This is a genomic window from Delftia sp. GW456-R20, assembly GCF_001622915.1.
Lineage (GTDB): Bacteria > Pseudomonadota > Gammaproteobacteria > Burkholderiales > Burkholderiaceae_C > Comamonas > Comamonas acidovorans.
This window is the reverse complement of sequence record NZ_LWCN01000004.1, coordinates 1,853,953-1,907,934: the sequence shown is the minus strand read 5'-3', so window position 1 is coordinate 1,907,934 and position 53,982 is coordinate 1,853,953. Positions and strand designations below refer to the sequence as shown.

Here is a 53,982-nt window from a genome sequence, read left to right as displayed (position 1 = left end):
TCCCAATCTCTTTCGGCGGCTGTTCGCCGAGGGGGCCTTCAGCCAGGCCTTCGTGCCGGTGCTGGCCGCCAGCAAGGCCAAGGAGGGGGACGAGGCCACGCGCACGCTGATCTCGCACGTGGCCACGCTGCTGTTCTGGGTGCTGCTGGTGACCTGCGTGCTGGGCGTGGTCGGCGCGCCGCTGCTGGTCTGGCTGCTGGCCAGCGGCCTGCGCCAGTCGCCCGAGGGCTATGACGCCGCCGTGCTGATGACACGCTGGATGTTCCCCTACATCGGCTTCATGTCGCTGGTGGCGCTGTCTGCCGGCGTGCTCAATACCTGGCGGCGCTTTGCCGTCTCGGCCGCCACGCCGGTGCTGCTGAACCTGGCCATGATCGCCGCCGCCTTCTGGGGCGCGCCCTGGCTGCAGGCGCGCGGCATCGAGCCCATCTATGCCATGGCCGGTGGCGTGATGCTGGGCGGCGTGCTGCAGCTGGCGGTGCAACTGCCTGCGCTGGCGCGCCTGGGCCTGCTGCCGCGCATCGGCTTTTCGCCAGCTGCGCTGCGCCAAGCCTGGGCCGAGGCCGGCGTGCGCCGCATCCTCAAGCTGATGGCGCCGGCCCTGCTGGGCGTGGGCGTGGCCCAGGTCTCGCTGATGATCAACACCCAGATCGCCTCCTATCTGCAACCGGGCAGCGTGACGTGGCTGTTCTATGCCGACCGGCTCATGGAGTTTCCGACGGCGCTGCTGGGCGTGGCGCTGGGCGTGGTGCTCACTCCCCAGCTGGCCGCTGCCAAGGCGGCCGACGACTCGGAGCGCTACTCGGCCATGCTGGACTGGGGGCTGCGCCTGGTGGTGCTGCTGTCCGTGCCGTGCGCCGTGGGCCTGCTCACTTTTGCCGAGCCGCTGGTGGCCACGCTGTTCCACCGCGGTGCGCTGCAGGACAGCGACGTGGGCCAGATCGCCTTGGCGCTGGTCGGCTACGGCGCAGGCCTGGTGGGCCTGGTGGCCATCAAGGTGCTGGCGCCAGGCTACTACGCCAGCCAGGACATCCGCACGCCCGTCAAGATCGCCATCGTGGTGCTGGTCATCACCCAACTGCTCAACCTGGTCCTGGTGCCCTTCATGGCGCATACCGGCCTGGCGCTGTCCATCGGCCTGGCAGCCCTGGTCAATGCGGGCTGGCTGCTCTGGGGTCTGCTGCGCCGGGGCGTCTACCGTCCCAAGCCGGGCTGGGGCCGGCTGGGCTTGCAGGTGGTCGCGGCCAGCAGCCTGCTGGCCGTGCTGCTGACCTGGGGCAGCCAGCATTTCGACTGGATCGCGCTGCGTGCCAACGGCTGGCAGCGTGTGGGCCTGCTCGCCGCGCTGATGGCCGCCTCGGTGCTGCTGTACTTCGGTGCGCTGTGGGCGGCGGGGCTCAAGCTGCGCGCACTGCTGCGGCGCTGAGAGGCATCGCCCAAACCCGCATAATTGCAGGCTTGGGCGCTGCAATATACAAAGCATCATGAGCTGGAGTTACGAAGACACGCCAACGGCCCTGCAATACTTTGCAGCGCTGGTGCAAAGCGATGACCACCTGCCGTTGATGGAGGCGGCAATCAGCATCGCCCAGGATGCCGTGCCCGATCTCGACCTGCAGGCAGCCAGCGCCGAGCTGGACCGGCTGCAGGTGCGCCTGCTCCAGCGCCTGGCCGGCGAAACCGATTCGCTGCAGCGCCTGCGCGTGCTCAACCAGTTCTTCTATGGCGAGCTGGGCTTTGGCGGCAATCTCAACGATTACTACGACCCGGCCAACAGCTACATCCACCATGTGCTGCAGACGCGGCGCGGCATTCCCATCAGTGTGGCGCTGATCTGGCTGGAGCTGGCTGCGGCCATCGATCTGCCGGCACAGGGCGTGAGCTTTCCCGGGCATTTCCTGGTCAAGCTGCGCCTGCCCCAGGGGCAGGTGGTGATGGACCCGCTGAGCGGTGAATCCTTCTCGGCCAACAGCCTGGCCGAGCGGCTGGAGCCCTTCTGGCAGAACGCCGGCCTGTCCGCCGAGGAGGCGGCTCCGCTGGGCATGTACCTGCAGGGCGCATCGCCGCGCGACATTCTGGAGCGCATGCTGCGCAATCTGCAGGAGATCCACCATGCGCGGCGCGACTGGCCGCTGCTGGTGGCCGTGCTCAACCGGCTGGCCGTGCTGCGGCCCGACATGCCGGAGATCTTCCGGGACCGGGGGCTGGCCTATGCGCAGTGGGGAGTGACCGAGCGTGCGCTCGAAGACCTGGAGCGCTTCCTGCATTCCCAGCAGGGCGCGCAGGCCGTGGCCGTGCGCGAGGTGATCCGGCGGCTCAGGGGCCTGTAGCGGCAGCAACCCCCAGGGTCGGAGCGCTGCTCAGACCAGCCGGACGGCTTCCAGCTCTTTCTTGAGATAGGCGTAGAACAGCGGCGCCGCCACCAGGCCTGCGGGGCCGAACACCGACTCGGCCACGAACATCACGGCCAGCAGCTCCCACACGCCCATGTGCGTGCGCTGGCCCACCACCTTGGCGTTGATCACGTACTCGGCCTTGTGGATCAGGATCAGAAAGCCCAGGCAGGCCGCGGCGGCCACCGGGGAGACCGACAGCCCCACGATGGTGATCACCGCATTGCACAGCAGGTTGCCCACGATGGGCACCAGGCCCGCGATGAAGGTCAGCGTGATCAGGGCTGGCGTGTAGGGCAGGGTCAGGTTCCAGTGCGGCAGCACGCCCAGCAGGAAGATGGCCGTCAGGAAGGTGTTGAAGGCCGCAATCCAGAACTGCGCCGCCACGATCTGGCGGAAGGCCAGCCCCATGAGCCGGATGCGTTCGCGCAGCGCAGCCACCAGGGGCGGGCGGCGCGTGGTGATGGGGCGCACGGCGGCCAGCGCGCCGATGATCAGGCCCACATAGGCGTACAGCAGGCCGGTAAGCCAGGCGCGGCCCGCATGGGCCAGGGCGCCGGCCTTGGCCGCCAGGTAGCTGGCCAGCAGGTGCTGGATTTCCTGCGCGCCGTCCGGCAACTGGTCGGCCATGTCGGCGGGCAGCTTGTCACGCAGCTCCAGCACCGTGTGGGCCAGATAGTCGAGCAGCTCGCGGTACTGCTGCGGCGCGTCGGTGATGTAGGTGCGTGTATGCGAGAGCGCGCCGCTCAGCAGGGCCAGCGGCGCAAGAATGACGATGGTGGCTGCCACCAATTGGGTCCAGCGCGGCAGCGAGCCGCGCCGGGCCTTGGGCTGGGCCCGTGCCAGCAGCCCTGCAAGGGCGCGCGTGACCAGAAAGCCCACGCAGACGCACAGCATGCCCGGCAAAAGGCCCTGCCACATGATCAGCAGCAGGGCGCCTGCCATCAGCACATAGCTGGAAAGCGTCACGCCGCGCGTGGGCGCGGGCTGCGGGGAGATGATGGGCGAGGGCAGGTGCTGGGTCATGCGCTGCGGGCCCGTGGTCAGCGGACCTCGACAGGCTCGCCCTCGCCGCGTGCGGCGATGCGTCCGATGGTGTAGACCGTCTCGCCCAGCTGCTTGAGCGTGGCGGCCGTGGCTTGGGCAGCTTCGGCGGGCACGACAACGACCATGCCGATGCCGTTGTTGAAGGTGCGGTTCATTTCCACGGCGTCGATGCCGGCCGTCTTCTGCAGCCAGGCGAACAGCTCGGTCTGGGGCCAGCTGCCGGCATCCAGGTGGGCTGCCAGGCCCTCGGGCAGCACGCGGGGGATGTTCTCCAGCAGGCCGCCGCCGGTGATGTGGGCCAGCGCCTTGATGGGGTGCTGCTCCAGTGCGGCCAGCACGTTCTTCACGTACAGGCGCGTGGGTTCCATGATGGCCTGCTTGAACGGCTTGCCGTCCAGCGATTCGGGCAGGCTGCCCTGGGCTTCGGCGCGCTCGATGCACTTGCGCACCAGGGAAAAGCCATTGGAGTGCACGCCGGCCGAGGCCAGGCCCAGCACCACGTCGCCTGCGGCGACGCTCTGGCCCGTGAGGATCTTGGATTTTTCGACTGCGCCCACGGCAAAGCCCGCCAGGTCGTATTCGCCGGACGGGTACATGCCGGGCATTTCGGCGGTTTCGCCGCCGATCAGTGCGCAGCCCGACAGCTCGCAGCCGCGTGCAATGCCGCCGACCACGGCAGCGGCCGTGTCCACGTCCAGCTTGCCGCAGGCGAAATAGTCGAGGAAGAACAGGGGCTCGGCGCCCTGGACCAGCACGTCATTGACGCTCATGGCCACCAGGTCGATGCCCACGGTGTCGTGCATGTTCCACTCGAAGGCCAGCTTGAGCTTGGTGCCCACGCCATCGGTGCCCGAGACCAGCACGGGTTCCTTGTAGCGCTTGGGCACCTCGAACAGCGCGCCGAAGCCTCCGATGCCGGCCATCACGCCTTCGCGCATGGTCTTCTTGGCCAGCGGCTTGATGCGCTCGACCAGCGCATCGCCAGCGACGATGTCGACGCCGGCGTCTTTGTAGGAAATCGGGGTAGAGGAGGGGGCAGAAGAGCTCATGGATGGGTACGGTGCGGTAGGCCCGATGCCGGGCTGGAACCCCGGGATTCTACGGCGCCGGCCGCCGGCAGGCGCGCGCGCCAGTGGGCTTCGAGGGGGCTTTCGTTGCACATGCGGGCCGGCTGCCGCCGTGCCGGGCGCCGCGCAGACTAAAATCCCTCGTCCGCCCGGGAGCTCCCGGGCGTTGTCCGCCTTGCCGCAGCGCTGCGCCGAGGCGGGCCTGTCTTTGCTCTCAACCCAATGCCGTTGCCGATTCCTCTGCCTGCTTTTGCCGCATGGACCCGCCTGGACACAGGAAAGGGGGCGCTGCGCGTATGTCGCAGATGAAGCAGCTGGCTCTGGATATCAGCATGGCGTCGAGTCCGACGCTGTCGCGCTTTTTCGTCGGTCCCAATGCCGCAGTGATCGATCATCTGCGCCACTGGGTGGGCGACGGCCGCATGCAGACTGCCCGCACGCCGGTGCCCACCTATCTTTGGGGCGAGTCGGGCTCGGGCAAGACCCACCTGCTCAAGGCCGTGCGCGAGGCGCTGCGCGAGCAGGGCGCCATGGTGGGCTGGATGGATGCATCCACCCTGTTCCCGCCGCCGTTCGACGAGCGCTGGGCGGCGGTGCTGATGGACGACGTGGACATCTACACTCCGCTGCAGCAGGCGCGGGCCTTCAACTGGTTCGTGAATGCGACGAGCCCGGCCACGGGCTCGCCGCGCTGGGTGCTGGGAGCCGGCCCCCTGCCGCCGGCCGACCTCAAGCTGCGCGAGGATCTGCGCACGCGGCTGGGCTGGGGCCATGTGTTCCAGCTGCAACTGCTCGATGAAACCGCGCGCCGCGCGGTGCTGCGCCAGGAGGCCGATGCCCGTGGCGTTTTTCTGGGCGACGATGTGATGGACTACATGCTCAAGCGCTTCTCACGCGACCTGGGCAGCCTGATGCAGCTGCTCGACATGCTCGACGGCTTTGCGCTTCGCAACAAGCGCGCCATCACCATTCCGTTGCTCAAGACGATGCTGGAAACCGAATGAGCCCACATTCTCGTGTGGGCAGGGACTGCGGGAGCCGGCGGAGCCTGCGTTGCAAGTGCAGCGCGGGACCCATTTTTTTAGGATATGCATGACCTCTGATCAGAAGCAACTCCGGCCCCGGCTGGCGTTGTTCGACCTGGACCATACGCTGCTGCCGCTCGATTCGGACTACGAGTGGGGCGAGTTCACGACGCGCATCGGCTGGACCGATCCGGCCGAGTTCGGCCGCCGCAACGCCGAGTTCTTCGCGCACTACCAGGCCGGCACGCTCGACGTGCACGACTATGTGCGCTTTGCCACCGAGGCCTTCTGCGGCCGTGGCGCGCAACAGGCCGGCGAGGCGCATGAGCGCTTCATGCGCGAGGTGATCACTCCCGCGATCCGTCCCCAGGCACTGGAGCTGCTGCGCACGCACCAGCAGGCGGGCGACCAGATCATCATCGTCACGGCCACCAACGAGTTCGTGACGCGCCCCATTGCCGCCGCACTGGGCGTGCAGGAGCTGATTGCCGTGGAACTGGAGCGCGACGCCCAGGGCTGGTTCACGGGCGAGATCCGTGGAACGCCCAGCATGCGCGACGGCAAGGTCCAGCGCATGCAGCAGTGGCTGGATGCGCGTGGCCTGGACTGGGGCGGCGTGGAGAGCTTCTTCTACAGCGACTCCTGGAACGACGTGCCCCTGCTCGAACGCGTGGACCACCCCGTGGCCACCAACCCCGACGCACGGCTGCGCGCCCTGGCCCAGGAACGTGGCTGGCGCATTCTGGACCTGTTTGGCGAAGCACCATGATCAAGAACATCATCGACAAGCTGCTGGGCAAGACCTCGGCTGCCCCCCGCGCCCGCAAGTCCCCCTTCGGCAAGCGCCAGGAAGTGCCCGTGCAGGTGCACGGCATCGACCCCAACCTGGTGGACCGGCGTGCCATCGACGTGGTCGAGACGCTGCAGGACGCGGGCTACGAGGCCTACATCGTCGGCGGCGCCGTGCGCGACCTGCTGCTGGGCCTGCGCCCCAAGGACTTCGACGTGGCCACCAATGCCACGCCCGAGCAGGTCAAGGGCCTGTTCCGCCGCGCCTTCATCATCGGCAAGCGCTTTCGCATCGTGCACGTGGTCTATGGCCGCGGGCGCGAGAACGAGGTCATCGAAGTCTCCACCTTCCGCGCCTTCCTGGACAACAGCGCGGCCGAGGCCGTGAGCGGCAACGAGCGCACCAGCAAGGCCCAGCTCGCCGGCATGCACCATGCGGTGGACGCCAGCGGCCGCGTGCTGCGCGACAACGTCTGGGGCCCGCAGGACCAGGACGCCACGCGCCGCGACTTCACCATCAACGCCATGTACTACGACCCGCGCACGCAGATCGTGGTGGACTATCACAAGGGCATCGACGACGCCAAGAAGCGCATGCTGCGCATGATCGGCGACCCGGCCACGCGCTATCGCGAAGACCCGGTGCGCATCATCCGCGCCGTGCGCTTCGCTGCCAAGCTGGCGGGCAAGGGCTTCAAGATCGAGCCCAAGACCGCCAAGCCCCTGGTGGAATGCGAGCCCTTGCTGGCCGATGTGCCGCAAAGCCGCCTGTTCGATGAAATGCTCAAGCTGCTGCAGACCGGCCACGCGCTGGCCTCGGTGGAGCAGTTGCGCGGCCTGGGCCTGGCGCGCGGCATCTACTCGCTGCTGGATGTGGTGGTCGAGCGCGCGGAGCAGCCCTTTGTGCGCGCCGCGCTGACCGACACCGACCGCCGTGTCGAGGAAGGCAAGCCCGTGGCGCCCAGCTTCCTGCTGGCCTGCGTGCTGTGGCATGACGTCAAGACCGGCTGGGAGCGCCGCCTGAACCAGCGCCAGCACCCCTTCCCCGCGCTGCAGGAATCCATCGACGAAGTGTTCGACCAGCGCATCGGCGATGTCTCGGGCCGCGGCAAGCTGGCCGCCGACATGCGCGAGATCTGGGTCATGCAGCCGCGCTTTGACAAGCGCACGGGCGCCACGCCGTTCAGCCTGGTGGCCCAGCCGCGCTTTCGCGCGGGCTTCGACTTCATGCGCCTGCGCGCCGACATCGGCGAGGTCGATGAAAGCCTGGCCAGCTGGTGGCAGGAATTCCAGAACGCCGACGACGCGCGCCGCGACGACCTGATCGCCCAGGCCCGCGACGAGCAGCGCGCCCGCCAGCGCAGCGCCGAGCCCAAGGTGCACCGCGTGGCCAAGGCCCGCCCTGCGCGCGAGGAGGCCGGCGCTGGCGAAGCGCAGCAGGCCGACGCACCTGCAGCCGCCTTGCCCCAGGTGGAAGGTGAGGAAGGGGCAGCGCCCAAGAAGCGCCGCCGCCGTCGCCGCAAGCCACAGGGCGGTGGTGATGGCGCCGTGGGTGGGGATGACTGAGCCGGGGCACTGGGTCGCCATTGGCCTGGGCGCCAATCTGGGCGACCGGGGCCAGGCGCTGGCCCAGGCGCTGCAGGCCATTGGCGGCCTGCCGGGCACGCGCCTTGTGGCCGTGTCCTCCCTCTACAGCACGGCACCCGTCGATTCCAGCGGCCCGGACTACCTGAACGCCGTGGCCGCCGTGCACACCACGCTGCAGCCGCTGGTGCTGCTCGATGCGCTGCAGGCCATCGAACTGGCGGCCGGCCGTGAGCGTCCCTACCGCAACGCGCCGCGCACGCTGGACCTGGACATCGAACTGTGGGACGACGAGCGCATCGCGCTGCCGCGCCTGAGCGTTCCGCACCCGCGCATGCACGAGCGCGCCTTCGTGCTGGTGCCGCTGGCCGAGATCGCGCCGCAGCGCATCACGCCCGCGCAGCTGCAGGCCGTGGCGGGGCAGGGCATCGTGCGCAGCGCCGGGCCCGGCTGGCACCTTCCGGATGGCGGGGCCTTGGCGAACGGCTCCCGTTAAGGCGGATTTAAGAGCCGGCCACGACATTGTGCGCGGGCCCGCAGTCGGCGGGCCGGGAGCACGATATGCATCATGGATTCGGAAGGCTGGCGCGCCAGCGTGTGTATGAGGCCGCAAGGGCTGGGGCCGGGAGCGGGCTGTGGCAATGAGGTTCTTCTCACCAGCCGGCATGGCCGAGGCGCTGCCCGTGCCGGATCTGTCGCACCGGACCAGGGATGCCAGCGGGCTGGCCGGCGACCTCGCCTGCATGGCCCTGCTGGTGCTGGCATGGCTGGCCGCCACGGCATGGGCGCGTCCGCTGATGCTGCCCGATGAGGGGCGCTATGTGGCAGCCGCCTGGGAAATGCTCCATTCGGGACAGTGGCTCACGCCCACGCTGGACGGCCTGCCCTTTTTCCACAAGCCACCGCTTTTCTACTGGATCACGGCCGCCTCGCTGAAGCTGTTCGGCATGGGTGAACTGGCCGCGCGTGCGGCGCCCATCCTGGGTGCGACGCTGGGCGCGCTGGCCCTGTATGCGTTCACGCAGCGTTGGCTGGGCCGGGCATTGGCGCGCCGGGTGCTGCTGGTGCTGGCGGTGCAGCCCCTGTTTTTCGTCGGCGGCCAGTTCGCCAATCTCGACATGCTGGTGGCCGGGATCATCGTCGCGACGGTCCTGGCCCTGGCCCATGTGGCGCTGTGTCTGGAGCGTGGCCTGCCTGCCCGGCATGTGCTGGTCCTGGCGTATGCACTGGCGGCCCTGGGCGTGCTGGCCAAGGGCCTCATAGGCTTTGTGCTGCCCGCGCTGGTCATCGGCAGCTGGATGCTGATGCGCGGGCGGTGGCGGCTGCTGCCTTCGCTGCTGTCGCTGCCGGGTTTTGCGTTGTTCGCTGCCATTGCCGTGCCCTGGTTTCTTGCCATGCAGCAGCGCTTTGATGGCTTTTTCCACTATTTCTTCGTGGTGCAGCATCTGCAGCGCTTTGCATCCTCTGGCTTCAACAACGTGCAGCCCTGGTGGTTCTACGTTGCCGTGCTGGTGGTGATGGGCCTGCCCGGCCTGCTGTGGTCGCGCACCCTGCTGCAGCGGGACTACTGGCGCGCCGGTGGCGACGGGCTCCTCGCATCGGTGCGCCTGCTGATGGCCGTGGCAGCCGGCTGCGTGCTGGTGTTCTTCTCGCTGCCTCAGTCCAAGCTCATTGGCTACATCCTGCCGGCCGTGCCGCCGCTGGCATGGCTGATGGCGGATGCCAGCCTGGCGGCTACAGGCTCCTTCGGCCCGGCGGGGCGCCGGCGTGCCTGGCTGGGCTGCATTGCCCTGAGCGCGGCCCTGGGGCTGGCGGCCGTGGCGGGCCTGGCCGTCAGCCATGTGCATTCATCGCGCGAGCTGGGCCTTGCCCTGAAGTCCCAGCGCCATATGGGCGAGCCTGTCTACATGCTGGACGGCTACTGGTATGACGTGCCGTTCTATGCGCGGCTGCGCGAGCCCGTCCCCGTGGTGGGGCGCTGGGATGAGGCGGCCATCGACCTGCATGACAACTGGCGCAAGGAGATGAAGGATGCCGCTGGCTTTGCGCCGCAACTGGGGCGCTGGCTGCTGCCGCAGCCTGAGCAGTTGCCGGCCCGGCTGTGCGCGGCCGGGGTCAGCTGGGTCGTGGGAGACCAGAACGCGCGCCGCAACTATCCGTTTCTGGTGCAGCAGCCTCTGGCGAGGGACCAGGCTGCAGCGTTGTGGCGCGTGGACAGCCGGGAGCCCGGCATGGCCGCAGCGCTGGGCTGCGGCACCAGCCCCTGAGGCCGGGCGTCAGTCCACCTTGGCGCCGGAGGCCTTGACGATGGGCTGGTACTTGGCGCGCTCGGCGGCCATGAACCTGTCGAATTCGGCGGGTGTGGAGGACACGGGTTCGGCCATCAGGGTCTCGAAGCGGGTCTTGGTCTCGGGCGCGGCCAGTGCATCGCCAAAGGCCTTACTCAGCTTGTCCAGCACGGGCTTGGGCGTGCCGGCCGGGGCCACCAGGCCCCACCAGGTGTCGATGGAAAAGCCGGGGAAGGTCTTGGACAGTGCGGGCACGCCGGGCAGCAGCGTGGTGGGGTTCAGCGTGGTCACGGCCAGCGCCTTGAGCTTGCCGGAGCGGATGTTGGGTGCAGCGGCGGCCAGGTTGTCGATGTTGAAGTCCACCTCGCCCGACAGCAGGGCCAGCTGGGCGGGGTTGGCGCCGCGATAGGGCACGTGAAGGGCGAAGATACCGGCCTTTTGCTTGAGCATTTCGCCGGCCAGGTGGCCCGCGCTGCCGTTGCCGCCGCTGCCGTAGTTGAGCTTGCCGGGGTTGGCCTTGGCGTAGGCGATCAGGTCGGCCACGCTGTGGATCTTGAGCTGCTCGGCACGGGCCGCGTTCATCACCAGCACATTGGGCACGCGCACCATCTGGGTGATGCCGGCGAAGTCCTTGCCCGCGTCATAGGGCATCTTGGCGTACAGCCAGGGATTGACGGCATGGGTGGCCGTGGCGGCCAGGCCGATGGTCATGCCGTCCGGCGTGGCGCGGGCAATGGCGTCGGCGCCGATGTTGCCGCCGGCGCCGGCCTTGTTGTCGATGATCACCACTCCCAGGGAGTCACGCACCCGCTCGGCCAGCGCGCGCGAGGTGATGTCCAGCGGACCGCCGGGCGCATAGGGCACGATCAGGCGGATGGGCTCTTGCGCCAGGGCAAGCGGGGAGGCCAGGGCAGCAGCGGCCGCCATGACCGAGAGAAGGCTGTTTCTACGGTTCATAGGGGCGCTATTGTGCAAAAAAATTGCGACACCTGGCTGCGCGCAGGTATGCAGAGCAGTTTTTCTGCGTATTGATTGATCTGTCCTGGCTTCAGGCTGCCTTGTCGGCTTCCGTGGTGAATGCGTCGGCGTAGAACTCTTCGTCGGGCAGTCCACGCTGGTGCACATAGGCCTGGTGCGCGGAATCGACCACGATGGGCGCGCCGCAGGCATAGACCTGGTGGCCCGAGAGGTCGGCAAAATCGTCCAGCACGGCCTGGTGCACGAAGCCCGTGCGGCCAGTCCAGGCGTCTTCGGGCAGGGCATCCGAGACCACGGGCACGTAGCACAGCTGCGGCATGGCTTCGGCCTGTTCGCGCACCCAGGCATCCATGTAGAGGTCTTCGGGGCGGCGGCCGCCCCAATACAGGGTGACGGAGCGGTGGATGTCCTTGTGGCGGATGTGCTCCAGCAGCGCCTTGATGGGCGCGAAGCCCGTGCCCGAGGCCAGCAGGATGACGGGCTTGTCGCTGTCCTCGCGGAGGAAGAAGCTGCCGAACGGTCCTTCCACGCGCAGGATTTCCTTTTCCTTCATGGCGCCGAACACATGGTCGGTGAACTTGCCGCCCGGCATGTGGCGGATGTGCAGCTCCAGCCCCGGCGCCGTGTCCTGCACGTGGGGGGCCGTGGCCATGGAGTAGGCGCGGCGGGCGCCGTCGCGCAGGATGAACTCCACGTACTGGCCTGCGTGGTAGCGGAACTTGTCTGCGGCGGGCAGTTGCAGGCGCACCTGCATCACGTCGTGCGACTTCTTCTCCAGCGTGGCCACGCGCACGGGCATTTTCTTGATGGGGAAGGCGCTGGCATCGGTGACCTGGCGCGACTCCAGCACCACCGAGGTGGCTGGCCGGGCGCAGCAGGTGAGCACATAGCCGTCGGCCTCTTCCTGGGCGGTCAGCGCCTTGTCGGCATGCGGGCCATGGGTGACATCGCCACTGAGCTTCTTGCACTTGCAGGAACCGCAGGCACCGTCCTTGCAGCCATAGGGCAGGCCCACGCCGGAGCGGATGGCGGCGGCCAGGATGGTCTCGCTGCCCTGCGTGGCGAAGGCGCGGCCGCTGGGCTGTACGGTGATTTCGTGGGAAGCGTTGGCTATCTCGGTCATGTTCTCGGTATCCTCGGGGGCGCCGGTGGGCGCGTGGAGCGCGCCGGCGATCTTCTTTCCCGGACGGACATGCCGCTGCCGCGACCGGCGGCGCGCGGGTGGCCGCCCTCGCAACAGGCCAGGATTTTGCCCTCAAACCAAAACCCATTGGGCGCGCTGCCGGCGCGCTTTCGACGCGAACGCGTGCTCATCGTCGGCTGCGGCGACGTGGGGCTGCGCGTGGCTGGTGCATTGGCGGGCGCGCCCGGCGCGCGCTCCGGTGCCGCACGACGGGGCCCGCGCGTGCTGGCCCTGACGCGTGGCGCCGAGCGCCTGCAGGATCTGCGCGGGCGCGGCATCACGCCGCTGCTGGGCGATCTGGACGCGCCTGCCACGCTGCGCCGTCTGGCCGGCCTGGCCACGCGCGTCGTCCACCTGGCGCCGCCACCCAATCCGCCTGCCGGCGAAGAGGGCTGGTGGCTGGACCCGCGCACCACGGCCCTGCTGCGCGTGCTGCGCCGTCGCGGCCGGCCGGCGAGCCTGGTCTATGGCTCGACCTCCGGCGTCTATGGCAACTGCGAGGGCGCCTGGATCGACGAAAGCCGCCCGCCCGCACCGGCCACGGCGCGTGCCCAGCGCCGCGTGAACGCCGAGCGTGCCGTGCGCTTTGCCGGGCGCGGCGGGCTGCGCGCCAGCATTTTGCGCATCCCGGGCATCTATGCGCCGGACCGGGAAAACGGTACGCCGCGCGGGCGCCTGCTGCGCGGCACGCCCCTGCTGTGCGCCGCAGAGGATGTCTACACCAACCACATCCATGCCGACGACCTGGCCCGCGCCTGCGTGCGGGCGCTGTGGCGCGGCCGGCCGCAGCGCATCTACCACGCCAGCGACGATACGCAGCTGCGCATGGGGGACTATTTCGACTTTGCGGCCGATCTCTACGGCCTGCCGCGCCCCGCGCGCATCACGCGCGAGCAGGCACAGCGCGAGCTGCCGGCCAGCCTGCTGAGCTTCATGGGGGAGTCACGCCGCCTGCGCAACCAGCGCCTGAAGGCCGAGCTGGGCCTGCGCCTGCGCTACCCCACCGTGGAGCAGGGCCTGCGCGCGTGAATCAGCGCGGATGGATGCCGCCGTTGGTGTCGTAGCAGCGAAATACGTTGCAGTGCGAGATGGGCGCCGAAGGCGGCAGCGGCTGCGGCGGCACGGGGCGCCCGACGATCCACGGCCGGTTGATGGCATTGGGCTGCAATGCGCGCGATTGCTGCAGCTGCTCATAGGCCTTGGGGCCCAGGCAGGCCATTTCCATTTGCTGCTGGGCGGCCTGGCTGCGCGGGCCCCAGGTGGCCGGATCGGGATTGGACTCGGCCAGGATGGTGTCCAGACGGCGGCGCGCCTGCTGGCAGGCAGGTGAGTCGCCGCTGTCGCGCTGGGCCGAGTTCTCGCGCTCGCGCCGGCTGCGTGCCTCGCGCTCCTGCTGCTGGGCGCGCGTGCGGCGCTCGGCCTCTTCGCGGGCCAGTTGCTGGTTCTTGCGCTCTATGGCGGCGGCGGACTGCGCGCGCTCGCGTTCCAGTTCTTCGGGGCTGGGGGCTTCCTGCACCTGCACGCGGTTTTCGCCGTCCTTGCAACTGCTGTTGGTGTAGGTGACTCGGCCGGTCTTGGCATCCGTGCAGCGGATGACCTGGGCCGAGGCCGGGCCTGCGATGAGCGCCGCCACCAGCGTTACAAGCATCGGCACAAGCGCAGGGCGCTGGCAAAGGTCTTGGGTACGGCGCATGGCGGTTTCCTTTCCCATCACAAGCGGCACAGGGATGTGGTGCATTGCCGATTATGGTGCGGCGCCCGGGGGCCGGACATGCCGCCGGTCAGCCGTTCAACGCCAGTGGCGCGGATCCTGCGTGGGGTAGGGGTTGCCCCCGCCCTGGCTTTCGCGCTGCATGCGCTCGATGGCGCGTTGCTGCTGCTCGCGGTCACGCTGCTGCTGCTCCCGGTCGCGTTGCTGGCGTTCACGATCGCGTTGTTGCTGGCCCTGGTCGCGCTCGCGGTCCCGCTGCTGGCGCTCGGCTTCGCGGCGCTGCTGCTCCTGCATGCGTTCGCGCAACTGGCGGTCGCGGTCCTGTGCCTGGCGGTCACGGTCCCGGTCGCGCTCGCGCATTTCACGCTCGCGCTCCTGGCGGTCGCGCCAGGCGTCGCGGTTGCGCTCCTGCTGAATGCGCTCGCGCTCGTACTGCAGGCGATCGCGCTCACGCTGCAGGCGCTGTCGCTCGTACCAGCCGTTGTCGGGATAGGCGGGCTGCGTGGGATAGGAGGGGTAGATGACGCCGCCGCCAGAGGGGTAGCTGGGGTAGGTCGGATAGCTTGGGTAGCTGGGATAGCTGGGGTAGCCGGAGCCCATGTCCGAGTAGCCATCGGGCGGCACGGCGCAGGCGGTGACCAGGGCGGCGAGGCCAAGGCCGGCCAGCAGGCGCAGCATGCGCAGGGGGCGCAGGTCACGCTGCTGGTGTGGCTGCGCGGTGGGGGCATTGGAACGGGGCATGGTATGGGGTCCGGGCAAAGGCGTGTTTCCTGTCTGGATCTCTTCCTATGACGTTTGACAGGCCGTATTGGTTGACCTGGGTCGTCCTTGCAAGGCAACAAGGGTGACAGCGAAACTTCTATTTTGATAGCAATTCGCCCATATTCTGTAGGTGTCGCAAGATGAATCGCGCAGGCGTGGTGCGCAAGGGCGCCTGGCGCCCCGGTCCCGGCAATGGCTTGCGGGCGCGGCTAGAATGGCCTCTGTCTTTGGCGGTGCGCAGTCCGTGCGCCGCAAAGCAGCGTTCTCAGGGCGGGGCGAAATTCCCCACCGGCGGTATCTGGATCTGCCTTTCGGCATGTGTCCAGCAGCCCGCGAGCGCCCGGCAAGCCGCAAGGCCGGCCGGGGTCAGCAGATCTGGTGAGATGCCAGAGCCGACGGTCACAGTCCGGATGAAAGAGATCGCGCAGCACCTGCATGGCAGGCGCCATGCCCATGGTTGTCCCATGGGCTGCGCCGCGCCATGCGGAGCCATGGCGCGCGCCCTGATTCATTTGTCTCATCTTGAAAGAGCACCATGAATCAGACTCCTGTCTCCTTGAATTTCTCCGCACACGGCACGGCCTCGGGCACGCCGTGGAGGGCCGTCGCGGGCCGCAGCCGCGTGGCCGTCATCTGCGCGAGCTGGCATACCGATGTCGTGCACCAGGCGCGCGACTCCATGGCGGCCGAGCTGCAGGCCCAGGGCGTGGCCGCGCAGAACATCAGCCACTTCAATGTGCCCGGCGCCTTCGAGATCCCGCTGCTGGCCAAGAAGCTGGCCGACACTGGCCGCTTCGACGCCATCGTCGCCTGCGCTCTGGTGGTCAATGGCGGCATCTACCGCCATGAGTTCGTGTCCTCGGCCGTGATCGACGGGCTGATGCGCGTGCAGCTCGACACCGAGGTGCCCGTGTTCTCCGCCGTGCTCACGCCGCGCGACTTCCACGAGCACGGCGACCATGTGGAGTTCTTCCGCGCCCACTTCGTGAAGAAGGGCGTGGAGGTGGCCCATGCCTGCCTGGCGGCCCTGGACCAGCTGGCCCAGGTGCAGGCGCTGGGCCAGGCCCGCGCGGCCTGAGTTGCAAGCGCCGCCTGCGTCGCCGGTTGCGGCGCGCCACCCAGCACAGCTTTGGGTGGGGACGGATGCTCGTAAACACTGAGTTGGTGCGGAGTGTCGCGGCCCCGTCACGCGGCATTGCCAAGCCGCGATGACGGGAATAACGTGACGGCCTGTTTCAACTGAGGAGTGCGCGATGAAGATGTCCCGGAAGTTGTGTATTGCGGCCGTCGTGGCCGGCATGGGTGGCGTGGCCATGGCCCAGGAGCAGGTGATCCGCATCGGCCACATCGGCCCGGTGTCCGGTCCCCAGGCCAATTTCGGCAAGGACAACGAAAACGGCGTGCGCATGGCCATCGACGAGCTCAATGCCAAGGGCATGGAGATCGCCGGCAAGAAGGTCAAGTTCCAGCTGGTGGCCGAAGACGATGTGGCCGATCCCAAGCAGGGCACGGCCGCTTCGCAGAAGCTGTGCGACGACAAGGTCGCCGGCGCCGTGGCCTTCCTCAACTCGGGCGTGGCCATTCCCTCGTCCAAGGTCTTCCAGGACTGCGGCATTCCCATGATCACGGGCGCGGCCACCAACCCCGACCTGACCAAGCCCGGCTGGAACACCACCTACCGCGTGATCGCCAATGACAACGCGCTGGGCGCGGCACTGGCCAAGTACGCGGCGCAGACGCTCAAGCTCAAGACCGTGGCCATCATCGATGACCGCACGGCCTACGGCCAGGGCCTGGCCAATGTGTTCAAGAAGGATGCGGAAAAGCTGGGCGTGAAGGTCGTGGCCTCGGAGTTCACGAACGACAAGGCCACGGACTTCATGGCCATCCTGACCTCGATCAAGGCCAAGAAGCCCGACGGCATCTTCTACGGCGGCATGTACGGCCAGGCCGGCCCCATGCTGCGCCAGATGGCCCAGCTGGGCCTGAACGATGCCAAGTACTTCGGCGGCGACGGCCTGTGCGTGCCCGAGCTGGCCAAGGTGGCGGCCGGTGCCAAGCCGCTGGACAACGTGATCTGCGCCGATGGCGGCGCCTCGCTGGCCAAGATGCCCGGCGGCACGGAATGGAAAAAGCGCTACGACGCCAAGTACCCCGGCCAGTTCCAGGTCTACAGCCCGTACTTCTACGACGCCACCATGATGCTGGCCGACGCCATGAAGCGCGCCAACTCCTGGGACCCCAAGGTCTACATCCCCTTCCTGCAAAAGGCCGACTACTCGGGCGTGACCTCGAAGATCGCCTTTGAGAAGAACGGCGAGATGAAGAACCCCTCGTACACGCTGAGCGTGTTCAAGAACGGCCAGAAGACAGCCCTCGACTGAGCGAGCGTCCTTCCTTCGTTTTCATGCCCGCCCCGTGCGGGCTTTTTTTCGTGCGCTGTCCATGATCCTCAGGCCGGGGCCGGCGCATCGACCACGCCCGGCAACCGGGCCAGATAGGCCTGCAAGGCAGCGATGGCCTGGCGCACCTTGGCGGGCTGTGCCTGGCGCTGCGGGGTGACGGCCCAGATGTCCAGGCCGCCGAAGTCCCAGTCGGGCAGCAGGCGCACCAGGCGGCCTTCGGCCACCGTGTCGGCCACGTCCATGCTGCCCAGCAGGGCCAGGCCCAGGCCCGCCTCGCACATCTGCTGGATGGACAGCTGGTTGTTGCTGGCCACATGCGGCAGCACCTGCAGGCTGTAGGTCTCGCCCGTGTCAGGGTGGCGCGCCTCGGCACGCAGGGCCTGGCCCTGGCCCTCGCGCGCCAGACCCAGCCAGCGCATGCTGGCCAGCGGTGCCGGGTGGCGCCAGGCCGCGCCGCCACCCTGGGCCTGTATCCATGCGGGCGAGGCGCACAGCCAGTTGCGCATGGCGCCCAGGCGCCGGGCGGCCCAGCCGGAATCGGCCAGCCGGCCGAAGCGCAAGGCCAGGTCGATGCGGCTTTGTATGAGGTCGATGGGCGCGTCGTCCACATCCAGGTGCAGGCGCAGTGCGGGGTGCCGCGCCAGCCAGTGGCCCAGGGCCGGCGCGATGTGGCGGGCAAAGCCCACGGTGGCTGACAGGCGCAGCTCGCCGCCGGGCTCGTCGCGCGCGGCCGCCAGCTCGGCCCGCGCCTGGCTGGCGGCCTGGGCCATGGCGGCGCACTGCTGGTAGTAGCGCTCGCCCGTGTCGGTCAGCGCAATCTGCCGGGTGGAGCGGTGCAGCAGGGTGACGCCGCCATCGCGTTCGAGCTGGCGCACCTGCTGGCTCACGGCCGAGGGGCTCATGCCCAGGGCACGCGCGGCGGCGCTCATGGAGCCGTGCTGCACCACGGCGGCGAAAACGGCCATGCGTTTGTAGTCATCCATGGGCTGTATTGTGAAGCTGCGCTTCAAGGTATTGGTAAAAATTGCCGTCTACCGCATGCATTGTGAACGGCGTAATCTCAATGCCATCGTGAACAGGCGCCCTGGCGCCATAAAGGACCGAAGATGAAAGTGGCATTGATTGGCGCAACCGGCTTTGTGGGTTCGGCGGTATTGAAGGAGCTGCTGCAGCGCGGCCATGAGGTCGTGGCCCTGGTGCGCGACCCCGCCAAGCTGGCGGCCCAGCCGCGGCTGCAGGCCGTGCAGGCCGATGTACTGGACGCCGCCGCCGTGCAGCGCGCCGTGGCGGGCGCGGACGCCGTGGTCAGCGCCTACAACGCGGGCTGGGGCAATCCCGACATCTATGAGGACTTCATGCGCGGCTCGCGCGCCATCGTGGCGGGAACCAAGGCGGCCGGCATCAAGCGCTACCTGGTGGTCGGCGGCGCAGGCAGCCTCTACATCGCACCCGGCAAGCAACTGGTGGACACGCCCGAGTTCCCGGCCGCCATCAAGCCTGGCGCCTCGGCTGCCCGCGATGCCCTCAACGATCTGCAAAAGGAGCAGGGCCTGGACTGGACGATGCTGAGCCCGCCCATTGCCCTGCACCTGGGCGACCATGGCGAACGCACAGGCCAATACCGCACGGGCAAGGATGAGCCGCTGATGCAGGACGATGGCCAGCCCGGCACGATTTCGGCGGCGGACCTGGCCGTGGCCCTGGTCGACGCGCTGGACAAGGGCCTGCACCTGCGCCAGCGTTTCACCGTCGCTTACTGAACACCTGCGCCAGTCCACTGGTGCCGCAGCGGTCTCCATGGCATGCTGGTGTCCGTCATGAACAGGCAGGAGCACAGCCATGATCGACCACACGGGAATCCTCGTATCGGATTTCGAGCGCAGCAAGGATTTCTATGCACGCGCCCTGGCGCCGCTGGGCTATGAAATCCTCATGGAGCTTTCTGCCGAAGTCACGGGCCATACGGACACTGCGGGCTTCGGCGAGCCGCCCAAGCCCGACTTCTGGATCAGCGGGGGCACGCCCAACCAGCCGCCCATCCATGTGGCCTTCCGCGTGGACAACCGCCACATGGTCGATGACTTCCATGCGGCGGCCCTGGCGGCAGGCGGGCGCTGCAATGGCGAGCCCGGCCTGCGACCGCACTACCACGACGACTATTACGCGGCCTTCGTGCTCGACCCCGACGGCCACAACATCGAGGCCGTCTGCCACCTGCCGCCCGCCTGAGTCTCCCTGGCGGCACTGGGGCCTGCGCGGCAGCTGACATCAGGCGGTCGCATGGCGCAGCACAATATTGCGCTGCAACAAAAAAGGCCCCACGTTCCCCATGCCCCCTTCCGTTTCCGCTGCGGCCGGCTCCGTTTCCGCGTCATCCACACCCACGGCCGCCCAGGCGTGGCTCAGCGTGATCGCGCTGGCGCTGGGCGCCTTCGTCTTCAATACCACCGAGTTCGTGCCCGTGGGCCTGCTCAGCAGCATTGGCGCGAGCTTTGGCATGCCCACCGAGCAGGTCGGGCTGATGCTGACCATCTATGCCTGGATCGTGGCCCTGGCCTCGCTGCCCTTCATGCTGCTCACGCGCAATGTGGAGCGGCGCAAGCTGCTGATGGGCGTGTTCGCGCTGTTCGTGGCCAGCCATGTGCTGTCGGGCGTGGCCTGGAGCTTTGCCTCGCTCATGGTCAGCCGCATCGGCATTGCGCTGTCGCATGCGGTGTTCTGGTCCATCACCGCCTCGCTGGCCGTGCGCGTGGCGCCGCCCGGCAGGAAGGCCGTGGCGCTGAGCCTGCTGGCCACCGGCACCTCCATGGCCATGGTGCTGGGCATTCCGCTGGGCCGCATCGTGGGCGAATGGCTGGGCTGGCGCACGACGTTCCTGGCCGTGGGCGGGGTGGCCGCCATTGTCATGGTGGCGCTGGCCCGGCTGCTGCCGCGCCTGCCCAGCGAGAACGCGGGCAACCTGGCCAGCGTGCCCATGCTGCTGCGCCGCCCGGCGCTGCTGTCCATCTATATCCTGCTGGTGGTCGTGATCACCGGGCAGTTCACGGCCTACAGCTATATCGAGCCCTTCGTGCAGGACATCGCGGGCTTCGAGGGCAAGGTGACCACGGCCGTGCTGCTGCTGTACGGCGGCATGGGCATCGTGGGCAGCGTGATGTTCAGCTGGTGGGGGCTGCGCCATCCGCGCGGCTTTCTGCTGGCTGCCATTGGCGTGCTGTCGGCCAGCCTGCTGATGCTGGTGCCGGCCTCGGGCCATGAGGCATCGCTCTACGTGATGAGTTCGGTCTGGGGTGTCGCCATGATCTGCTTCGCCCTGGCCATGCAGTCCCAGGTGCTCAAGCTGGCGGCCGACGCCACCGACGTGGGCATGTCCATGTTCTCGGGCATCTTCAACATCGGCATTGGCGGCGGTGCGCTGCTGGGCAGCCAGGTCAGCATGCACGCGGGCATGCAGAACATCGGCTGGATCGGCGGCGGCCTGGTGGCGCTGGGCCTGGCCTGGTGCATCTGGGCCTTCGTGCGCTGGTCTGCCGGCTTCCAGGCAACGGCGCACTGAAGCGGGTCAGTCGCCTGGTGCACGCATGGCCTGGGCGTAGCGCTGCGGCGCCAGGCGTGACACCAGCACGCAGACCATGAGCACGGCGCCCAGCTGTGCCAGCCAGCCGGCGCCGAATCCGCCCGTGAACTGGTGCAGCCGGGCGATCACATAGGGCGCCAGCGCCGCAATCAGAAAGCCGCCGCCCTGCATCAGTGCGTTGAGCGCACCGGCCTGCGTGGGGTGGGGAAGATGGTCCAGTGCCACCACCATCATCAGCGCGAAGCAGCCACCCAGGCCGATGCCGAGGATGACGATGTTGAGCAGCGGCGCCGCATCAGGCCACCAGGCCAGCGCGGCCAGGCCGATGATCTGGCACAGCAGCGTGAACCCCAGCCATGGCCGCCGGTCGGCATGGCGCGCAGCCAGCACAGGCAGTCCCAGCGCGGCGCTGGCCTGGGCCACCGACAGCAGGGCCACCAGGCCGCCGCTTTGCGCGGGGCTCCAGCCGTGCGTCTGGTAGAAGGGCGCAAGCCAGGCCACCATGGCCGCATAGCCGCCATTGATGAGGCCGAAGCAGGCCATCAGCAGCCAGGTGCGCGGGCGCCGGCGCAGCCAGCCGGTGTCTTGCGAGGCATGGGCTGCCATGGGCGCCGGACCCGGCAACGCGCGCAGCGCATGCCGCGCCAGCGCCAATGCCAGCAGGGCGGGCGCAGTCCAGAGCGCCAATGCAAAGCGCCAGTCCAGTCCCCATTGCACGGCCAGCGGCGAAATCTGGGCACCGAGCGCTCCGCCGCCCATGAGCGCGGCCGAGTACAACCCCATCATCTGGGCCATGCGTGCGGGCGACTGGCGTTTGATCAGGCCCGGCAGCACGCCTTGCACCAGGGCCACGCCAGCGCCGCACAGCGCGGCCGTGGCCAGCAGGGTGGCCGCACTGGAGCCCGCCACGCGCAGCACGCAGCCCAGCGCAATCACCGCCAAGGACCCGACCACGGCGCGGCGCGGACCCAGGTGCCGCAGCGCGGCCGGGGCCAGCCAGGCGCCCACGCCCATCAACGCCATGGGCAGCAGCGTCAGCCAGGACAGCGTGGACAGATCCATGCCGGTGGCGGACTGTATCTGCGGGCCCAGCGGGCCGATGGCCGTGAGAAACGGGCGCAGGTTCAGCGTGACCAGGACCACGGTGGCCAGCCACAGCGCCGTTGGAATGGCGTGCGCTGCGGCAGGCGCCTCGGTGCGTGCAGGCGCAATGGACGACATGGCTCAGGCCCAGGGGGCGTTGCCATACAGCTGGGCCGCCGTGATGCCCGTGTCCAGCCGCGTCAGGGGCAGCGGTGGCGGCTGCAGCGGCATGCGCAGCCGCTGGTAGGCGCCTTCGCTGGACAGGCCGTAAGGCTGGGCGTCCGCGTTGTCGAAGGCGAAGAAAACCTGCTCGGCCCCGGCCATCACCAGCGCCGCCAGGCACATGGGGCAGGGGTGGCCGCTGGCGTAGATGGTGCAGCCAGCCAGGCTGGGGTTGGCCTGGGCGCGCGTGCCTGCGCGCAGCGCCTGCATTTCGGCATGGGCGCTGGGATCATGGCTTTGCACGATCTCGTTGACACCCGTGGACAGGATCTGCCCCTCGCGCGCGAGCAGGGCGCCGAAGGGCCGGCCGCCCCGCAGGCGGTTGTCGTGCGCCAGTTGCACGGCATGGCGCAGAAGGCGAATGTGTTCTTGTTCTTGCATGGGGATGGCTGGGCAATCGGGAGCTGAGGCCGCAGTCTAGGACGGGGCCCATCAATTGGAAAATTAAATGATCAAATGCTGGGCAGTGACAAAGCCACTGAAACTCGCCCAAGCCCCATGCAACCCTCTTCCATAGACCCCACCCTGCTGCGCAGCTTCTGCGCCGTGGCCGAAACCGGCAGCTTCACGCGCGCGGCGCAGGGCGTGCACCTGACCCAGTCCACGGTCAGCCAGCAGATCCGCAGGCTGGAGGAGCAAATGGGCTGCACGCTGCTGGACCGCAGCGGGCGCCATGTGGAATGCACGCTGGAAGGAGAGCGCCTGCTGGCCTATGCGCAACGCATCCTGGCCCTCATGGACGAGGCCGTGGAGCAGTTGGCTGGCGCCACCGAGGCCGTGCTGCGCATCGGTGTTCCCGAGGACTTTGCCGGCAATGCCTTGATGCCCGCCTTGGGCGCGCTTGCGCGCAGCCAGCCGCAGTTGCGCCTGGAGCTGACCAGCGGGTTGTCGCAGGCGATATGGCAGCAACTGCAGGCCGGCGAGCTGGACCTGGCCATCGTCAAGCAGCGCAGCGGCAGCACGCCAGGCATGGCGCGCTGGCCCGAACCGCTGGCCTGGATAGACAGTGCGCGGCATCCCTGCCACGGGATGGATCCCTTGCCCCTGGTGGTGTTTCCGCAGGGCGGCCTGTACCGCAGCGAGATGACGCATGCGCTGGATGCCGCCGGCCGGCGCTGGCGCCTGGCCTATGTGAGCGCCAGCCTGGCCAGCCTGGAAGCCGCCGTGGAGCAGGGCCTCGGCATCAGCCTGCTGCCGCGCCGGCTGGTCGGGCCCGGCCACCGCCTGCTCGACGACATGGCCGGCTTCGCCCCCGTGCCTGATGTGGAAGTGGCACTGCACGTGCGCGCCCAGTTGTCGGCGCCAGGGCGGCGCCTGGCCGAGCGCCTGTGCGAGGTGTGCGAGGCGTTGCTGTCGCCTGCCGCTGGCGAGGCCTGAAAAAAATCCCCGCCGTGGCGGGGATGGTCAGCGGGTGACGCGCAGGCTCAATCCATCGTCAGGTTCTGCTTTTGCACTACGTCCTTGTAGACCGCCAGTTCGGCCTTGATCTCTTCAAAGAAATGCTCAGGCGTGTCGGCCACGATCAGCGAGCCGGTTTCCTCGATGCGCTTCTTGATGGCCGGGTCCTGCAGCACCTTGCGCGTGGCGGCGTTGACCTTGTCCACGATGTCGCGCGGCAGGTTCTTGGGGCCGACGATGCCGTAGTAGGCCATGCGGTTGACGGGGGCCAGGCCCACTTCCTTGAAGGTGGGCACATCGGGCAGGGCGGCAAGGCGCTGGGGCGCGGCCACCACGATGGGCACCAGGCGCTTTTCCTTGACGAAGCCCAGGGCGGAGGGCAGGTTGTCGAAGATCAGCGGAACCTGGCCGGCCACGGCGTCGTTCAGCGCGGGGCCGCTGCCACGGTAGGGCACGTGGGTGATGTCGGTGCCCGTGGACAGCTTGAACATCTCCATCATCAGATGGGTGATGCTGCCGTTGCCGGGCGAGGCGTAGGAGTACTTGCCGGGGTTCTTCTTCACCTCGGCCAGGAACTCCTGGTAGTTCTTGCCCGCGAACTTGGGGTTGGCCGCAATGATGTTGGGCGTGGCCGCGATGTTCACGATGGGCGTGAAGTCGGTCAGCACGTTGTACGGGATCTTGGGGTTGATCGCCGGATTGGTGGCCGTGGTGGACACGGTGGCGATGCCCAGGCTGTAGCCATCGGGCTGGGAGCGCGCCGTCTCGGCCGCGCCGATGCTGCCGCCGCCGCCGCCCTTGTTCTCGACCACCACGGGCTGGCCCAGGGCACGGCCCAGCGGCTCGGCCACGATGCGCGCGATCAGGTCGGTGGTGCCGCCGGCCGCGAAGGGCACGAGCAGCTTGATGGGCTTGGTGGGGTAGCCCTGGGCATGGGCTGCGCCCGAAAGCGCGAGGGCGCCGAGGATGCCGGCGAGCGCGATGCGGGAGGTGTGAGTCATGGTGTTGTCTCCTTGAATGGATGTTGTGGACGTTTGTTGTGAGGCACCGACGGGTGGGAGGGCGTGATTCTTTAGGACATTCGTATGGCGGTGCTTGGGCTGAGAAATGTGGAGGAGGTGTTGCGCGGCGCTGGCGATCAGACCACGCCGCGCGAGCGCAGCGCCTGGATGGCCATGGGCGCAATGCCCAGCTCGCCCAGCACTTCATCGGTGTGCTGGCCCAGGGAGGGCGGTGCGCTGCGCAGCACGGGCGGGGTATCGCTCAGCCGCATGGGGCTGGCCACGCCGGCAATGCGCGAGATGCCGTCGCCGGCCTCGCGCGGCAGCTCGACGCGTATGCCGCGTGCGCGCACCTGCGGGTCGTCGAAGGCCTGGGCGATGGTGTTGATGGGGCCGCAGGGCACGGCCTTGTCTTCCAGCAGCGCAATCCATTCGGCCGTGCCGCGTGTCTTCATGAGGGGCACCATCCGCTCCAGCAGCGCCTGGCGGTTGCGCACGCGCGCGGTGTTGGTGGCAAAGCGCTCGTCCTGCGCCCAGCCGGCTTCGCCGACGGCGGCGCAAAAGCGCGCGAACTGCCCGTCATTGCCAATGGCCAGCAGCACGTTGCCGTTGGCCGTGGCGAAGTCCTGGTAGGGCGCCAGGCTGGGATGGATGTTGCCGGCGCGGCCCGGCGATTCGCCCGTGGCCAGAAAGCCGGCGGCCTGGTTGGCCAGCACGGCCATGCCCACGTCGAGCAGGGCCATGTCGATGTGCTGGCCCCGGCCCGAGGCCTGGCGCGCATGCAGCGCAGCCAGGATGGCATTGCTGGCATACAGGCCCGTGAACACGTCGATCACGGCCACGCCCACCTTGAGCGGGCCGCCTCCGGGCGCCTCGTCGGCATGGCCGGTGATGCTCATCAGCCCGCACATGGCCTGCACCATGAGGTCGTAGCCCGCGCGCTCGGCATACGGGCCGGTCTGGCCGAAGCCCGTGACCGAGCAATAGATCAGGCGCGGGTTGAGCGCCTTGAGGCTTTCGTAGTCCAACCCGTACTGCGCCAGGCCACCGACCTTGAAGTTCTCCACCAGCACATCGGCCCCGGCCGCCATCTGGCGAATCAGCTGCTGCCCATCTGGGGTGGACATGTCGATGGTGACCGAGCGCTTGTTGCGGTTGCAGGCCGTGAAATAACTGGCCTCCTGCGTGGCCTGCCCATCGTCGCGCGGCAGGAACGGAGGCCCCCAGTGGCGCGTGTCATCGCCGGCCACGGGCCGCTCGACCTTGATCACATCGGCACCCAGGTCGGCCAGCGTCTGCGTGCACCAGGGCCCGGCCAGCACGCGGGAAAGATCAAGCACCTTGATGCCAGCCAATGCGGCCGGCGCGGAGGATGTGGAGGACATGAGAGGGAAGAAATATGAGCGCGCCCGATGCCGCTGGTAGTTCAGCTCAGGGCTTGAGCTTCCATCACCCATATCGTGTGACACGGGCGTGGAACAGGCCAGGGACGCCGAGCAAGAGCCGCCTCGCGGCGAGGGCGTCGTCCCCCTCCGCGAAGCGAGAAGGGGGAAGGCGCGAAGCGCCTCAGGGGGTCAGTTGGCAAAAGCTGCGATGCCGGTCTGGGCACGGCCCAGGATCAGCGCATGCACATCGTGCGTGCCCTCGTAGGTGTTGACCACTTCCAGGTTGACCAGATGGCGGGCCACGCCGAACTCGTCGCTGATGCCGTTGCCGCCCATCATGTCGCGCGCCATGCGGGCGATGTCCAGCGACTTGCCGCAGTTGTTGCGCTTGATCAGCGAGGTGATCTCGATCACGTTCTGGTGCTCGTCCTTCATGCGGCCCACGCGCAGCGCGGCCTGCAGGCCCAGGGTGATCTCGGTCTGCATGTCGGCCAGCTTCTTCTGGATCAGCTGGTTGGCAGCCAGGGGGCGGCCGAACTGCTTGCGGTCCAGCGTGTACTGGCGCGCCGTGTGCCAGCAGAACTCGGCTGCGCCCAGGGCGCCCCAGGCAATGCCGAAGCGTGCGCTGTTCAGGCAGGTGAAGGGGCCCTTGAGGCCGCGTACTTCGGGGAAGGCGTTTTCCTCGGGAACGAAGACGTCGTCCATCACGATCTCGCCCGTGATGGAGGCGCGCAGGCCCACCTTGCCGTGGATGGCCGGGGCCGACAGGCCCTTCATGCCCTTGTCCAGGATGAAGCCGCGGATCTCGCCCACATGGCCGTCCTCGGTCACTTCCTTGGCCCAGACCACGAACACGTCGGCCACGGGGCTGTTGGTGATCCACATCTTGTTGCCCTTGAGGCGGTAGCCGCCGTCCACCTTGTAGGCGCGGCTGGACATGCTGCCGGGGTCGGAGCCGTGGTCGGGTTCGGTCAGGCCGAAGCAGCCGATGAACTCGCCGCTGGCCAGCTTGGGCAGGTACCTGTTCTTCTGGTCTTCGGTGCCGAATTCATTGATGGGCACCATCACCAGCGAGCTTTGCACGCTGGCCATGGAGCGGTAGCCCGAGTCCACGCGCTCGATCTCGCGCGCCACCAGGCCGTAGCTGACGTAGTTCAGGCCCGCGCCGCCGTACTGCGTGGGAATGGTGGGGCCCAGCAGGCCCAGCTCGCCCATCTCGCGGAAGATGCTCACGTCGGACTTTTCGTGGCGGAACATTTCCAGCACGCGGGGGGCCAGCTTCTCCTGGCAGTAGGCATGGGCCGCGTCGCGGATCATGCGCTCGTCTTCGCTCAGTTGCTGGTCGAGCTGGAAGGGGTCATCCCATTGGAAGCTGTTGCGGGCCATGGCGTGATTTCTCCAAAAAACAAAGAGGTCAAGGGCGGGTCGCTGCCATATGCCAAAGCCGGGCAGGCTGTGGCCATGGAGCGTTGTTGCGACGCATCTTAGAAGCGGGCCTGCGCGTGGCGCAAACGATGTTTGTTCATCCATGAATGCGTAAAGCGCATGTATGAATGGGTTGTTGCGGGTTATTCCCTATGATGTGAGGCTCTGAAGTGCATTGAATTCATGAGATATGCGTAGAGCCCTGCCATCCACCCAGGCCCTTGCCTGCTTCGAGTCGGCCGCCCGCCACATCAGCTACACGCGTGCGGCGCAGGAGCTGTCGCTCACGCAAAGCGCCGTCTCGCGCCAGATCATTGCGCTGGAGGAGTTCCTGGGCGTGCAGCTGTTCCGGCGCACGCGCCACGGCGTGCTGCTGACGGAGGCGGGCACGCAGTACGCACAGCAGGTCTCGCGCTGGCTGCACGGCCTGGAGCGCGACACGCTGGACATCATGGCCCACCAGGGCGAAGGCGGGCCGCTCAACCTGGCGGCCGTGCCCACCTTCGCCACGCGCTGGCTGTTGCCGCGCCTGCCGCAGCTGACGCGTGAGCATCCCGAGGTCACGGTGCATATCGACGTGCAGACGCGGCCCTTCCTTTTCGCCGATACCGTGTTCGACGCCGCGCTCTATGCAGGCACGCCCGAGCAGGTGGCACGCTGGCCCGGCGTGCAGGCGCAATGGCTGATGGACGAAGAGGTCGTTCCCGTGTGCAGCCCGCAACTGCTGGCCACGGCCCAGGCACGCGAGCCGGGCCGCGCCTGGCTGCCTGTGGGGGCGGACATCGTGGCCCGGATGCCGCTGCTGCAGCAAAGCACGCGGCCCTACGGCTGGCAGCAGTGGTTCGATGCCATGGGCGTGGCCGCGCCGCGCGCGCTGGACGGCATGCGGCTGGAGCTGTTCTCCATGCTGGCCGTGGCGGCCAGCCAGGGCCTGGGCGTGGCGCTGATGCCACCCATGCTGATCGAGCAGGAACTGGCGCGCGGCGACCTCATCATTGCCTGCCCCCAGCCACTGCGCGGCAACCGTGCCTACTACCTGGTCACGCCGGCCCTGGCGCCCGATGCGCAGCCCGCGCCCGCCCTGCGCGTGTTCTCTTCATGGCTGCAGCAGCGCGCCAGGGAGCACCGGCCTGCCTGAAAATTAAGCAGGCTTTGGATTGTTCAACGATGACAGTCACTTAACTGACTTATCCTTGCTGCTGGCTGCGCTTGTCCACAGGCTTGTGGGGGTGTCTCTGGGGAAAACCCGCAATCGCGCTCAAAACCAGGGCAGCACGGCCAGGCACAGCGGCATGACCACGGCCGTGGCCACGCCGTTCAGGCCCATGGCCAGGGCCGAGAAGGCGCCCATGGTCGGATTCACCTGCAGCGCGCGTGCCGTGCCAATGGCGTGGGCTGTAAGTCCCAGGGCAAAACCCTGCACGGCCGGGTCATCGCTGCGCACCAGGCGGATCAGCAGCGGCGCCATCATCGTGCCCGCAATGCCGGTGATGGCCACGGCCACGGCCGCCAGCGAGGCCGGCCCGCCAAAGCGCTCGGCCATGGGCAGGGCGATGGGAATGGTGGCCGACTTGGGCGCCAGCGCCACCAGTGTCTGCACCGTCGCTCCCAGGCTCCAGCCGATCAGCAGTGCCGACAGCAACGCCACCACGCAGCCCACGGCCAGGGCCACGCTGATGGGCAGCCACAGCGCGCGGATGCGCTCGCGCTGGGCGTACAGCGGAATTGCCAGCGCGACGGTGGCCGGGCCGATCAGCAGCCCCAGCAGCGAGACGCCGCTGCGGTAGCTGGCATAGGAGGTGCCCGTGGCCAGCAGCACGCCCACGATGACGACCACGGCCGTGAACACGGGAATCAGGAGCGGATGGTTGCCGCTTCTGCGGTACAGCGCCATGGCCGCCAGGTAGACGGCCATGGTCAGCACCAGCCAGGGCAGATGGGCAGTGGAGGCATTGCCGGACAGCGACTGCCAGGCGCTTTGCCAGTGGGTGGCGAGCGTGCTCATGCCTTGTCTCCCTGGCTGGCGGCCGCTTCGCGGGCGCGCTGGCGCTCCAGGCACCAGCGGAAGGTGAAGGCCGTGGCCAGGAAGGTAATGGCCGCACCCGCCACGCAGGCGATCACAAAGGGCTGCCATTCGCGCGACAGCCGGTCGAACTCCAGCATCACGCCTGCAATGACGGGAATGAACAGCAGCATCATGTTTTGCAGCAGCACGCCGGCGGCCTTCTCCAGCGACTCGGGCAGGCGGCCGTGCAGCAGCAGCGCCCCCAGCAGAAGCAGCGTGCCCACGAGCGCGCCCGGAAGCGGCAGCCCCGTGAGCTGGACGATGGCCTCCCCCAGCAACTGGAAGGCGAACAAGGCGGTGATGGCGTACAGCATGAAAACCTGAATTCCTGGGTCAGATGGGTGAGAGAGCGGCCAATGGGGCGGGGGCGGCAAGAGCGTGGAGCGCTCGTTGTCGGGCCGGGACCTGGCCCTGGCGCCTGTGGGACGCCGCCGCAAAGCGTGCAATCATCGCCCACAACTCGAAAAAAGGTGCGGCCACCGATTGCGCGGCTCCCGGGCCAAGGCTATGTTTGCATCCGTGCCCCCTAGAGTCCTGGGGCATGAGACTTTGAATAGCGAAGGAGTAGCGATGGCCGAAACCACATATCACGCACCCGTGTACGAGCCGACGGTGGATGAACTCGAAGTGCTCAAGAAGCTGGAGATGGGCGAGCCCGTGTCGCTGGAAAGCGCGGCGCGCGAGCATCTGTCCAAGAGGCTGCGCGAGCGTGGACTGGTCGAAGTGGACAGCAGCCATCAATGGCACATCACGGCGGCAGGGCGCGCGCAGATCCGCCGCACGGATGCCTGAGGCGAGGTGTGTCAGGCGCCTTTCGAATCGAGGGTTTTCCCTCGGATCTGGAGGTTGCCTGATTTGCAGGCAGCTTAGCCTGCGGCCAGTGAATGCAAGCACTTGGACGCCTCGTTCACTTGCTGTTCACTGATTATCCACAGGGTTGTTCAATGGATCTGTGGAGAAAGAAAGCCACCTCAGGGTGGCTTTCTTCATGGGCTTTTACAGGACCGAACCGTGGGCGCACCGGGCTGGTGCCCGCGCTGGGCAAGGGCTGCATGACGGTGGTGCAAGTGGCGGTTTTCAGAGGGAAGGTACTTAATTTGACGCAGGGCTGCAGCCCTGCCTGCGGGCTGGGATGGTGCTGCTTCAAGCAGGCTTCAGCATGGGCCAAGGTCCAGGCCTGGCAGGCCTTGAGAGGCGGTTGATGCCAAAGTTGTGCACAGGTTGGGCCCGGTGCGGCGAAAAGCGCGCAGGCGTCATCCCGCCCAAGGCATGAGGACGCAGGATCGGTGCAGGCTGGAGGGCCTTGAAATGCAGTGCAGCCGCTGAACACGGCTGGATGCAAAGGGGCTTGAGGTTTGTGCGGACGCTGTAAAGACAGCGGCCGGAAAAGAAATAGCCGAAAAAGCAGGGGACTGCTTTTTCGGCTACGTAATCTCTGGTGCCCGGGGCCGGAATCGAACCGGCACGCCTTGCGGCGGGGGATTTTGAGTCCCCTGCGTCTACCAATTTCACCACCCGGGCTACTTAGCGCAGGGGCGAATTATGGCACAGTGTGAGGCTATGAAAATTTATCCGACCATCGAAGACGCCATCGGCCGCACGCCCCTGGTGGCATTGCAGCGCATCGGTGCGCAGTCTCGCCAGGAACGTGGCAACGTGGTGCTGGGCAAGCTGGAAGGCAACAACCCGGCCGGTTCGGTCAAGGACAGGCCGGCCCTGTCGATGATCCGCCGCGCCGAAGAGCGCGGCGACATCAAGCCCGGCGACACGCTGATCGAGGCCACCTCGGGCAATACCGGCATTGCGCTGGCCATGGCCGCCACGATCAAGGGCTACCGGATGGTGCTGATCATGCCCGAGGACCTGTCCATCGAGCGTGCCCAGACGATGAAGGCCTATGGCGCCGAGCTGATCCTCACGCCCAAGAGCGGCGGCATGGAATACGCGCGCGACCTGGCCGACCAGATGGTGGCCCAGGGCAAGGGCGTGGTGCTCGACCAGTTCGGCAACCCCGACAACCCGCGCATCCACTACGAGACCACGGGTCCCGAGCTGTGGGAGCAGACCGGCGGCGAGATCACGCATTTCGTGAGCGCCATGGGCACCACGGGCACGATCACCGGCGTGGCGAAGTTCCTCAAGGAAAAGAACCCTGCCATCCGCATCGTGGGCGCCCAGCCGGCCGAGGGCTCGCGCATCCCCGGCATCCGCAAGTGGCCCGAGGAGTACATGCCCAAGATCTACGACGCCTCGCTGATCGACGAGACCGTGCTCGTGGGCCAGGACGATGCCGAGGACATGGCGCGCCGCCTGGCGCGCGAGGAAGGCATCTTTGCCGGCATCTCGGCGGCGGGCGCCTGCTGGGTGGCCCAGCAGATTGCCGAGCGCGAGAACAACGCCACCATCGTCTTCGTGGTCTGCGACCGCGGCGACCGCTATCTGTCCACGGGCGTCTTCCCCGCCTGACACAGCGACAGGCCCGCCTTCCGGCGGGCCTTCCTGTTTGCATTGAGCCAGGACAGCAAAAAACCAGGAACAGCCCCATGCACTATGAAACCCGCTATTGCACGCACTGCGCAACGCCCCTGCAGTGGGTGATCCAGGCCGAGGACGGCGGCGATGTATCGCGCCTGCGCTGCCCCGAGTGCGGCTGGACGCACTGGAACAATCCCACGCCGGTGCTGGCCGCCATCGTGGAGCTGGACGGCAAGGTGCTGCTGGCGCGCAATGCGGCCTGGCCCGAGAAGGTCTTCGGCCTGATCACGGGCTTCATGGAAGCCGGCGAGTCGCCCGAGGAGGGCGTGGCACGCGAGGTGGCGGAGGAAACCGGCCTGCAGGCCGAGTCGCTGGAGCTGATCAGCGTGCATGAGTTCCTGCGCATGAACCAGGTGATCATCGCCTTCCATGTGCGCGCCAGCGGCCAGGTGCGGCTGTCGCCCGAGCTGCTCGAGTACCGCCTGCTGGAGCCCGAGAAAGTCCAGGCCTGGCCTTCGGGCACCGGCATGGCGCTGGCCAAGTGGCTGCGCAGCCGGGGGCATGATCCTGTGATCCGTGACTTCTGGAAGCGTGCCGAGCAGGCCCAGGAGGCTGAAGCGAGTCGCGCCGATGAAGACACTGCTGCCGGCCTCAGCCGCGATGCCGCCTAGAATCCAAGGCTCAAGAGGTGCATCCGATGGAAATTCACAAGGAAATCGACACGCGCGGGCTCAACTGCCCGCTGCCCATTCTCAAGGCCAAGAAGGCGCTGGCCGAACTGGACAGCGGCCAACTGCTCAAGGTGGTGGCCACGGATACCGGATCGCTGCGCGACTTCCAGGCCTTTGCCAAGCAGACCGGCAATGAACTGGTGGAGCAGCAGACCGTGGGCGCGGAGTTCATCCATATCCTGCGTCGGCGCTGAGCGGCTGCACGCGGTTCGCTCCAAAGAAAAAGGCCTGCTTTCGCAGGCCTTTTGCATGGGGCAGGGGCGGCTCTGAGGCCCGGCCTCAGATGCTCAGGCCCTGCAGGTATTCGCGGAAGCTCGCGCCCACGTCCTCGTGCTGCAGCGCCAGTTCCACCGTGGCCTGCAGAAAGCCTTCCTTGCTGCCGCAGTCGTAGCGCTTGCCCTGGTACTGGAAGGCGTAGACGGCTTCATGGGCCATCAGGCGTTCGATGGCGTCGGTCAGCTGGATCTCGCCGCCCACGCCCTTGGGCTGGTTGCGGATCTCCTCGAAGATGGCCGGTGTCAGCACGTAGCGGCCAGCCACGCCCATGCGCGAGGGGGCCTTCTCGGGCGCAGGCTTTTCCACGATCTTCTCGATGCGCATCAGCGAACCGCCGGCCGGCTCGCCAGCCACGATGCCGTAGCGCTTGGTCTGCTCCAGCGGCACTTCCTGCACGGCCAGCAGGGAGCGGCCCTGCTTGTGGAAGGCCGATGTCATCTGCGCCATCACGCCGGGGCCGCCAGGCTCGCCCACCATCAGGTCGTCGGCCAGCAGCACGGCAAAGGGCTCGTTGCCCACCAGCGGCTCGGCGCACAGCACGGCATGGCCCAGGCCCAGCGAGCGCGGCTGGCGCACGAACAGGCAGTTCATGTCGGCCGGGCTGATGCTGCGCACCAGCTCCAGCATGGCCTGCTTGCCGGCGTTCTCCAGCTCGTTTTCCAGCTCGTAGGCGGTGTCGAAATGGTCCTCGATGGCACGCTTGCTGCGGCCGGTGACGAAGATCATGTCGCGGATGCCGGCCTCGTAGGCCTCTTCCACGGCGTACTGGATCAGCGGCTTGTCCACCACGGGCAGCATCTCCTTGGGAGAGGCCTTGGTGGCGGGCAGAAAGCGCGTGCCGAGCCCGGCAACGGGAAACACGGCTTTGCGGACACGGGTCTGGGTGCTCATGGTCGGCTCCTTCAACCCAGGCGGGCGAGTTGTTCCTGGATGCGGATCAGCGTTGCGCCGAAGTCGGCCACGCGCTTCTTTTCCTGGTCGATGACGGCCGGGGGCGCCTTGGCCACGAAGGCCTCGTTGCCCAGCTTGGCATTGGCCTTGGTGATCTCGCCTTCCAGGCGTGCGGCTTCCTTGGACAGGCGGGCCTTTTCGGCGGCCACGTCGATCTCCACGAACAGCGCCAGGCGCGCCTCGCCCACCACGCAGACGGGTGCGGCCTGGGCGGCCTCGGCCCAGGCGGCTTCGTCGTCAAACACCTTGACCTCGCTGAGCTTGGCCAGGTTTTGCAGCACGGCGGCATTGGTGCGCAGGAACTGCGACTCGTCGGCCGAGCTGGCCACGGCCAGCAGCGGCAGGCGCTGGGCCGGCGACACGCCCATCTCGCCGCGCAGCGTGCGGCAGGCGTCGATCATCTGCTTGATGCGGCCCACGTAGGCGATGGCGGCCTCGTCGATCTTCTCGGGCTGGGCCTCAGGGTAGCGGGCCACGGCCACGGACTCGCCGGGCAGGCCGGCGACCGGGGCGACCTTCTGCCACAGGGCTTCGGTCACGAACGGGATGATGGGGTGGGCCAGGCGCAGGATGGCCTCCAGCGTGCGGATCAGCGTGCGGCGCGTGGCGCGCTGCTGGGCCTCGTTGCCGGTCTGGATCTGCACCTTGGCGATTTCCAGGTACCAGTCGCAGAACTCGTTCCAGACGAAGTCGTACAGCGCGTTGGCCACGTTGTCCAGACGGAATTCGGCAAAGCCCTTGGCCACTTCGGCCTCGACCTTCTGCAGCTGCGAGGCGATCCAGCGGTCGGGCTGGCTGAACTGCATGTAGCCCGCGAACTCGCCGCCGGCCTGGCATTGCTCCTTGGTGTGGGGCAGCAGGCCGCAGTCATGGCCTTCGCAGTTCATCAGTACGAAGCGGCTGGCGTTCCACAGCTTGTTGCAGAAGTTGCGGTAGCCCTCGCAGCGCTTGCTGTCGAAGTTGATGGAGCGGCCCAGCGAGGCCAGGGCCGCGAAGGTGAAGCGCAGCGCGTCGGCGCCGTAGGCGGGAATGCCCTCGGGGAATTCCTTTTGCGTGTTCTTGCGCACCTGGGGCGCGGTCTCGGGGCGGCGCAGGCCCTGCGTGCGCTTGTCCAGCAGGGTGTCCAGGTCGATGCCGTCGATCAGGTCCACGGGGTCGAGCACGTTGCCCTCGGACTTGCTCATCTTCTTGCCCTGGGCGTCACGCACCAGGCCATGCATGTAGACATGGCGGAAGGGCACGCGGCCTGTGAAGTGCGTGGTCATCATGATCATCCGGGCGACCCAGAAGAAGATGATGTCGTAGCCCGTGACCAGCACCGAGCTGGGCAGGTAGAGGTTGTAGTCATCGTCGGCCGCCTCGGTCTGGTTCGGCCAGCCCATGGTGGAGAACGGCACCAGGGCCGAGGAGTACCAGGTGTCCAGCACGTCCTCGTCGCGCGTGAGCGTCTTGCCGGGGGCCTGGGCGCGGGCTTCTTCCTCGGTGCGGGCCACGTAGACCTTGCCGTCCTCGTCGTACCAGGCGGGAATCTGGTGGCCCCACCACAGCTGGCGCGAGATGCACCAGTCCTGGATGTTGTTCATCCACTGGTTGTAGGTGTTGACCCAGTTCTCGGGCACGAACTGCACCTGGCCGCTGGAGACGGCATCGATGGCCTTCTGCGCGATGGACTTGCCCGTGGCATCGCCTTCGCCCACCTTGTTCATGGCCACGAACCACTGGTCGGTCAGCATGGGCTCGATCACCTGGCCCGTGCGCGTGCAGATGGGCACCATGAGCTTGTGCTTCTTGGTCTCGACCAGCAGGCCGGCCGCGTCCAGGTCGGCCACGATGGCCTTGCGCGCCACGAAGCGGTCCATGCCGCGGTACTTCTCGGGCGCCTCGTCGTTGATGGTGGCCGTCAGCGTCAGCACGCAGATCATCGGCAGGCCGTGGCGCTGGCCCACGGCGTAGTCGTTGTTGTCATGCGCAGGCGTGACCTTGACCACGCCCGTGCCGAACTCGCGGTCCACGTAGTCGTCGGCAATGATGGGGATCTCGCGGCCCACCAGGGGCAGGATCACGGTCTTGCCGATCAGCGCCTGGTAGCGCTCGTCCTCGGGGTGCACCATCAGGGCTGCGTCGCCCAGCATGGTTTCCGGGCGCGTGGTGGCCACCACGAGCTGGCCCGAGCCGTCGGCCAGCGGATAGGCGATGTGCCACAGCGAGCCGTCCTTTTCCTCATTCTCGACCTCGAGGTCGGAGACGGCGGACATCAGCTTGGGGTCCCAGTTCACCAGGCGCTTGCCACGGTAGATCAGGCCCTGCTGGTACAGGCGCACGAAGGTCTCGTTGACGATGGACGACAGCTTGTCGTCCATGGTGAAGTACTCGCGGCTCCAGTCCACGCTGTCGCCCATGCGGCGCATCTGGCCGGTGATGGTGTTGCCGCTCTGGTTCTTCCACTCCCAGACCTTGCTCACGAAGTTCTTGCGCGCCTCGGGAGGCGTCGCGCCCATGTCGTGGCGGCTGGCGATGCCCTGCTCCTGCAGCTGGCGCTCCACCACGATCTGGGTGGCGATGCCCGCGTGGTCGGTGCCGGGCACCCAGACCGTGTTGTGGCCCTTCATGCGGTGGTAGCGCGTGAGGCTGTCCATGATGGTCTGGTTGAACGCATGGCCCATGTGCAGCGTGCCCGTCACATTGGGCGGCGGCAGCTGGACGGAGAACGATGGCTGGGATGCATCTGCCTGGCCCGTGCCGCGCACGCCGGCTGCGCCGTAGCCGCGCTTTTCCCATTCAGGGCCCCATTGGGCCTCGATGGCTGCGGGTTCAAACGATTTGGACAGGCTGTCGAGGCCTGGCTGGGCAATGGTGTCGCTCATGGCTTGCTTGCGGGGAATTGTGCGAATGGCGTTTGGCAAATGAAAACGGCATCCGTTGAAGGGATGCCGTCTGCATATGCGAAATGGATGACGGTTTGACGGGGATTCTACCGACCCCGTCCGCCTGCCTGTTCGCCGGGTTTTATTGAGAGCGTGTTGTGCACTCTAAAGTGCACAACACGCTCTAGGCCGCATCGGGCACGAACTCGGGCCGGTCGTTGCTCTGGGGCTTGAGCGGCTGGGCGGCCTTGCCTTCGGCGCGTTCCTTGCGCCATTGCTCCTTGCGTGCCGTCCACTCGTTCAGGCGGGCGTGGGCGGTGGTGCTTTCGCGCGCCATCTGCACTTCGTCGGCCAGCTGGGCCGACAGCTCCAGGCGGATGCCGTTGGGATCGAAGAAATAGATGCTCTTGAAGATGTGGTGGTCGGTCACGCCCAGCACCTCGATGCCATGCGCCACCAGGCGGGCCTTGGTGTTCTCCAGTTCCTCGACGGTGTCCACGCGGAAGGCGATGTGGTTGATCCACAGCGGCGTGTTGGGCGAGGGCAGGGCCTTTTCGTCGTCGCCGATGTCGAAGAAGGCGATGAACGACCCATCCTTCAGGCGGAAGAAGAAGTGCGTGTAGGGGCAGTACTCGCCCGTGCTGGGCACGTAGTCGCTCTGGATGATGTGATAGAGCGGCAGGCCCAGGATGTCCTCGTAGAAGTGGCGGGTCTCCTCGGCATCGCGGGCCTTGTAGGCGTAGTGGTGCAGCTGCTGCACGGCGGCGGGCGGTGGCAGTGTGGACAGGTCGGGACGGGCGCTTGTGTTCATCGAATGTCTCCTTGGTGGATGTTTTGATTCTACTATTCGTAATCAATTTACCTAAATGAAATGTTGCGATGGATGCAGGGATATGCGCGCTACGGTGTCCGGGCGACCTGCGGTGCGAGTTGCCTCCAGCACTTGACCTTCAAGTCACTTCACGCTTTCTCATGGAGGTCCGTGCCCCTGCCTGCCATGGATGCCATCGGTGCAGCGGCCCTCTGTTCACAACCGTTTTCAAGTCAAGGAATCTCATGAGCGACAGCCATCAGCACGGCGACGTGCGTGCCCTGCCGGAATCCCGCCTCTGGTTTGCCTTCGGATTGACCGGCACCTTCATGGTGGTGGAAATCATCGGCGGCATGGTCACGGGCAGCCTGGCCCTGATCTCCGACGCCATGCACATGCTGACCGATGCGATGGCGCTGCTGCTGGCCCTGGTGGCCATACGCGCCGGCCGCAAGGCAGCCGACCTGCTGCGCACCTACGGCTATGCGCGCTTCGAGATCCTGGCCGCCGCCATCAATGCGCTGGTGCTGCTGGGCGTGGCCTTCTACATCCTGTATGAGGCCTACCGCCGGCTGTCGGCGCCTACAGAAATCCAGTCCCTGGGCATGATGGCGGTGGCGGCCGTGGGGCTGGTGATCAACCTGCTCTCGATGCGCCTGCTGTCGGGTGGCAAGGACGAGAGCCTGAACGTGAAAGGCGCGTACCTGGAGGTGTGGGCGGACATGCTGGGCTCGGTCGGCGTGCTCGCCGGTGCCGCGCTGATCTGGCTGACGGGCTGGCGGTGGATCGACTCGGCGGTGGCCGTGGGCATCGGCTTCATGGTGTTTCCGCGGACCTGGACCCTGCTGCGCGAGTGCATCAACATCCTGCTGGAAGGCGTGCCCTCGGGGATGAGCCTGCAGGCGGTGCGCGAGACGATTGCGGGCACGGCGGGCGTGGCAGCGATCCACGATGTCCACCTGTGGGCGGTCACGCAGAGCAAGCCCATGCTGACCGGCCATGTGGTGCTGCTGCCCGGCGCGGACGGCGAGCAGGTGCGCCGCGATATCGAGGACAGGCTGCAGGCCGGCTTCGACCTGCACCATACGACGCTGCAGATGGAGAGCGAGGATCGCTCCGCGGCAGAGCACATCCACTAGGATGCCAGTCTTCATGGACCCCACCCGGAGTGCACCGATGCTTGAGCTTCGACCCAACTGCGAATGCTGCGACAAGGACCTGCCGCCAGAGTCTGCCGAGGCTCGCATCTGCACCTTCGAGTGCACGTTCTGTGCCGGCTGTGCGGATCATGTGCTGCACGGCGCCTGCCCCAACTGCGGTGGCGAGCTGGTGGCCAGGCCGCGCCGGCCGGCGGACAAGCTGGAGCGGTATCCGGCCTCAACGAAGCGGGTGCTCAAGGCCGGCGGCTGCGCTGTACGGGCCTGATCCGGCACGGAGCCATCGATTGCAGTACCAGTACCACGATGGATTGCTGGAGCAGGTGCGCCTGGATGTGGCGGCCCGGAGCGTGGAACTGTGCTTCTTTCTCTATGCCGTGTTCGACAAGCCGCAGGCCAGGGTAGCCATTCGCTTGGAGCGGATCGTCAACTTTCCTGCCGTGCAGGCGTACTTTGCCAACGTCCAGCGCGACGCAGCCGCAGAGATGGATGACTGCCTGGACCGCTGCGAAGTGCTGCAGCGGGATACGAAGAGGCCTTCGTCAGCAAGGGCGCAGCATCTGTTCTTGCAGCTGTCCCACTATGGGCGGCTGAAAATCCACTGCGGATCCGTTGTCGAGGAGCTTGTTCCAGAGCCGTAGCGGACCGCTGTGGGTTTATACCGTGAAGACGGGGCGCCTGCGGCCACGGAACGCAGCCTCCACCGCCAGCACGGCTGCAAAACCCATCACATAGGCCAGCACATCCCACCAGTCGGCCGTGCTGCCCAGCACGATGCGCAAAGCGCGGTTGGGAATGTGCAACTGGAAGGTCGATGCCAGGAACTGGCCCAGCTCCACCAGCAGGCCCACGCACAGCGCGGCCGATGCCAGCGTCAGCACGCGCGCGGCGATCACGGTCTTGAACACGGCATAGACCCAGGCCACGGCCAACACGTCGCCGAAGAAGCTGCGCACCCAGCCCCAGCGCGCGCCGACGGTGGCCAGCAGCACGAGCAAGACAAACAGGGCCACCGCCCACGCCAGGGAAACAGGATCAAAACGCCATCGCATGGCCGCCATCATCGGGCCAAAAGCGGGTCCGGTCAGCGAGCCGGGTGCGCAGTGCCTTGCGCAGCGGTGGCCAGCGGGTGCGCTATGCCGCCGTCGCCGTAGCTGCCCACCACCTGGGCGATCACCACCTGGTAGCCCTTGAGCCAGCGCGCCTGTTGCTGCTTGGCTTCGAGGTGCGCAGGGTGGCGCATCAGTTGCTGCAGCGCCTCCCAGGTCTGCCAGTAGTAGACGTTGGAGACCAGGCCTGTGGCGGGGTTCTCCCAGGCCTCTTCGCCCAGGTAGCCGGGGATGGCGCGGGCGATCTCGGCGATCCGGCCGTCAAGGGCATGGAATGGTGCGTCGTATTCGCCCGGCGCGAAGGTGAAGGTGGATGTGTACATCGGTGGTTGGCAATCTGTATGAGGGTGGCTGGCGCTAGATGCGCGGCGCCGCATCCATGGCACCGGCCAGCGGCTCCTGTCCGCGCTCGCGCAGCGCGCCGATGGCGCCTTCCAGGTCGCGGGCCTGCCGGTTCTGGCTGAGCTTGGCCTTGCCCTCCAGGCGGGTGATGCGGATCTGCAGGCCGACGATGGCCTGCAGCATGCCGTCGATGAATTCACGCGGCGAGTCGGACATCTTCCAGGGCTGGGCCTGCGATGCCTCATGGACCCGCGTGAGCCGCCCGACCAGGCCGCGCACGAATTTCTCGTCGTCATGGATGCTGATTTGCCCGTGCACATGCACGGCCTCGTAGTTCCAGGTGGGCACCAGGCGGTGCGTCTCGTGCTTGCTTGGATACCAGCTGGGCGAGATATAGCCTTCGGCGCCACGGAAGACGACCAGCACCTCGGCGCCGTCGCGGCACTGGTGCCAGAGGGGATTGGCGCGGGCCACATGGGCGCTCAGCGTGCCCATCTCCCCTGGGTCCGCATCCAGCAGGAACGGCAGGTGGTTGGCGTCCAGCACGCCGTTGGCCTGGGTGACGAGCGTGCCCAGGGGGTGGCTGCGGATCAGGCCGTGCAGGCTGTCGGAATCGGTGAGGGAGAAATGGGCGGGCGTGTACATGGGCGCTTCCTGGGCTGGTGTGCCGGCATCGGGGGAAACCGGACTATCCACCATCCCTGGCACAATGAAAAATCCAGTTTTATGATTTTTTGGCAGGCCAGTTGAAATCCGCTTTCACCCGCCACGCCGGCGCAGCGCCCGGCGCCCGCACCCTGCACGAATGGCTGAAATCACAGGTGGCCGACGGCAGCCTGGCCGTGGGCGCACGCCTGCCCTCCACCCGCGCCCTGGCGCTGGACCTGGGCGTGTCGCGCACCACCGTCACAGCGGCCTACGAGCAGCTTGCGGCCGAAGGCTATCTGGAGACCGCTCCAGGCAGCAGGGCGCGCGTGGCGGCTGGCGCGGCGCAGCGCAGCCGTGCGCGCAGCATGCCGTCAGCGGCCCAGCAGCATGACCGTCCCCGGCTGTCTTCCTATGGGCAGCGGGTGGATGCGCTGGCGTCAGCCCTGCCGCCGGCAGCAGGCGATGGTGGGCCGGCCCCGATCGACTTTCTCTACGGCGCCCTGGCCTTTGACGACTTTCCCACGCTGGCCTGGCGGCGCGCCTACAACCGCGCCATCGTGCAGCGCCAGTCTTCCCTGTCCTACGACGCGCCCGAAGGCGAGCCGGCGCTGCGCATGGCGCTGCAAGGCTATCTGCGCAGGGCGCGGGGGCTTGTCTGTTCGGCCGAACAGATCGTGGTGGTGCAGGGCTCGCAGCAGGCCATCGACCTGTGCGCACGCGTGCTGGTCGATCCGGGCGAGACCGTGCTGATGGAGGAGCCCTGCTACCTGATGGCGCGCCGCGTGTTCGAGGCCCAGGGCGCATGCCTGCAGGAAATGGCCGTCGATGAACAGGGCCTGGATACCTCGGCGCTGGCCGGGCGCCAGGCGCGGCTGGCCTATGTCACGCCCTCGCACCAGTTTCCGCTGGGCGGCGTGCTGCCAATAGGCCGCAGGCAGCAACTGCTGGCCTGGGCGCGCGCCACGGGTGCCTGGATTCTGGAGGACGACTACGACGGCGAATTCCGCTACGGGCTGCGCCCCATCGACGCCCTGCAGTCCATTGACGAGGTGGGTTGCGTCATCCATGTCGGCACCTTCTCCAAGGCCTTGTCGCCGCAGATGCGCATGGGCTACCTGGTGCTGCCGCCGTCCCTGGTGCCCGTGTTCCGGGAAGCCCGGCGGCTGGCCGACCGGCATGCACCGCGCCTGGACCAGCTGGTGCTGGCCGCGCTGATCGAGGACGGCAGCTACGAGCGCCATGTGCGCGCTGCCCGCCGTCGCAACGAAGGCCGGCGGGCGGCATTGCTGCAGGCGCTGGAGCGGCACCTGCCGGGCGCGGTGCAGGTCGAAGGCTCGGCCTCCGGCCTGCATGTGGTGGCCTGGGTGCCTGCCGTGCATCAGCGCGATGAGATTGCCCTGGTGCGGTTGGCGCGAGAGCGTGGCGTGGGCGTTCGTCCCATCTCGCCGCTCTATGCGGCCGGTGATGCCCATCGCCGCCAGTCCTGCGCCGGGCTGGTCCTGGGTTATGCGAGCCTGCAGCCGGAGGCCATAGAGCAAGGGGTGCGCAGGCTGGCAGGCGTGGTGCGGGATGGACAGAAAAAAGGCGGGGCCTTCGAGGCCCCGCCTTGCCGACGCTGAGGTTTCCGGGTGTTGCCGCAGCGCCTGCAATCAGGTGGCGCTGCAGAGAATGAGCGTGGAACTCACGCTGCCAGCGGGCTTCCCGCCTGTGCCCGCATAGCCGTTGGGCAGCGTCGTCGAGCCATTCAGCGTGAAGGCGACGCTGATGGACAGCGTGGTTCTGAACGCGATCGTGGCCCCTGCCGGCAGTGCCGAGGTCAGGGTGACCTGGCGGGAGGTTGGGGAAAGTACCGACACGTTGGCTGTGCCTCCCGTCACACTGAACACACCGATGTTGGCAACTCCCGAACCGATGATGGTCACCGTGGTGCCGACGGGAAGCGGCGCAGAGCCTGCAGTGAGGGTGAAGCCGGGGCCAAGGACGCCAAGCACACCACAGCTGCCATCGAGGTGGTAGGCGCCAATGTCGATGGAACCCGAGACCGTGATCGACAAGGCTGCGGTGTCGGTGTTGCTGCCCTGGATGGTGACATTGGTCGGCCCCTCGTCCGAACCTGCGGTGAAGGTCACCGTGCAAGTCCCCCCGGCCGGCAGCGACAGCCCGCAGGTGTTGCCGGAAACGGACAGCCCACTGCCGCCGGGGATGGTGGCGCCGATATTGGCGGCGGCATTCGATCCCGTGTTGGTGATGGTCACGAAGCCCGTGCCGCCAGTAGCAATCGTCAGGGTCGATGCGGCGATTCCCAGCGTGGTCGTGGTGCTGGGCGCCGTCACGGTGAACTGCACTGACGTTGCCGTGGTGTTGCTGCCAGCGAAGCTGATGGCCGTCGGACCTTCCGGCGTGGCTCCAGTCAGCGTGATCGTGCAATTGGCCCCCGCTGCCAGCGATGAACCACAGGTGTTGGCCGACACCGTGATGCCGCTGCCTGCCGGAATCGTGGCCTGAACGTCGAGCGCAGGGGCCCCACCGTTGTTGGTGATGGTCACCGAGCCCGTTGTCCCTGTGTTGAACGACACGGGCGTGGTGGACATGCCCAGCGTGGTCGGCGTGACGGGCGCCGTCACCGTGACCGGCACGGTCGTGGCCAGCGTATTGCTGCCGCCGAGGCTGATGGCCGTGGGGCCTTCGGCGGCGGCCGCAGTCAGGGTGATGCCGCAGCTGGCCAAAGAGGCGAGTGCGGCACCGCACGTGTTCGACTGCACGGTGATTCCGCTACCGGCTGGCGCCGTGGCGGTCACGTTGAAGGCTGCAGAAGCGCCGGTGTTGCTGATGAGGACCGTTGTCGAGCCGCCCGCAGCGAACGACAGCGGAGCGCTGGGTATCGAGAGCGTGGCCGTGGGAACGGGCACCGTCACCGTGACCTGCACGGTCGTGGTGGGCGTATTGCTGCCGCCGAAGCTGACCGCGGTCGGGCCTTCTGCGGCCGCAGCCGTCAGCGTGATCGTGCAGTCGGCCCCGGGGGGCAGGGAGATGGGGCAGGTGCTGGACGCCACCGTGATGCCGCTGCCGACCGGAATGGTGGCTTGCACGTTGAACGCCGGTGCGGGCCCGTTGTTGGTGATGGTCACCGTGCCCGCTCCGCTGGTGCCAAACGACACGGGTGCGGCGGGAATGTCCAGCGTGGTCGGCGTGACGGGGACCGTCACCGTGACCGGCACCGTCGTCGCCGGTGTGTTGGTGCCGCCGAAGCTGATGGCGGTCGGCCCTTCGGCCGCAGTGGCCGTCAGCGTGATCGTGCAGCTGGCAGCGGGGGCCAGGATGGCGGGGCAGGTGGTGTTGGACACCGCGATGCCGCTGCCGGCCGGAATGGTGGCCTGCACATTGAACGCGGGTGCAGTTCCGTTGTTGACGATGGTGATCGCGCCTGCGCCGCTGGTGCCGAACGACAGGGGGGTCGTGGGAATGTTCAGCGTGGTGGGTGCGACGGGGGCTGTCACCGTGATCGGCACGGTCGTGGCCGGCGTGTTGCTGCCGCCGAAGCCGATGTCGGTCGGGCCTTCGGCCGCAGCGGCCGTCAGCGTGATCGTGCAGCTGGCAGCGGGGGCCAGGATGGCGGCGCAGGTGGAGTTGGACACCGTGATGCCGCTGCCGGCCGGAATGGTGGCCTGTACGTTGAACGCGGGTGCGCTTCCGCTGTTGTTGATGGTCACCGAACCGGCGCCGCCGGTGCCGAAGGACACGGGGGCAGTGGGAATGTTCAGCGTAGTCGGCGTGACAGGGGTCGTCACCGTGACAGGCACCGTCGTGGCCGGCGTGTTGCTGCCGCCAACGCCGATGTTCGTCGGGCCTTCCGGTCCTGCCGCCGTCAGTGTGATGGTGCAGCTTGCGCCCACCGGCAGTGACGCCGGGCAGGTGGAGGAGGCCACCGTGATGCCGCTGCCGACCGGAATGATGGCCCGCAGGTTGAACGCGGGCGCCGTTCCGTTGTTGGTGATGGTCACCGAGCCTGCGCCGTAGGCGCCGAACAGCACGGGTGCTGGGGGAACGGTAGGCGCGGTTGGCGCGACGGGTGCGGTGACCGTGACCTGTGCGGTAGCGGCGGGCGCATTGCTGCCGCCGAAGCCGATGTTGGTCGGGCCCTCGGCCGAAGGGGCAGTCAACGTGATCGTGCAATTGGCCGAGGGAGCCAGGATGGCGGCGCAGGTGGTGTTGGACACCGTGATGCCACTGCCCGCCGGAATGCTGGCCTGCACATTGAACGCAGGTGCGCTGCCGCTGTTGGTGATGGTCACCGAGCCAGCACCGTTCGCTCCGAAGGACAGGGACGCCGAGGGAATGGTCAGCGTGGCGGGCAGGACGGCAGTCGTCACCGTGACGGGCACGGACGTGGAAGCCGTGTTGCTGCCGCCGAAGCCGATGGGGGTCGGGCCTTCCGCCGAGGGGGCTGTCAGCGTGATCGTGCAGCTGGCCGAGGAAGCCAGGATGGCGGAGCAGGTGGTGTTGGACACCGTGATGCCACTGCCCCCTGGAATGCCGGCCTGCACATTGAGCGCAGGTGCGCTGCCGCTGTTGGTGATGGTCACCGAGCCGGCGCCGCCCGCTCCGAAGGACACGGACGTCGCAGGAATGTTCAGCGTGGTGGGCGTGCCGGTTGCCGACACCGTGACCGGCACGGAAGTGGACGCCGTATTGCTGCCGCCGAAGCCGATGGCGGTCGGACCTTCCGCCGAGGGCGCGGTCAACGTGATCGTGCAGTTGGCAGAGGGTGCCAGGGCGGCAGGGCAGGTGGTGTTGGACACCGTGATGCCACTGCCCGCAGGAATGCTGGCCTGCACATTGAGCGCATTTGCGCCGCCGCTGTTGGTGATGGTCACCGATCCCGTGCTGCCCGCCGCAAACGACAGCGGCGTGGCGGGAATGCTCAGCGTGGTGGTCGGGGCCGGGCCACCTGTCACGGTGACCGGGGTGGTGGTGGCTGCGGCGTTGCTGCCGGCAATGCTGACCGTGGTCGGGCCTTCCGCCGCGGGTGCCGTCAGGGTGATGGCGCAGCTGGAGCCCGCAGGCAGCGTTGCCGCGCAGCTGTTGGAGGCGATGGTGATGCCGCTGCCTGCGGGAATGGTGGCCTGCACATTGAGCGCTGCCGAGCCGCCGCTGTTGCTGACGTTCACCGTGCCGGTGCTGCCTGCGGCAAATGACAGGCCCGCGCCGGGAACGCTGAGCGTGGTGGGGCTGGCGCCGGCCGTGGCCTGGGCTGCCTCGGCGCGGCAAATGGTTTCCACATTCACCCGGCATGTGCCATTGGGCGCAATGGTGTTGCCCACGGCGCAAAGAGGCGGGGGCGATGCGGGCGGTGCCCCTGGCGGCATGAGATGGGTGAAGCCCGAGGGAAAACACTGATTCAAATTCGGTGGCTGAATGGCGGTGATTTTGAGTGCTACACCGGAATCATTGGTGAAATCTTCTGCAGAAAATCCATTGATATTGCCGCCATTGACAATTTGCGCAACGAGCAATGGCCGTGTCTCGCCCGCCGGGTTGGTAAAGCTGCCCGTCAATTGGGCACGCAGATCGGGGCTGTGCCACAGCGTGGCGCACACGATGGCGCTGGTGCACAGCGCCATGAAGAGCGCCCGGTGCTGCCGGTTGCGCAGCACCAGCCAGGCGGCCATGGCCAGCCCTATGGCAAGGGCCAACAGACTCCAAGGGTTGTCCACCGGAATCGCGGTTGCCGCGACGGCGGCAGCCGGAGCGACCGTGATGCTTTGGGCATTGGCGGCCATTGGGAATGAATGGGCGGCAATGGCGGCGACAACGGCGGGAGCAATGGAGATCTGCTTCATGGGTGAATGCCAGGGAGTGATCGGAAAATGAAATTTAAAGTAAGTTTTTTGGAGTATGTCTATTTGTATCTATCGATACCGAGGAATCGTTATGCTGCGACTTCTCAATGACCGTGAAATCGCTATCAATTTGATGCATTTGCAAAGGCCGCCAATGTGCTTGCTGTACCTCTGTGGAGCGGGTGCGAATGGAGGGCATTGGCAAGGTCTTTTCCGGGAATTCAGAAAAGGCAAAAAAAAGCCCGTGACCGGCTTGCGGATCACGGGCTTTGAGCGGCAGCGCCCTGAAAGGCACTGCGGCGAATGCGGTTTTACTGCTGCTTGACCGCTTCGATGGACATCACCAGGCGCACTTGCTTGGGGAAGCCATAGTCCACGCCGTAGTTCACGCCGAAGGCGGTGCGGTCGATCACGGCTTCGAAGTCGCCGCCGCAGGTCTCACGCTTTTGCAGCATGGCGTTGGGGTAGCAGGTGAACTTGTTGGCCTTGATGGTCACGGGCTGGGTCTTGTCCAGGATGGTCAGGTGGCCGGTGACTTCCTTGAGCTTGTCGCCGTCGAAGACGAACTTGTCGGAGACGAACTTGGCCTGGGGGAACTTGGCCACGTTGAAGATGTCGGCGCTCTTGAGGTGCTTGTCGAAGGCGGCGGTGCCCGAGCTCAGCGATTCCATTTCCAGCACGACTTCGACCTTGCCGGCCTTGGCGTCACGGTCGAATTCCACGGTGCCGCTCTTCTTGTCGAAGCGCACGCGGTTGGTCGAGGCGCCGTTGTGGTCGATCTCGAACGTGGCGAAGGTGTGCGTCGGGTCGATGGCGTAGGTTGCGGGAGCAGCCTGGACAGCGGTGGCGAACAGGCCGGCAATGGCCAGGGCAAACACGGAAGTGCGCATGAAAGAACTCCTAGGTTGGGGTTGCACGAAACGGGAAAGAAAATGGCCGATCTTGGGCAGGGACGCGGCTTACAGCTTGCCCACGCCGGTCAGTGCCAGCTTGAACTGCACCTGCACCTCGTCGGCCACCATGGAGGTATCGCCCCATTCGCCTTCGCCGATCTTGAATTGCAGGCGCTTGAGCGGCAGCGTGCCGGTGGCCGTGGTCGTGGTGCCGGACTGGGCCAGTTGCACGGGAATGCTCACGTTCTGGACCTGGCCCTTGATGCTGAGCTTGCCGTCCACCTGGTACTTGCCGCCGCCCAGCGCCTTGACGGCGGTGGAGTCGAACACGGCCTGCGGGAATTTGGCGACATTGAACCAGTCCGCCTTGGGCAGTTCGGCGTCGGTTTCCTTGGCACCCATGGTGGCGCTGCCGGTGTCCACGGTGAAGCGGATCTTGCTGGTGTCGGGCTTGGCCGTGTCGAACTGGACCTGGGCATCGAACTTCTTGAAGTGGCCCTGCAGGGGCACGCCCATCTGCTTGGCCGTGAAGTTCACGGCGCTCTGGGCGGGGACGAGCTTTTGCTCGGCCAGTGCCGCTTGGGAAGCCAGGGCCGCAGCGGCCAGGGCGATGGTGGTCAGCGTGGAGGAAAAGCGCATGGCGAGACTCCTAGGGGTCGGGAAGGTCCGGTCAGGGGTGGCTGGGGCCGGATGGACACCGGCCCTGGCTGGCGAGAGGTTGGCGAAAGGTTCAGGCGCGGCCCGGCAGCATGCGGGAGATCAGGCCGTCGCGGTCGATGAACTGGTGCTTGAGGGCGGCGCCCACATGCATGGCAATCAGCACGACCAGGGCCCAGGCCGCCCAGCCGTGCAGGGGCTTGAGGGTTTCCGCCAGTTCGGGGCTGGCGCTCACGAAGTCAGGCAGGGGCAGCATGCCGAGGAAGACGATTGGAAAGCCGGCCGCCGAGCTGTAGGCCCAGCCCAGCAGGGGCACGGCGAAGAACAGCAGGTACATGGCGTGGTGGGTGCCGTTGTGGGCCCAGTGCTGCCATTGCGGCATGGCACGGGCCACGGCGGGCGGCAGCTCGGGCGGGCGGTGGGTGACGCGCCAGAGCAGGCGCAGCAGACTCAGCGTCAAAAGCGTGACGCCCAGCCACTTGTGCCAGTTGTACAGCTTCAGGCGCGAGGGGGAGAACGGCAGGCCGGTCATGTACCAGCCCAGGCCCAGGGCGGCGATCAGGCCCAGTGCCAGCACCCAGTGGGCGGCCATGGCCACGCCGGTATAGCGCGTGGCTCTGGAGGAGGATTTTGCTGGCGCGTTGGCGCGGGCTGAGGACTCTGTCATGGATGGCGGCAGGCTTTGGAACCGTTCAGGGCCCCTGTGAAGGGGCCCTGGATGGCAAAAAGGGTGCGGTGCGCTCTGCGAGAACTTCGTGCACTGCGGACAACGTGCAGTGTAGGAAGCGGCAAATCCAAAAGAGTTCAGCGGTATTGACGGCTCAATTCAAAAAAGATGAAGGCCGCACCACCGGTGGTACCCGCAGTACCCGCAGCACCCGCGTTACGCGCGGGCTGCACGAGTTCAGGGCCGGGCGGGATCGGCGGGCAGCATGACCACGGCCTGCGCCGCCTGCTTCCATGCGGCTGCGGCTGCGTCGGCATCGCCCCGGTGCTCGGCCATCAGGGCCAGGCGCTGCCAGGCACGGGTGCGCAGTGCGCTTTCCTGCAGATGGGGCGCAGCGCGCAGCAGCAGTTGCTGGGCCTTGCCCCAGAGCTGACGCTGCACGCAGGCCATGCCGGCCAGGTACTGCAGGCGGGGTTCGCGCGGATGGCTGTTGGTGGCCGCCTCGATGCGTGCCAGCCAGGTGCCGTCCAGCCCGTCCAGGCAGGGCTCCAGCACCTGGACCAAGCGCGGCAGATGCGATTCGCTGCGCGGGCCGGCATGGGACAGCAGGCGTTCCCACACGGGCAGCAGCCAGGCGCGGGCCTGCGCGGCCTCGCCGCCCAGGGCCATGAGGCGCGATGCGGCCGGCAGCGCGATCTCGGGCATGGCACGTTCCTCACCGTCCAGCGACAGCCAGAAGTGCTGCAGCTGCGTGGTGTCGCGTGCCTCGTTGATGCTCTCCAGCACCAGGCCACGCACCACGCTGGCGGCGGCCGCAGGCGAGAAGGCGCGGTGCTTGGCCAGCAGGCGCGCCGTGTCCAGCGCCGTCGATGTCTGGCCTGCCAGGCGCGAGGCCTTCAGGCGGATGCGCAGCGCGATCGTGCGGCGTGCCGCGCCCTGGGGCAGTTCGGCCAGGCGGCGCAGCGCATCAGCTGCGTCGCGGTCGTCCAGGGCCCAGCGCGCGGCGCGCATCTGGGCGCCTTCGCGCATTTCCTGCTCCTGGGCATTGCCCTGGGCCGGTGCATTGGCCAGGACTTCGCGCCAGTGGTGGTCGCGCTGCGGGCTGTCCTGCAGGGCGTGGGAGGCATCGGCGGCCACCATGTGGGCGGCCGCACGCAGCCGCGTGCCGTGTGGCACGGCGGCATGGGCCTCGGCCAGGGATTCCTCCATCGCCAGCGCTGCCAGTGCCGACTTGCGTGCGCGCAGGAAGCGGCCGGCCTGCTGGTGCGACAGGGCTTCCAGCAGGCTGTGGTGCATGGCGCGCTCTTTTTGCTGGCTGCGCCAGCGCCGTGCCTGGTGCGGCATCTGCAGCAGCGCGGCCAGGGCGCGCAGCGCGGCATACAGCAGCACGAAGGCCAGCACGATGATGGCAATGGCCAGGTTCAGGGACAGGTCCAGCCGGTAGGGCGCCCAGAACAGGGTCACCGTGCCCTGGTTGGAGCCCGCGAACAATGCGGCCGCAACGGCCATGCCGAACAAACCGATCAACCACAGTGCAGCGCGCATTCGTCTGTCTCCCGGCTGCTCAGCGGCCTGCGGCGGCTGTTGCCAGCGCCGCCAGGGTTTCCTGCAGCGCCGGCTGTTCGGTGGTGCGCAGATTGGCCTGGATCTGCTGCAGCTGGGCCTGCACGATCTGGGTGCGGCGCGCGGCAGGATCGAAGTATTTGTTCACGGCCATGCCCGAGGCGGCCAGGTCGGCACGCGCCGCATCCCACTGGCGCGACAGCAGGGCCAGGCGCGAGTTCAGCAGCTTGAGCTTGAGGTTCTCGCGCAGGAAATAGGCCTGCTCGGGCGCCAGCAAGATGGCATCCGGGTGGTCGATGCGGCTGACGCGCAGCAGGTCCTGGGCCTCTTCGCGCACGGCCGTCCAGCCGCGCTCACCCCAGGACTGCCACCAGCTCCACTCGGTGGGGCTGCCCTCGATGGGGGCGGGCTCGGGCTGGCGGGCCGTCTGGCCGGCCACGCCGCGATGGCGGCTGGCGCGTGGCTGGGCCACGGCGTTGAGCAGGGGCATCTCGTCGACCAGGCGCACCAGATCCTCGATGCGGGTGAGCAGGCCGGCCGTGTCGGTCACGCTCATGCGGGCCAGCCGCTCCAGGTCGCGGTCCAGCGCCCGCATCACGGGAGCCAGACGGGGCTGTGCGGCGCGCTCTATGCGCTGGCGGGCGTTCTTGAGCGTGGCCACCAGCGGCTGCAGGCTGCCGGACAGCTCGGCCTGCTGCTGGGCCAGGCGGATGGAGGAATCTATGTCCACCACCAGGTTCTCGTCGCGCGAGCGCGACATGCTTTGCAGGAGTTCGTCGAGCTGCGTGCGCTGCAGCGACAGCTCGGCAATGCGCGCCTCCATGACCGAGGTGCGCGCCGCGCTGTCGCGGGCCAGGTCCTGGGCATCGCGCGCCAGGGTGCGGGCCTCGACCGACTGGGAGCCGGACTGCGCGGACTGGCGGGCCAATTGTTCCTGGATATTGCCCAGGCGTTGCCAGAGCATGCCGCAGGCAATGAGCGCCGCCACGGCCACGGCGCCCACGCCCAGGACCAGGGCAGAGGAGCCGCTGCGCAGGTCTGCAGCGGGGCTGCTTTGGGCGGAGCCGGCAGCGAATGCTGCGGCGGAGGCTGGGGGCGTCAGGTCCTGCGGGGTGGGGCGGTCTTGCGCTGCGTCGGAACTCATGGCGTCGATTCTATCGACGCAACCACGTCCTCCAGAGCCGGCCGACATTGCTTGACATATCCGAATCCCAGTTGCTTGGCCTGGGCGGCGATTCGCTCGTGCGTAGCAAGCGCTCGCGCCTTTTGCCACGATTGGCCCGGCAAGAGCTGTTGCAGGTTGGCAACGGATTCGGCGCTGCTGAGCAGCCAGAGCGAGCCATCTTCGGCCGCCTGGCGTGCCAGTGCCGTCTGGGCTGCATCCCAGGCAGGCAGTTCGCGCTGGTAGACGGCCAGCATTTCGACCTGGGCACCTGCCTCGCGCAGTCGGGCGGCCAGCCAATCGCGGCCGGCGCCTGCCGTGGCCGGCACGGTCCTGGGCGCTCCTGCCTGGCTGTCGCCGCGCACGATGAGCACGCGGTCGCCCGCATGGATCTGGTCATGCACGCGCTGCCATAGCGTTTCGGATTCGAACTGGGCGGCGTCCGGTGGCGGGCCGTCGATCTGTGCTGGCGCAATGCCCAGGGCCAGCAGCGCCTGGGCCGTGCCGGGGCCGGGCGTCCAGGCGCGGGTGGAGGCCGCAAGCCGTGCGGGGTCGGTGCCGAAGAAATGCTGGACGGCATTGCCGCTGACGAACATCACGGCGCGGTAGCCTGGGCCTTCGCGCAGCGCGTTGCGGGCGGCCTGCAAGGCCTGTTGCGTGGCCGCATCGCGGCAGGGGCCTATGGCCATCAGCGCCAGCGGCTGGGCCGGCAGGCCCCGGGCCTGCAGCGCATCCACCCACGCGGCTGCGTCATGGGCCGGGCGGGTGACGAGTATGCGCGGTGGCATGTGGGCGTGCCGTCTAGAGCTTGGGGGCCGGTTGGGCGCCGGCCGCCTGCAGCAGCGCAGCCACGTGCTGGCCCAGCGCGTCGGCGCTGGCGAAGTCGGTGACGGTGGCGTCGGCGTGCACCTGCACCAGCGGCAGCCGGCCTTCCGGGTCTCCCCAGGCCGCGTCCAGGCGCAGTTGCTGGCCGTCGAATGTGCCGTGCGCCGCCAGCGGCATGGAGCAGCTGCCGCCCATGCAGCGGCTGACGGCGCGCTCGGCGGTCACGGTCAGCCAGGTGGTCTGGTGGGCCAGCGGGGCCAGCGCGTCGATCAGGTCCTGGCGGTCGGCGCGCACCTCGATGCCCAGCGCGCCCTGGCCTGCGGCCGGCAGCATGCCGGTGGGCTCGAACCTGGCGCGGATGCGGTCGGCCAGGCCCAGGCGCATCAGGCCTGCGGCGGCCAGCACGATGGCGTCGTAGTGGCCTTCGTCCAGCTTGCGCAGGCGGGTGTTCACGTTGCCGCGCAGCGGCTCTATCTTCAGGTCGGGGCGCAGGGCCTGCAGCAGTGCCTGGCGGCGCAGGCTCGATGTGCCGACGACGGCGCCCTGCGGCAGCTCGGCCAGCGTGGCGTAGCGATTGGAGACAAAAGCGTCGCGCGGGTCTTCGCGCTCCATCACGCAGGCCAGCACAAAGCCTTCGGGCAGCTCCATGGGCACGTCCTTGAGCGAGTGCACGGCGATGTGGGCGCGTCCTTCTTCCAGCGCCACTTCCAGCTCCTTGACGAACAGGCCCTTGCCGCCGACCTTGGACAGCGTGCGGTCCAGGATCTGGTCGCCCTTGGTGGTCATGCCCAGCAATTCCACTTCATGCCCCCGGGCGCGCAGCAGCGCCTGGACATGCTCGGCCTGCCACAGTGCCAGCTGGCTCTCGCGCGTGGCGATCACGATGGAGTGGGGGAGAAGTGGTTTGGTGTTCATCAGGTGCCTCGGGGGGAGCGCGGGATGCTAGCATGCTGCGCCGCAGTAAACCCGGCACCAGGACCGAAGCCCAAGCAAACCGATACGCTGACCGATTCCAGGAGATTCGTTGATGGCCACCGCCCCCCGCAAGAGCAATGCGCGAGATGACAGGCGTGATGACAAGCCTGTCCGCAAGACGGACAAGGACCTGCCGCTGATCGAGGACATACGCCTGCTGGGGCGCATTCTGGGCGATGTGATCCGCGAGCAGGAAGGCGTGGCGGCCTTCGAGCTGATCGAGCAGGTGCGCCAGCTGTCGGTGACCTTCCGCCGCGATGCCGACGAGACCGCCGACCGCGCGCTCAAGCGCCTGCTCAAGGGCCTGACGACGGACCAGACGGTGAGCGTGATCCGCGCCTTCACCTATTTCAGCCATCTGGCCAACCTGGCCGAGGACCGCCACCACATCCGCCGCCGCGCCGTGCACGAGCGCGCGGGCAACACCCAGGAAGGCAGCATCGAAGTGGCGCTGGCGCGCCTGCGCTGGGCCGGCATCTCGGCCGGTACCGTGGCGCAGACGCTGGCCAAGAGCTATGTGGCACCCGTGCTCACGGCCCACCCCACGGAAGTGCAGCGCCAGAGCATTCTGGTGGCCGAGCGCGACATCTCCCAACTGCTGGCCGCGCGCGAGGACATCGTGGCCCGCGCCCAGCTGTACAACAGCGC

The 53,982-nt window shown here is 67.7% G+C and carries 53 protein-coding genes, 1 tRNA gene, 1 pseudogene and 1 riboswitch (2 of these 56 cut by a window edge); of the genes and pseudogenes, 25 read left to right on the top strand and 30 right to left on the bottom strand.

All coding sequences use genetic code 11. The features are described from left to right. Both murJ and A4F85_RS13820 read left to right on the top strand, forming a co-directional pair. On the top strand, positions 1-1,426 hold the 3' portion of the coding sequence (murJ, locus tag A4F85_RS13825) for a murein biosynthesis integral membrane protein MurJ (RefSeq protein WP_063326900.1). The gene continues 140 nt to the left of window position 1, outside the view; only the last 1,426 of its 1,566 coding nucleotides appear in the window; its start codon lies off the left edge, out of view; the stop codon is at positions 1,424-1,426. A 58-nt stretch (positions 1,427-1,484) separates the two neighbouring features. Next, positions 1,485-2,330 carry a SirB1 family protein gene (locus A4F85_RS13820; RefSeq protein ID WP_012204106.1) on the top strand — a complete coding sequence of 282 codons (846 nt, stop codon included), beginning with the start codon at positions 1,485-1,487 and terminating at the stop codon, positions 2,328-2,330. A 30-nt stretch (positions 2,331-2,360) separates the two neighbouring features. On the opposite strand, the gene A4F85_RS13815 is transcribed toward A4F85_RS13820, so the two are convergent. Then, the gene (locus A4F85_RS13815) at positions 2,361-3,419 is read right to left on the bottom strand and encodes an AI-2E family transporter (protein WP_012204107.1); all 1,059 of its coding nucleotides are present in this window, start codon (positions 3,417-3,419) and stop codon (positions 2,361-2,363) included. Positions 3,420-3,436: 17 nt separating this feature from the next. Continuing rightward, a complete protein-coding gene (gene purM, locus A4F85_RS13810; RefSeq protein ID WP_063326899.1) occupies positions 3,437-4,489 on the bottom strand; it encodes a phosphoribosylformylglycinamidine cyclo-ligase in 1,053 nt (350 codons plus the stop codon). A gap of 323 nt (positions 4,490-4,812) precedes the next feature. Here purM and hda point away from each other — a divergent pair, with 323 nt between their 5' ends. The 5 genes from hda to A4F85_RS13785 all read left to right on the top strand — a co-directional run bounded on the left by hda (position 4,813) and on the right by A4F85_RS13785 (position 10,172). Continuing rightward, positions 4,813-5,511, top strand: a complete 699-nt coding sequence (hda, locus tag A4F85_RS13805; protein ID WP_026062235.1) for a DnaA regulatory inactivator Hda — start codon at positions 4,813-4,815, stop codon at positions 5,509-5,511. A gap of 88 nt (positions 5,512-5,599) precedes the next feature. Next, on the top strand, positions 5,600-6,301 hold the full coding sequence (locus A4F85_RS13800) for an HAD family hydrolase (protein ID WP_012204110.1): 702 nt from the start codon (positions 5,600-5,602) through the stop codon (positions 6,299-6,301). Beyond that, positions 6,298-7,887: a polynucleotide adenylyltransferase PcnB gene (gene pcnB / locus A4F85_RS13795; RefSeq protein ID WP_063326898.1), complete on the top strand. Its 1,590-nt coding sequence runs from the start codon at positions 6,298-6,300 to the stop codon at positions 7,885-7,887. The genes A4F85_RS13800 and pcnB overlap by 4 nt, the downstream gene beginning before the upstream one ends. After that, positions 7,862-8,401, top strand: coding sequence for a 2-amino-4-hydroxy-6-hydroxymethyldihydropteridine diphosphokinase (gene folK / locus A4F85_RS13790; RefSeq protein ID WP_063326897.1), 540 nt, complete (start codon positions 7,862-7,864; stop codon positions 8,399-8,401). Before pcnB ends, folK begins: the two co-directional genes overlap by 26 nt. 145 nt (positions 8,402-8,546) lie before the next feature. After that, positions 8,547-10,172 (top strand): ArnT family glycosyltransferase, encoded by a 1,626-nt coding sequence (locus A4F85_RS13785; RefSeq protein WP_197485492.1) that lies wholly within the window; start codon positions 8,547-8,549, stop codon positions 10,170-10,172. A gap of 9 nt (positions 10,173-10,181) precedes the next feature. Here A4F85_RS13785 and A4F85_RS13780 read toward each other — a convergent pair whose 3' ends face one another. Further along, positions 10,182-11,150, bottom strand: coding sequence for a Bug family tripartite tricarboxylate transporter substrate binding protein (locus A4F85_RS13780; RefSeq protein WP_043781175.1), 969 nt, complete (start codon positions 11,148-11,150; stop codon positions 10,182-10,184). 91 nt (positions 11,151-11,241) lie between these two features. Next, on the bottom strand, positions 11,242-12,294 hold the full coding sequence (locus tag A4F85_RS13775; protein ID WP_012204115.1) for a CDP-6-deoxy-delta-3,4-glucoseen reductase: 1,053 nt from the start codon (positions 12,292-12,294) through the stop codon (positions 11,242-11,244). Between the two features lie 69 nt (positions 12,295-12,363). Here A4F85_RS13775 and A4F85_RS13770 point away from each other — a divergent pair, with 69 nt between their 5' ends. Next, positions 12,364-13,383, top strand: coding sequence for an SDR family oxidoreductase (locus A4F85_RS13770; RefSeq protein WP_170962078.1), 1,020 nt, complete (start codon positions 12,364-12,366; stop codon positions 13,381-13,383). A gap of 1 nt (position 13,384) precedes the next feature. Here the strand turns inward: A4F85_RS13770 and A4F85_RS13765 are convergent, their stop codons facing one another. Both A4F85_RS13765 and A4F85_RS13760 read right to left on the bottom strand, forming a co-directional pair. Continuing rightward, the gene (locus tag A4F85_RS13765; RefSeq protein WP_063327980.1) at positions 13,385-14,047 is read right to left on the bottom strand and encodes a DUF4124 domain-containing protein; all 663 of its coding nucleotides are present in this window, start codon (positions 14,045-14,047) and stop codon (positions 13,385-13,387) included. Positions 14,048-14,143: 96 nt separating this feature from the next. Then, complete coding sequence (locus tag A4F85_RS13760; RefSeq protein ID WP_063326896.1) at positions 14,144-14,806, bottom strand: hypothetical protein; 663 nt, start codon at positions 14,804-14,806, stop codon at positions 14,144-14,146. Positions 14,807-15,084: 278 nt separating this feature from the next. Then, a riboswitch (FMN riboswitch) is annotated at positions 15,085-15,253 on the top strand. Positions 15,254-15,362: 109 nt separating this feature from the next. Here A4F85_RS13760 and A4F85_RS13755 point away from each other — a divergent pair. Together A4F85_RS13755 and A4F85_RS13750 are read left to right on the top strand one after the other, a co-directional pair. After that, on the top strand, positions 15,363-15,905 hold the full coding sequence (locus tag A4F85_RS13755; protein ID WP_013803651.1) for a 6,7-dimethyl-8-ribityllumazine synthase: 543 nt from the start codon (positions 15,363-15,365) through the stop codon (positions 15,903-15,905). A 175-nt stretch (positions 15,906-16,080) separates the two neighbouring features. Continuing rightward, complete coding sequence (locus A4F85_RS13750; RefSeq protein ID WP_013803650.1) at positions 16,081-17,211, top strand: branched-chain amino acid ABC transporter substrate-binding protein; 1,131 nt, start codon at positions 16,081-16,083, stop codon at positions 17,209-17,211. A 68-nt stretch (positions 17,212-17,279) separates the two neighbouring features. Here the strand turns inward: A4F85_RS13750 and A4F85_RS13745 are convergent, their stop codons facing one another. Further along, entirely contained in the window at positions 17,280-18,215 is a 936-nt protein-coding gene (locus A4F85_RS13745; RefSeq protein ID WP_063326895.1) for a LysR family transcriptional regulator, read from the bottom strand. A gap of 123 nt (positions 18,216-18,338) precedes the next feature. Between A4F85_RS13745 and A4F85_RS13740 the strand changes: the two genes are divergently transcribed. The 3 genes from A4F85_RS13740 to A4F85_RS13730 all read left to right on the top strand — a co-directional run bounded on the left by A4F85_RS13740 (position 18,339) and on the right by A4F85_RS13730 (position 20,788). Then, positions 18,339-18,992: an NAD(P)-dependent oxidoreductase gene (locus A4F85_RS13740; RefSeq protein WP_063326894.1), complete on the top strand. Its 654-nt coding sequence runs from the start codon at positions 18,339-18,341 to the stop codon at positions 18,990-18,992. Positions 18,993-19,071: 79 nt separating this feature from the next. Then, positions 19,072-19,461, top strand: a complete 390-nt coding sequence (locus A4F85_RS13735) for a VOC family protein (RefSeq protein ID WP_012204123.1) — start codon at positions 19,072-19,074, stop codon at positions 19,459-19,461. A gap of 100 nt (positions 19,462-19,561) precedes the next feature. Continuing rightward, complete coding sequence (locus A4F85_RS13730; protein WP_034391221.1) at positions 19,562-20,788, top strand: sugar transporter; 1,227 nt, start codon at positions 19,562-19,564, stop codon at positions 20,786-20,788. 6 nt (positions 20,789-20,794) lie between these two features. On the opposite strand, the gene A4F85_RS13725 is transcribed toward A4F85_RS13730, so the two are convergent. Together A4F85_RS13725 and A4F85_RS13720 are read right to left on the bottom strand one after the other, a co-directional pair. After that, entirely contained in the window at positions 20,795-22,030 is a 1,236-nt protein-coding gene (locus tag A4F85_RS13725) for a cyanate transporter (RefSeq protein WP_063326893.1), read from the bottom strand. A gap of 3 nt (positions 22,031-22,033) precedes the next feature. Continuing rightward, positions 22,034-22,495 (bottom strand): nucleoside deaminase, encoded by a 462-nt coding sequence (locus A4F85_RS13720; RefSeq protein WP_012204126.1) that lies wholly within the window; start codon positions 22,493-22,495, stop codon positions 22,034-22,036. A 117-nt stretch (positions 22,496-22,612) separates the two neighbouring features. Here A4F85_RS13720 and A4F85_RS13715 point away from each other — a divergent pair, with 117 nt between their 5' ends. After that, positions 22,613-23,491, top strand: coding sequence for a LysR family transcriptional regulator (locus A4F85_RS13715; RefSeq protein ID WP_063326892.1), 879 nt, complete (start codon positions 22,613-22,615; stop codon positions 23,489-23,491). A 47-nt stretch (positions 23,492-23,538) separates the two neighbouring features. On the opposite strand, the gene A4F85_RS13710 is transcribed toward A4F85_RS13715, so the two are convergent. The 3 genes from A4F85_RS13710 to A4F85_RS13700 all read right to left on the bottom strand — a co-directional run bounded on the left by A4F85_RS13710 (position 23,539) and on the right by A4F85_RS13700 (position 27,284). Further along, the gene (locus tag A4F85_RS13710; protein WP_012204128.1) at positions 23,539-24,513 is read right to left on the bottom strand and encodes a tripartite tricarboxylate transporter substrate binding protein BugE; all 975 of its coding nucleotides are present in this window, start codon (positions 24,511-24,513) and stop codon (positions 23,539-23,541) included. A 137-nt stretch (positions 24,514-24,650) separates the two neighbouring features. Next, a complete protein-coding gene (locus tag A4F85_RS13705) occupies positions 24,651-25,898 on the bottom strand; it encodes a CaiB/BaiF CoA transferase family protein (RefSeq protein WP_013803646.1) in 1,248 nt (415 codons plus the stop codon). A gap of 189 nt (positions 25,899-26,087) precedes the next feature. Beyond that, on the bottom strand, positions 26,088-27,284 hold the full coding sequence (locus tag A4F85_RS13700; RefSeq protein WP_034391229.1) for an acyl-CoA dehydrogenase: 1,197 nt from the start codon (positions 27,282-27,284) through the stop codon (positions 26,088-26,090). Positions 27,285-27,513: 229 nt separating this feature from the next. On the opposite strand from A4F85_RS13700, the gene A4F85_RS13695 reads away from it, so the two are divergent. Then, positions 27,514-28,461: a LysR substrate-binding domain-containing protein gene (locus A4F85_RS13695; RefSeq protein WP_063326891.1), complete on the top strand. Its 948-nt coding sequence runs from the start codon at positions 27,514-27,516 to the stop codon at positions 28,459-28,461. Between the two features lie 120 nt (positions 28,462-28,581). Here A4F85_RS13695 and A4F85_RS13690 read toward each other — a convergent pair whose 3' ends face one another. Together A4F85_RS13690 and A4F85_RS13685 are read right to left on the bottom strand one after the other, a co-directional pair. After that, positions 28,582-29,328, bottom strand: coding sequence for an LrgB family protein (locus A4F85_RS13690; RefSeq protein ID WP_063326890.1), 747 nt, complete (start codon positions 29,326-29,328; stop codon positions 28,582-28,584). After that, positions 29,325-29,702: a CidA/LrgA family protein gene (locus tag A4F85_RS13685; RefSeq protein WP_063326889.1), complete on the bottom strand. Its 378-nt coding sequence runs from the start codon at positions 29,700-29,702 to the stop codon at positions 29,325-29,327. The genes A4F85_RS13690 and A4F85_RS13685 overlap by 4 nt, the downstream gene beginning before the upstream one ends. 256 nt (positions 29,703-29,958) lie before the next feature. Here A4F85_RS13685 and A4F85_RS13680 point away from each other — a divergent pair, with 256 nt between their 5' ends. Then, complete coding sequence (locus A4F85_RS13680) at positions 29,959-30,180, top strand: hypothetical protein (RefSeq protein ID WP_012204134.1); 222 nt, start codon at positions 29,959-29,961, stop codon at positions 30,178-30,180. A 644-nt stretch (positions 30,181-30,824) separates the two neighbouring features. On the opposite strand, the gene A4F85_RS13675 is transcribed toward A4F85_RS13680, so the two are convergent. After that, a tRNA-Leu gene (locus A4F85_RS13675) sits at positions 30,825-30,909 on the bottom strand. A gap of 39 nt (positions 30,910-30,948) precedes the next feature. On the opposite strand from A4F85_RS13675, the gene cysM reads away from it, so the two are divergent. The 3 genes from cysM to A4F85_RS13660 all read left to right on the top strand — a co-directional run bounded on the left by cysM (position 30,949) and on the right by A4F85_RS13660 (position 32,788). Beyond that, positions 30,949-31,854: a cysteine synthase CysM gene (gene cysM, locus A4F85_RS13670; RefSeq protein ID WP_017407070.1), complete on the top strand. Its 906-nt coding sequence runs from the start codon at positions 30,949-30,951 to the stop codon at positions 31,852-31,854. Positions 31,855-31,931: 77 nt separating this feature from the next. Further along, complete coding sequence (locus A4F85_RS13665) at positions 31,932-32,534, top strand: NUDIX hydrolase (RefSeq protein ID WP_034391235.1); 603 nt, start codon at positions 31,932-31,934, stop codon at positions 32,532-32,534. A 26-nt stretch (positions 32,535-32,560) separates the two neighbouring features. Then, entirely contained in the window at positions 32,561-32,788 is a 228-nt protein-coding gene (locus A4F85_RS13660; RefSeq protein ID WP_012204137.1) for a sulfurtransferase TusA family protein, read from the top strand. 85 nt (positions 32,789-32,873) lie between these two features. Here the strand turns inward: A4F85_RS13660 and galU are convergent, their stop codons facing one another. The 3 genes from galU to A4F85_RS13645 form a co-directional block, all read right to left on the bottom strand. Then, entirely contained in the window at positions 32,874-33,761 is an 888-nt protein-coding gene (gene galU / locus A4F85_RS13655) for a UTP--glucose-1-phosphate uridylyltransferase GalU (RefSeq protein WP_063326888.1), read from the bottom strand. Between the two features lie 11 nt (positions 33,762-33,772). Then, positions 33,773-36,685: a valine--tRNA ligase gene (locus A4F85_RS13650; protein WP_063326887.1), complete on the bottom strand. Its 2,913-nt coding sequence runs from the start codon at positions 36,683-36,685 to the stop codon at positions 33,773-33,775. A gap of 184 nt (positions 36,686-36,869) precedes the next feature. After that, on the bottom strand, positions 36,870-37,496 hold the full coding sequence (locus A4F85_RS13645; protein WP_034391240.1) for a VOC family protein: 627 nt from the start codon (positions 37,494-37,496) through the stop codon (positions 36,870-36,872). Positions 37,497-37,741: 245 nt separating this feature from the next. Between A4F85_RS13645 and A4F85_RS13640 the strand changes: the two genes are divergently transcribed. The 3 genes from A4F85_RS13640 to A4F85_RS13630 are packed head-to-tail and all read left to right on the top strand — an operon-like array spanning position 37,742 to position 39,294. Further along, positions 37,742-38,635 (top strand): cation diffusion facilitator family transporter, encoded by an 894-nt coding sequence (locus tag A4F85_RS13640; RefSeq protein WP_063326886.1) that lies wholly within the window; start codon positions 37,742-37,744, stop codon positions 38,633-38,635. 37 nt (positions 38,636-38,672) lie between these two features. Then, on the top strand, positions 38,673-38,921 hold the full coding sequence (locus A4F85_RS13635) for a DUF1272 domain-containing protein (RefSeq protein WP_012204142.1): 249 nt from the start codon (positions 38,673-38,675) through the stop codon (positions 38,919-38,921). Between the two features lie 19 nt (positions 38,922-38,940). Continuing rightward, positions 38,941-39,294 carry a hypothetical protein gene (locus A4F85_RS13630; RefSeq protein WP_063326885.1) on the top strand — a complete coding sequence of 118 codons (354 nt, stop codon included), beginning with the start codon at positions 38,941-38,943 and terminating at the stop codon, positions 39,292-39,294. Between the two features lie 15 nt (positions 39,295-39,309). Here the strand turns inward: A4F85_RS13630 and A4F85_RS13625 are convergent, their stop codons facing one another. The 3 genes from A4F85_RS13625 to A4F85_RS13615 are packed head-to-tail and all read right to left on the bottom strand — an operon-like array spanning position 39,310 to position 40,749. Continuing rightward, complete coding sequence (locus tag A4F85_RS13625) at positions 39,310-39,717, bottom strand: ribosomal maturation YjgA family protein (RefSeq protein ID WP_063326884.1); 408 nt, start codon at positions 39,715-39,717, stop codon at positions 39,310-39,312. 20 nt (positions 39,718-39,737) lie between these two features. Continuing rightward, positions 39,738-40,085 carry an antibiotic biosynthesis monooxygenase family protein gene (locus tag A4F85_RS13620; RefSeq protein ID WP_013803636.1) on the bottom strand — a complete coding sequence of 116 codons (348 nt, stop codon included), beginning with the start codon at positions 40,083-40,085 and terminating at the stop codon, positions 39,738-39,740. Between the two features lie 34 nt (positions 40,086-40,119). Next, positions 40,120-40,749: an FMN-binding negative transcriptional regulator gene (locus tag A4F85_RS13615; RefSeq protein ID WP_063326883.1), complete on the bottom strand. Its 630-nt coding sequence runs from the start codon at positions 40,747-40,749 to the stop codon at positions 40,120-40,122. A gap of 101 nt (positions 40,750-40,850) precedes the next feature. Here A4F85_RS13615 and pdxR point away from each other — a divergent pair, with 101 nt between their 5' ends. Further along, entirely contained in the window at positions 40,851-42,371 is a 1,521-nt protein-coding gene (gene pdxR / locus A4F85_RS13610) for a MocR-like pyridoxine biosynthesis transcription factor PdxR (protein WP_063327979.1), read from the top strand. 30 nt (positions 42,372-42,401) lie between these two features. On the opposite strand, the gene A4F85_RS13605 is transcribed toward pdxR, so the two are convergent. Both A4F85_RS13605 and A4F85_RS31435 read right to left on the bottom strand, forming a co-directional pair. Continuing rightward, positions 42,402-46,031, bottom strand: coding sequence for a beta strand repeat-containing protein (locus A4F85_RS13605; RefSeq protein ID WP_231890547.1), 3,630 nt, complete (start codon positions 46,029-46,031; stop codon positions 42,402-42,404). 57 nt (positions 46,032-46,088) lie between these two features. After that, positions 46,089-46,532 (bottom strand): annotated as a pseudogene (locus tag A4F85_RS31435) (midcut-by-XrtH protein); the annotation flags it as partial. 151 nt (positions 46,533-46,683) lie between these two features. Here A4F85_RS31435 and A4F85_RS30635 point away from each other — a divergent pair. Then, complete coding sequence (locus A4F85_RS30635) at positions 46,684-46,917, top strand: hypothetical protein (protein WP_156517024.1); 234 nt, start codon at positions 46,684-46,686, stop codon at positions 46,915-46,917. On the opposite strand, the gene A4F85_RS13600 is transcribed toward A4F85_RS30635, so the two are convergent. From A4F85_RS13600 to hemC, 7 genes are all read right to left on the bottom strand, one after another. Further along, positions 46,904-47,482, bottom strand: coding sequence for a YceI family protein (locus tag A4F85_RS13600; RefSeq protein WP_012204149.1), 579 nt, complete (start codon positions 47,480-47,482; stop codon positions 46,904-46,906). The genes A4F85_RS30635 and A4F85_RS13600 overlap by 14 nt on opposite strands. A 69-nt stretch (positions 47,483-47,551) precedes the next feature. Beyond that, positions 47,552-48,124 (bottom strand): YceI family protein, encoded by a 573-nt coding sequence (locus tag A4F85_RS13595; protein ID WP_034391259.1) that lies wholly within the window; start codon positions 48,122-48,124, stop codon positions 47,552-47,554. Positions 48,125-48,215: 91 nt separating this feature from the next. Continuing rightward, a complete protein-coding gene (locus A4F85_RS13590) occupies positions 48,216-48,809 on the bottom strand; it encodes a cytochrome b (protein ID WP_063326881.1) in 594 nt (197 codons plus the stop codon). Positions 48,810-49,046: 237 nt separating this feature from the next. After that, entirely contained in the window at positions 49,047-50,354 is a 1,308-nt protein-coding gene (locus tag A4F85_RS13585; RefSeq protein WP_012204152.1) for a heme biosynthesis HemY N-terminal domain-containing protein, read from the bottom strand. Between the two features lie 19 nt (positions 50,355-50,373). After that, positions 50,374-51,516, bottom strand: a complete 1,143-nt coding sequence (locus A4F85_RS13580; RefSeq protein ID WP_063326880.1) for a uroporphyrinogen-III C-methyltransferase — start codon at positions 51,514-51,516, stop codon at positions 50,374-50,376. Further along, complete coding sequence (locus A4F85_RS13575) at positions 51,513-52,322, bottom strand: uroporphyrinogen-III synthase (protein ID WP_063326879.1); 810 nt, start codon at positions 52,320-52,322, stop codon at positions 51,513-51,515. Before A4F85_RS13575 ends, A4F85_RS13580 begins: the two co-directional genes overlap by 4 nt. 13 nt (positions 52,323-52,335) lie before the next feature. Beyond that, positions 52,336-53,274, bottom strand: a complete 939-nt coding sequence (gene hemC / locus A4F85_RS13570) for a hydroxymethylbilane synthase (protein WP_013803628.1) — start codon at positions 53,272-53,274, stop codon at positions 52,336-52,338. A gap of 112 nt (positions 53,275-53,386) precedes the next feature. Between hemC and ppc the strand changes: the two genes are divergently transcribed. Further along, positions 53,387-53,982, top strand: the 5' portion of a protein-coding gene (gene ppc / locus A4F85_RS13565) for a phosphoenolpyruvate carboxylase (RefSeq protein WP_013803627.1). It continues 2,254 nt past the right edge of the window; 596 of the gene's 2,850 nt are visible here — the first part of the coding sequence; the start codon lies at positions 53,387-53,389; the stop codon falls past the right edge of the window.

Excerpts from the sequence above, each read along its gene's own strand:
- A4F85_RS13820 (WP_012204106.1), top strand. The coding sequence starts at position 1,485 with ATGAGCTGGAGTTACGAAGACACGCCAACGGCCCTGCAATACTTTGCA.
- A4F85_RS13815 (WP_012204107.1), bottom strand. The coding sequence starts at position 3,419 with ATGACCCAGCACCTGCCCTCGCCCATCATCTCCCCGCAGCCCGCGCCC.
- purM (WP_063326899.1), bottom strand. The coding sequence starts at position 4,489 with ATGAGCTCTTCTGCCCCCTCCTCTACCCCGATTTCCTACAAAGACGCC.
- hda (WP_026062235.1), top strand. The coding sequence starts at position 4,813 with ATGAAGCAGCTGGCTCTGGATATCAGCATGGCGTCGAGTCCGACGCTG.
- A4F85_RS13800 (WP_012204110.1), top strand. The coding sequence starts at position 5,600 with ATGACCTCTGATCAGAAGCAACTCCGGCCCCGGCTGGCGTTGTTCGAC.
- pcnB (WP_063326898.1), top strand. The coding sequence starts at position 6,298 with ATGATCAAGAACATCATCGACAAGCTGCTGGGCAAGACCTCGGCTGCC.
- folK (WP_063326897.1), top strand. The coding sequence starts at position 7,862 with ATGGCGCCGTGGGTGGGGATGACTGAGCCGGGGCACTGGGTCGCCATT.
- A4F85_RS13785 (WP_197485492.1), top strand. The coding sequence starts at position 8,547 with ATGAGGTTCTTCTCACCAGCCGGCATGGCCGAGGCGCTGCCCGTGCCG.
- A4F85_RS13780 (WP_043781175.1), bottom strand. The coding sequence starts at position 11,150 with ATGAACCGTAGAAACAGCCTTCTCTCGGTCATGGCGGCCGCTGCTGCC.
- A4F85_RS13775 (WP_012204115.1), bottom strand. The coding sequence starts at position 12,294 with ATGACCGAGATAGCCAACGCTTCCCACGAAATCACCGTACAGCCCAGC.
- A4F85_RS13770 (WP_170962078.1), top strand. The coding sequence starts at position 12,364 with ATGCCGCTGCCGCGACCGGCGGCGCGCGGGTGGCCGCCCTCGCAACAG.
- A4F85_RS13765 (WP_063327980.1), bottom strand. The coding sequence starts at position 14,047 with ATGCGCCGTACCCAAGACCTTTGCCAGCGCCCTGCGCTTGTGCCGATG.
- A4F85_RS13760 (WP_063326896.1), bottom strand. The coding sequence starts at position 14,806 with ATGCCCCGTTCCAATGCCCCCACCGCGCAGCCACACCAGCAGCGTGAC.
- A4F85_RS13755 (WP_013803651.1), top strand. The coding sequence starts at position 15,363 with ATGAATCAGACTCCTGTCTCCTTGAATTTCTCCGCACACGGCACGGCC.
- A4F85_RS13750 (WP_013803650.1), top strand. The coding sequence starts at position 16,081 with ATGAAGATGTCCCGGAAGTTGTGTATTGCGGCCGTCGTGGCCGGCATG.
- A4F85_RS13745 (WP_063326895.1), bottom strand. The coding sequence starts at position 18,215 with ATGGATGACTACAAACGCATGGCCGTTTTCGCCGCCGTGGTGCAGCAC.
- A4F85_RS13740 (WP_063326894.1), top strand. The coding sequence starts at position 18,339 with ATGAAAGTGGCATTGATTGGCGCAACCGGCTTTGTGGGTTCGGCGGTA.
- A4F85_RS13735 (WP_012204123.1), top strand. The coding sequence starts at position 19,072 with ATGATCGACCACACGGGAATCCTCGTATCGGATTTCGAGCGCAGCAAG.
- A4F85_RS13730 (WP_034391221.1), top strand. The coding sequence starts at position 19,562 with ATGCCCCCTTCCGTTTCCGCTGCGGCCGGCTCCGTTTCCGCGTCATCC.
- A4F85_RS13725 (WP_063326893.1), bottom strand. The coding sequence starts at position 22,030 with ATGTCGTCCATTGCGCCTGCACGCACCGAGGCGCCTGCCGCAGCGCAC.
- A4F85_RS13720 (WP_012204126.1), bottom strand. The coding sequence starts at position 22,495 with ATGCAAGAACAAGAACACATTCGCCTTCTGCGCCATGCCGTGCAACTG.
- A4F85_RS13715 (WP_063326892.1), top strand. The coding sequence starts at position 22,613 with ATGCAACCCTCTTCCATAGACCCCACCCTGCTGCGCAGCTTCTGCGCC.
- A4F85_RS13710 (WP_012204128.1), bottom strand. The coding sequence starts at position 24,513 with ATGACTCACACCTCCCGCATCGCGCTCGCCGGCATCCTCGGCGCCCTC.
- A4F85_RS13705 (WP_013803646.1), bottom strand. The coding sequence starts at position 25,898 with ATGTCCTCCACATCCTCCGCGCCGGCCGCATTGGCTGGCATCAAGGTG.
- A4F85_RS13700 (WP_034391229.1), bottom strand. The coding sequence starts at position 27,284 with ATGGCCCGCAACAGCTTCCAATGGGATGACCCCTTCCAGCTCGACCAG.
- A4F85_RS13695 (WP_063326891.1), top strand. The coding sequence starts at position 27,514 with ATGCGTAGAGCCCTGCCATCCACCCAGGCCCTTGCCTGCTTCGAGTCG.
- A4F85_RS13690 (WP_063326890.1), bottom strand. The coding sequence starts at position 29,328 with ATGAGCACGCTCGCCACCCACTGGCAAAGCGCCTGGCAGTCGCTGTCC.
- A4F85_RS13685 (WP_063326889.1), bottom strand. The coding sequence starts at position 29,702 with ATGCTGTACGCCATCACCGCCTTGTTCGCCTTCCAGTTGCTGGGGGAG.
- A4F85_RS13680 (WP_012204134.1), top strand. The coding sequence starts at position 29,959 with ATGGCCGAAACCACATATCACGCACCCGTGTACGAGCCGACGGTGGAT.
- cysM (WP_017407070.1), top strand. The coding sequence starts at position 30,949 with ATGAAAATTTATCCGACCATCGAAGACGCCATCGGCCGCACGCCCCTG.
- A4F85_RS13665 (WP_034391235.1), top strand. The coding sequence starts at position 31,932 with ATGCACTATGAAACCCGCTATTGCACGCACTGCGCAACGCCCCTGCAG.
- A4F85_RS13660 (WP_012204137.1), top strand. The coding sequence starts at position 32,561 with ATGGAAATTCACAAGGAAATCGACACGCGCGGGCTCAACTGCCCGCTG.
- galU (WP_063326888.1), bottom strand. The coding sequence starts at position 33,761 with ATGAGCACCCAGACCCGTGTCCGCAAAGCCGTGTTTCCCGTTGCCGGG.
- A4F85_RS13650 (WP_063326887.1), bottom strand. The coding sequence starts at position 36,685 with ATGAGCGACACCATTGCCCAGCCAGGCCTCGACAGCCTGTCCAAATCG.
- A4F85_RS13645 (WP_034391240.1), bottom strand. The coding sequence starts at position 37,496 with ATGAACACAAGCGCCCGTCCCGACCTGTCCACACTGCCACCGCCCGCC.
- A4F85_RS13640 (WP_063326886.1), top strand. The coding sequence starts at position 37,742 with ATGAGCGACAGCCATCAGCACGGCGACGTGCGTGCCCTGCCGGAATCC.
- A4F85_RS13635 (WP_012204142.1), top strand. The coding sequence starts at position 38,673 with ATGCTTGAGCTTCGACCCAACTGCGAATGCTGCGACAAGGACCTGCCG.
- A4F85_RS13625 (WP_063326884.1), bottom strand. The coding sequence starts at position 39,717 with ATGATGGCGGCCATGCGATGGCGTTTTGATCCTGTTTCCCTGGCGTGG.
- A4F85_RS13620 (WP_013803636.1), bottom strand. The coding sequence starts at position 40,085 with ATGTACACATCCACCTTCACCTTCGCGCCGGGCGAATACGACGCACCA.
- A4F85_RS13615 (WP_063326883.1), bottom strand. The coding sequence starts at position 40,749 with ATGTACACGCCCGCCCATTTCTCCCTCACCGATTCCGACAGCCTGCAC.
- A4F85_RS30635 (WP_156517024.1), top strand. The coding sequence starts at position 46,684 with ATGCTGCGACTTCTCAATGACCGTGAAATCGCTATCAATTTGATGCAT.
- A4F85_RS13600 (WP_012204149.1), bottom strand. The coding sequence starts at position 47,482 with ATGCGCACTTCCGTGTTTGCCCTGGCCATTGCCGGCCTGTTCGCCACC.
- A4F85_RS13595 (WP_034391259.1), bottom strand. The coding sequence starts at position 48,124 with ATGCGCTTTTCCTCCACGCTGACCACCATCGCCCTGGCCGCTGCGGCC.
- A4F85_RS13590 (WP_063326881.1), bottom strand. The coding sequence starts at position 48,809 with ATGACAGAGTCCTCAGCCCGCGCCAACGCGCCAGCAAAATCCTCCTCC.
- A4F85_RS13585 (WP_012204152.1), bottom strand. The coding sequence starts at position 50,354 with ATGCGCGCTGCACTGTGGTTGATCGGTTTGTTCGGCATGGCCGTTGCG.
- A4F85_RS13580 (WP_063326880.1), bottom strand. The coding sequence starts at position 51,516 with ATGAGTTCCGACGCAGCGCAAGACCGCCCCACCCCGCAGGACCTGACG.
- A4F85_RS13575 (WP_063326879.1), bottom strand. The coding sequence starts at position 52,322 with ATGCCACCGCGCATACTCGTCACCCGCCCGGCCCATGACGCAGCCGCG.
- hemC (WP_013803628.1), bottom strand. The coding sequence starts at position 53,274 with ATGAACACCAAACCACTTCTCCCCCACTCCATCGTGATCGCCACGCGC.